The organism is Paracoccus sp. PAMC 22219, assembly GCF_000787695.1.
Taxonomy (GTDB): Bacteria; Pseudomonadota; Alphaproteobacteria; order Rhodobacterales; family Rhodobacteraceae; genus Paracoccus.
The window spans coordinates 1-41,701 of the sequence record NZ_BBPH01000091.1 but is presented as its reverse complement, the minus strand read 5'-3'; the positions used below and the strand labels follow the sequence as shown (position 1 = coordinate 41,701).

Sequence of the window (41,701 nt, the reverse complement as noted above, 5' to 3'; positions counted from 1 at the left end):
TGAAAAAGGTCTATGCCACTGCTGGCGAGGCTCTTGACGGGCTTTTGCATGACGGGATGTTCATTGCAGCGGGGGGGTTCGGCCTGTGCGGCATCCCCGAGCTGCTGATCGACGCGCTGGTCGAGGCCAAGGTCAAGGACCTGACCATCGCCAGCAACAATTGCGGCGTCGACGGGTTCGGCCTGGGCAAGCTGCTGGACACGCGCCAGATCAGGAAGATGATCAGCAGCTATGTCGCGAGAACGCCGAATTCATGCGCCAGTACCTGTCCGGAGAGCTGGAGCTGGAGTTCAACCCGCAGGGCACCCTGGCCGAACGCATGCGCGCCGGCGGCAGCGGCATCCCGGGGTTCTACACCAAGACCGGCGTCGGGACCGTCATCGCCGAGGGCAAGGAGGTCAAGACCTTCGACGGCCAGGATTACATCCTGGAGCGCGGGATCGTGGCCGACCTGTCCATCGTCAAGGCCTGGAAGGCCGATGACACCGGCAACCTGGTCTTCCGCAAGACGGCGCGCAACTTCAACCCGCCCGCGGCCATGTGCGGCAAGGTCTGCGTCGCCGAGGTCGAGGAGATCGTCCCGCGCGGCAGCCTGGACCCCGACCTGATCCACCTGCCGGGCATCTATGTCCACCGGATCATCCAGGGATCGCACGAAAAGCGCATCGAACAGCGCACCACCCGCAAGAAGGAGACCGCGTGATGACCAAGGGCTGGGATCGCAACCAGATGGCCGCCCGCGCGGCCGAGGAGCTGGAGGACGGCTGGTACGTGAACCTCGGGATCGGCATCCCGACGCTGGTCGCGAACTATGTCGGCGACAAGGACATCACGCTGCAGTCGGAAAACGGCATGCTGGGCATGGGCCCGTTCCCCTTTGAGGGCGATGAGGATCCCGACCTGATCAACGCCGGCAAGCAGACCATCACCGAACTGTCGCGCACCAGCTATTTCGACAGCGCCACCAGCTTTGGCATGATCCGCGGCGGCAAGATCGCGGCGGCGATCCTGGGCGCGATGGAGGTCAGCGAGGAAGGCGATCTGGCGAACTGGATGATCCCCGGCAAGCTGGTCAAGGGGATGGGGGGCGCGATGGACCTGGTCGCGGGCGTGGGCCGCGTGATCGTGGTGATGGACCACACCAACAAGGCGGGCGACAGCAAGGTGCTGAAATCCTGCACCCTGCCGCTGACCGGCAAGGCGGTCGTGGACCGGATCATCACCAACCTGGGCGTCCTGGACGTCGTCCCCGGCGGCCTGCGCATCGTTCAGCTGGCAGACGGCGTCACCGAAGACGAAATGAGGGCCGCGACGCAGGCTGTCGTCGTTCCATGACCGGCCCGGCACACAACCCCATCTATGCCGCCCTGTTCGGCGACCCGGAAACAGAGGCCCTGTTCTCGGCCCAGGCCGAGCTGGACGCGATGGTCCGGGTCGAGGTCGCGCTGGCCCAGGTCCAGTCCGGCCTTGGGGTCATCCCGCCCTCTGCCGGTCCGGCCATCTCGGCCGCCAGCCGTCGCCTGCGCATCGATCCGGCCTCGCTGGCCCAAGCCACCGCACGGAACGGCGTTCCCGTCCCGGCGCTGGTCCAGGAGATGCGCCGACAGATGGGCGACGAGCCCGAGGCCAGGCACCTGCACTGGGGCGCCACCAGCCAGGACATCATGGACAGCGCGCTGGCGCTGCGCCTGCGCCAGATGCTGGACCTGTGGGGCAGCCGACTGAACGCCATCCTGGCGCAGCTGGGTGCGCTTGCCGACACATATGCGACCCTGCCGATGGCCGCGCGGACCTATGGGCAGGCGGCGACGCCCACAAGCTTTGGTGCGACTGCGGCAAGCTGGGGATGGCCGCTGCTGGACCACGCGCAGGACCTGTCACGGGTGCGCGGCGCGGTTCTGCGCGTCTCGCTGTCGGGGGCTGCGGGCACGCTGTCTGCCATGGGGCCGGAGGGTGCCGCGGTCCGGGCGGGGTTGGCCCGGGCGCTGGACCTGTCGGACCCCGGCCATGGCTGGCATTCCGACCGTTCGGGCTTGGGCCGATTGGCGGACTGGGCCGCGGCGGTGGCCGTCGCTCTTGCCAAGCTGGGCGAGGATCTGCTGCTGATGACCCAATCCGGGCTGGCCTTGGTCCGGATCGAGGGGGGCGGGGCGTCGTCGACCATGCCGCAAAAGCAGAACCCGGTCGGCCCGTCGGCACTGGTGGCCTTGGGGCGGCAGGTGATCGGCCTGGCGGCGGTCTTTGGCGCGGCTGGCGTGCATCGCCAGAACCGCGACGGGGCGGCGTGGTTCACCGAATGGCTGACCCTGCCGCAGATCTGCGTCAGCCTTGGGGCGATGCTGCGCCTGACGCAGGACGTCCTGGACCGGCTGACCCCCGACGCCCAAGCCATGGATCGCGATCTGAATGGCGGTTCCGGGACGATCCACGCCGAGGCGCTGACATTTGCGGTCGTGGCGGAACTGGGTCTGGACAGGGCTGCGGTAGCTCGGGACGTCGGCCAGCTTTGCGCAAACGCGCTGCGGGATGGGCGCGACCTTCTGGACCTGGCTGCACATGCATGGCCGGACCGGGATTGGGCCGCACTCGTCCGCACCAACGGCCTTGGTCTGGCCCCGCAGGAGGCCCGCGCATTTGCCGACCGGCAGAGCTCTGCCGTCTGAAACCGCAGTAAGCCGTCAGGCTCCGCAAGGAGACTTGATCGATGATCGACTTGCTCTGGCTGACGGAAGTGCGGATAGCGCGCTTTCTTTCCACACATCCATTTCCGGCCACGCGCTGTCGATCCGCTTGCGATAAAGGTCATTATCTTGATAAATAACAATGACTTGAAGTGTTGCAATGCAGCGAGGGAATACGGGCCGGACAAGCGCCCTTGCATCGTCGGAAGCGCTGGAGAGACAGTCAAGCCTTTGTCTGGATCACGGCCGGCGAGGACACGGATACGAAGACGATCATGATCACCCCGTCCGATCTGAAGGCGCGCGGCTTGCAGCCTGCGAACGAAAAACGGCGTCAACGACTCCATTCGCGCGGCAGCGCTGCTGGACAGACGACTGAAGGCGGACTGGCTTCTGGCAGACTGGGGCTGCGGGGCCGCTGTCCCGTAGCTGGAAAGACGCGACGCCTTGCATGGGCAAGCGGGCCGCGCCTTGGCCGGATCGTCAGCCGTTCCAGCCTACCATCTGCGCATAGATCAGAAAGCCCGAGGCGATGACGATCCAGATGACGAACAGTGGCAGAAAGAACCTCACCCAACGATCCCATCCGACCCCGGCCAGCGCCAGCGTCGCCATGAAGTAGCCCGACGTCGGATACAGGATGTTCGAGAGACCGTCGCCCAGCTGATAGGCCAGAACCGCGCTTTGGCGGGTCACCCCGATCAGGTCCGACAACGGCGCCATGATCGGCATCGTCACCAGCGCCTGACCGCTGCCGGACGGCACGACGAAGTTGAAGCCCAACTGCGCCCCGAACATTCCCAAAGCGGAAAACGTGGACGGCAGCCCGCCGACCATCCCGCCCAGCCCGTGCACCAGGGTGTCCATCACCTGTCCCTCCTCCAGCATGACGGCGACGGCGCGGGCCAGGCCCACGATCATCGCGCCCACCAGCACGTCGCGGAAGCCCTCGTTGAAGGCATCGCAGATGCGCCCGGCGCCAAGGCCTGCGATCAGGCCGACGGTGATGCCCATGATGATGAACAGGCCGGCCATCTCTGTCATGAACCAGCCGCGGGTCAGCACGCCCCAGACCAGGACGGCCAGGAACCCCAGCACCGCGATCCCGCCCCATTTCTGACGCGCCGAGAACGTCATCGCAGCCTGGTCGGCGTCGTGGACATAGACGCGCCGTTTCCTGTGTTCTGCAGCGTCCCCGGCCATCAGGCTGCGGCCGGGATCGGCCTGCACCATCAGCGCATAGCGCATCAGGTACAGGACCGCCGCCCCCACGAGGCAGATCAACAGCGCGGTCCGCAGGCCCACCCCGGAATACAGCGGCAACTGCGCGATGGTCTGGCCCAATCCTGTGTTGATCGGGTTCAGCACGCCCGCCGTGAACCCCGCCGTCGTGGCCAGCAATGCGGTCGCGACCGCCACCACGGAATCAAACCGAAGCGCGATCATCAGGGGCAGGATCACGGGCACATAGACCAGCGCCAACTCCTGCGTGCCGATCAGCGTGGCGATCACCGCGAACGTCACCATCAGCACCGGGATCATCAGGACGCTGCGCCCGGCAAAGCGGCGCGTCAGCTTGTCGACCGCCACGTCGATGATGCCGGTATGGCGGATCACCATGAACATGCCGCCGATGATCAGCGTGAAGAACACCACCTGCGATGCGTCCATCAGGCCGCGGGGAATGGCCATCATGAACGTCTCGAACCCGACCGGGCTGGGCGTGACATGGCGGAACGTCTCGGGGTCGATTGCGGCCCGCCCGTTGGCCAATGTCACGCGGTCATAGACCCCCGCCGGGATCACATGGGTCAGCAATGCCGCGATCGCGGTGAAGATGAACAGGATCACGTAGATGTCCGGCATGCGGAACCGGGGCGCGGGGCCCCTGTCCACGTCGTCGTCGGTATGAATCTGCGACATTCTGGTCTCCCTTGTATCGGACGGCATGCATTGCCGGTTCTCGTGCCGCTTACTGGCATCTTTTCTGTTGTTCTTGGTAACATGTTAGACGATAGTCGAATGAGGGCGTTATCTACGAATTGTGGATTCTGTATTTACGCTTCCTTGAAAAATCGCGCGGGTCACGGGATTACCAGATGAAGCGATCGGTCGACCTTCAGTCGGATCAGGCTTATGCGGCCTTGCTGGATGCGTTGGGCCGGGGACGGCTGCGCGGCAGCGAATTCCATGCCATGCCGGGGCTGGCGGACATCCTGGGGTTTCCCCTTGCCGCCACCCGCGAGGCGGTCAAACGCGCCGAGGACCAGTCCCTGCTGGCGATCCTGCCAAAGCGGGGCGTGGTGATCATGGAGACGGGGCCTGCCACCACCCGCGCCTGCATGGACATGCGCGCCGTGCTCGAGGCGGAGGGCGTCCGGCGCCTGATGGCAGGCGGTCGCCCCGACCTGACCCATCTGCGCGACGCCCATTGCGCGCTGTTGGCCGAGGCCAGATCACGGCCCGGCAGCGACCTGTCGCGCCGCGCATTGGCGACCGACCTGTCGCTGCACGATTTCATGGCGACAGGTTTGGACAACGTGTTCCTGCGCCAGGCTTACGAAGCGAACCGGCACCGCATCGCGATCATTCAGAACGTCCGCTCTTTCCTGCCCGACCGGGTCGTCACGGCGATGGAGGAGCACCTGGCGATCATTGATGCCATCGACAGCGCATCGCCCCAGGCTGCCGTTGCCGAAATTGAACGGCATCTGCACCACACCTTGCGATGGTGGGGTGTCGCGGTGATCGACTGAAGTCCGGCGTGTTCTAACCGGCATTCTGAAACCGTGAAATCAGTTGCCTGACTGCATGGCAATCTCAAATCCGATGAATGCGGAGCGTGCGGCAAGTCGCCCGCCGCGTATCCTGAGTCCACTGATCGAACGGACCGTTCCCGCCAACGTTTCCGGGGTCGTGCTGCGCTGTTCTACACGGACTACGAATATCCGGGTGTCACGTCACTGATTGCGCATTTCCAGATGATTGCGCCGCCTGGACTTGATACGGGAAGCCCGTGGCCCTCAAGCCACTTTACCTGGTCATGGGGCAGCCGGATGCGCCAACGGTGGTGCCACGGGATCATGCCGCCGGCAGAGTTTCCGAACGACGCCCGTGCCAGGGGATAGTCCTCGACCAGGCAGAACCCGAAGACATCACCGAATGCCTCCATGTATTCGGCCGCTGATATACCCCAGATCTGTTGCGTCTCCGCCGTTGCGGCATCGATTTTTTCGGTGCCGTCGGGGCCGTGATAATAGGTCAGCGATGCACTGGCGTATTTGGTTGCGGTGGCGTCGCCGTCACCCTGTGGCCGCCCTGCATCGATGCGCATGCGTTCCGACAGGACCATGCTCTTGATCTGCGTCGAGACGCCTTCCGCGAATGATTGCAGGACCTCGACGTTGGCCGATGTCCATGCGCGCGGCCTTGTTTCGGCCACGCACAGGGCGGCGATAGCTTTGCCGCTCTCATCTTTGACGGGGACACCCAGATAGGCGATGACGCCGAACTTGCCGATGGCCTCGTGCCCGCGGACCCGCGGATCGCTTCTGGCGTCGGCGATGACCAAGGGGGCCGAATTCGCGACGACGATCCGGCAGAAGGAATAGGCCAGAGACGTCTCGCGGGCCTCGTCAGCGGCCAGCATCAGGCCGGCCTCGGCCTTGAAGAACTGGCGGTCGTTGTCTTCGTCGATGATCGTCAGCAAACTGGTCGTGCAGGAAAAGATGCGCCGGGCCTGTTCGACGACCCTGTCGAACACCGGTGTCCGCGTCGGACGAAGCAGGCCGTTTTCGTAAAGCCTGACGGTAGCCTGATCAGATGCCGCGCCATCGACACGGATCAGGACCGGTCGCCCGGCGCCGTCGGCCGAGGTCATTCCGGTGCGAAGGTCACCGGAAATGTCGCGTTTCGTATTCATGACCATTCTCTCTCAATGGATGGACTGTCACGGCCAATTTCACCGTGGGCGACTGTGATACCTGGACCCGGGAAGCAGGTGGGAAACGCTGAGGTTGCGAAAGATCAGTGATGCACACCGTAAGGTTTAGTTTGACATAAAGTCGGTGTGCCCGATACTGATTAATACATCCCTAAGATGTGCTTTTTGCTTGGTCTGCAGATTTTCAGATCGTCGATCCTGGATTTTGGAGCATACGTATCATCATGACACAGCGAACTTTTCCGGTGGCGTTGGGTGTCCTTGCCCTTTCGGCGACGGCACCCTTGGCACAGACCGTGACCACCGACAGTTTTGATGTCCGGATCACGATCGTCGCGGAATGCGAGATCACGTCGACCGAGACGCTGGATTTCGGGACCGAGGGCGTGCTTACCGCGGATGTCGATGCCACGGCGACGATGGAGGTCACCTGCACCGACACGACGCCCTATGACATCGGCCTGAACGAGGGCCTGGGGACCGGGGCCACGACCACTGTCCGCCAGATGACGGCGGGCGGAGAAACGATCGCCTATGCGCTGTTCCAGGATGCCGGGCGCGTCACGAACTGGGACAATGCCGTCGGCGCCGATACCCAGCCCGCGACGGGGACGGGCGACGCCCAGTCCTTCACCGTCTTCGGTCGGGTTCTGGCACAGGCCACGCCGGCCCCCGGAACCTATACCGATACCGTCACGGTGACCGTCACCTACTGAAAGGCCAAGCCATGCGTGGATATCTTGCAGGCGGCCTTATGGCCGTAACAATGTCGCTTGTCCTGTCCCTGGGGGCCGCCGCGCAGGGGCTGAGGGTTTCTCCGGTGCTGCTGGAGGTTCCGGCGCCCGGCGCGGCGACGACCATGACCCTTCGCAACGACGGCAGCCGGCCGATCACCGTCCAGTCCCGCGTCTTTCGCTGGATGCAGCCCGGCGCCGAGGACAGCCTGCAGCGCAGCGGGGATGTCGTGGTCAGCCCGCCCGCGATCCAGCTTGCGCCGGGTGCGACGCAGACGATCCGCGTCGTGCGCACCACGCGGGCGCAGGTCCAGGGCGAGGAGGCCTATCGCGTGATCCTGAACGAGATCCCCGACCAGTCGCGCCGGCAGGCGGGCGCCGTGGCCTTTGCGACCGAGCTGCGGATCCCGGTGTTCTTCACCGATGCCGCGGTGCGGTCCGCCGACGTGCGCTGGTCGTTGCGCCAGTCGGGCGGCGCGACCCATCTGGTGGCGCAGAACACCGGCGACAGTCGGTTGCGCATCGCCGATGTCACGCTGACCGCGTCGAACGGGGCCACCGTCAGCCATCCCGGCCTGCTGGGTTACGTGCTGGGCGGATCGTCGATGGAATGGCCGATCGCGTCGGCGGGACAGCTGGGCGGTTCGGCGCGGCTGTCGGCGGCGACCAACCTGGGGGCCCTGGACGTCGATGTGGCGATGCGCTGAGCGCATTGGTCGACGGTGCATGGCCCTGCCTGTCCTGCTGTCGCTGTGCTGCGGTCCGGCGGTCGCCCAGGACATTCCGCCGCCCGAGGCGGGGCAGGATCTGTACCTTGAGGTGTTCGTGAACGGTCAGCCCAGGAACCTGATCGCCCGGTTCACCGATGTCGGCGACGGCGTGCTCAGCGCCGATGCCGAGGATCTGCGCACCAGCGGCATCCTGGCGGGGGATGCGATGTCGGGAGAGGTTCGGCTTGACCAGATCCCCGGCCTTGGCTGGCGGCTGATCGCGCCCGACCAGACGATCCGCTTCATCGTTCCGCCCGACATCGCAGCACCCCACGAACTTGACGCCGGCACCGTGTCGGACGCGCCGTCCGACGACGATGCCGAACCGCCGGTCGATCAGGGCTATGGCGTGGTGCTGAACTATGGGCTGAACGTCGAGACATGGCGCGGCGATGCGGGGGCCCGCGGCCACCTGGTGTCGGGAAGCTTTGACGGGCGGCTGTTCATGCCCCTGGGGGTGCTGAACCACGGGTTCGTCATCGCGCCCGACGGGGACGGCTCGCACAGCTACAGGCGGCTGGATACCAGCTGGCGCAGTTCGTTTCCAGGCCGCGCGCTGCAGGTCCAGGTCGGTGACATCGCGTCACGCGGCCCCTCCTGGGCCAGGCCGGTCCGCATGGGCGGCGCGATGGTCGAACGCAACTTTGGCCTGCAACCAGATCTGGTCACGATCCCGCTGGCCGGATTCGAAGGCAGCGCGGCCCTGCCGTCGACGGTCGAGGTCTTTTCGGATTCGATCCGAGCCTATTCCGCCGACGTGCCCGCCGGTCCGTTCAGCATCCGCGACCTGCCGCTGACGGGGGGATCGGGGGTGGCGCGTGTCGTCGTGCGCGACGTGACGGGCCGCGAGACGCTGGTCGACCTGCCGTTCCTGATGTCGGACCTGCTGCTGAAACCGGGCCTTGCGGATTTCGCGGTGTCGGTGGGGCGGCCCAGACTGGGCATCGGCACACCAAGCGACCGGTACGGCGACGACATCTTCGGCGTGGCCACCCTGCGCTATGGCCTGACGGATGCGCTGACCCTGTCGGCCCATGCCGAGGGCGGGCGCGGCCTGCAGATGGCGGGGGCAGGGGCGGTGTTCCGGATCGGCCATCGGGGCACCGCCAGCGTCGGCCTTGCCGGCAGCCGGTCGGACCGGGGCAGCGGCGCGCTGCTGGACCTGTCGACCAGCCTGTCGATCGGATCCGCCGCCCTGTCGGGCCGCCTGATGCGGACCCGAGGGCGGTTCGACGACGTGGCCGCGGTGTCGGCCACGCCCCAGGGCGACCGTACGGACAGGTACGACTTTCCGCGCCAGATCGCGCAGATGAGCTTTTCGATGCCGCTGGACCCGCGGATCGGTAGCGGTGCCAGCCTGTTCCTCTCCGATATCCGGTCGTCCGGTCCCCTTGATCGCGACATCAGTCTGGGCATGTCCTACAGCCGTCGCCTCTGGGGCGACAGCAGCGTGACGGTGACCGCGACATCGCTGCGCGGCGCGCGGCGCGACACGATCGCGGGGGTCCAGCTGCAGATCCCCCTGGGGACCAGGCATTATGCCGGAATGCAATCCGAACGCCGCCGGGACGGGTGGCGCCACTATGTGCAGGCCAGCGGGCAAAGCGCAGGAGACATCCCGCGCTGGAACTGGCGGGTGCAGGCCGATCAGGGCGCCGAACGATCGATCCGGGGCAATGCAGGATACGAGAACCAGCTGGGCCAGATCGAGGTCGCGGCCCGCAGCCAATCGGGCAGCCAGGCCGTCGGCCTGCGGATCGACGGCGCGATCGTCGCCTCGGGCGGCGGCGTCTTCCTGTCGCGCCCGGTCCAGGACGCCTTTGCCGTCGTCGATGCCGGCGCGCCGGGCGTCGAGGTCAGCTCCGAGAACCGGGCCGTCGGCCGCACGGGACGTTCGGGTCGCATCCTGGTCCCCGACCTGCGCGCCTACGAGGGAAACGCGATTTCCATCGACCCGCTCGGCCTGCCGCTGGACGCCGCGGCCGATGCCACGCAACAGATCGTCCGTCCCGCCCACCGGTCGGGGGCGACGGTCACCTTCGGCGTGCAGACCAGCACGCGCGAGGCACTGATCGGGCTTGTCGACGGGCAGGGCCAGCCGCTGGAGGTCGGAGGCCGGGTGATCCTGAATGATGATGGCGGCGACAACCTGGTCGGCTTTGACGGAGAGACCTTCCTGTCCGACATGCAGGACCGCAACGTGATCGAGGTCTCCTATCCCGACGGGCGACGCTGCCGCGCCGAGGTCGCCTATGTCGACGAACCCGGCGTCCTGACCCATCTGCACAAGGTGCCCTGCCTATGACCCGTGTTTCCTCCTGGCGTGCCGTCATGCCGGCTTTGGCCATCGGCATGCTGATCTGTGGGTTTGCCGCGCCGGCGCGGGCGCAAAGCTGTACCTTCACGGCCAGCAACGTCGCCTTGGGGCCTGTCGACGTCCTCAGCAGCACGCCGACCACCGCCGTGGGAAACATCGCGGTGAACTGTTCCACATTTCTGGGGCTGCTGAACTCGATCCAGGTCACGATCGAACTGGGGGAGGGGTCGGCGGGCCGGTTCGGCAACCTGCGCCGCCTGGGGGACCGTCCGGAAGCGGTCTGGCCTATGATCTGTTCCAGAACGCGTCCCACACGACGGTCTTTGGCGGAAGCCAAGGGGCGCATGGCGGGCAGTCGGTGGTGCTGACGGGCGGCTCTGTCCTGTCGCTGCTGACGACGACGGGCATAAACGTGCCGATCTATGCCCGCGTGCCGGGCGCGCAGAACGCGGCCGTGCCGGGCGCCTACAGCTCGACCTTCTCGCGGCAGCCGCTGGATGTCCGGGCCACGACCGAGACGTGCAGGCCGCTTCTGGGATGCACCACGCGCGTCAGCGGGTTCACCTTCGCCGTGCAGGCCCAGGTTCGCCCGAACTGCCGGGTCGTCGCCGATGACTTGGATTTCGGCCAGCACGGCCTGCTGGAGCGGTCGGTCGACGCGACCAGCCAGGTTCGCGTCACCTGCACCGCGGGCACCAGCTACAGCATGGGTCTGGGCTATGGCCTGCAGGCGGCGGGGATCGGCGGCAGGCAGATGCGCGACCTTGCGGGCCACCGCGTCGGCTATCAGCTGTATCGTGACGCGGCGCGGACCCAGACTTGGGGCCTGGTGGCGGACGGGCTGGCCACGACGGATGCGGGAACCGGCGTTTCTCGGCCCGCCACGGTCTATGGCCGCGTGCCCGCACAGCCGACACCGCCGCCCGGCGCCTATTCCGACACGGTCGTGGTGACCGTGACCTACTGATCAATTCCGCTGCTGGCCGAATGCGGGCCCTTGTCCGCTGTCCGGCATCGGCAAAAATCGGCTGACATGACGCGGCACAATGCAACCAAGGGGTGAACGTTTCGGTTCATGATCGACCAGCCTGTGCCCACGCTCCGCGGAGACGGACAAGCCATGCCAAGAATGATCCTGACCGATGTCGACACCATGCGGCCCCGCGCCGTCGATTTTCACCGCGATGCCGTATTCAGCGCCAGCGAGGGTGCAAGCGGCATGACGTCGCTGACGCTGCTGCATCGCGACACTGCCGTGACCTACCGCGTGGTCGAGACGTTCACCCAGATCCAGCTTCTGCGGAATGTCGCCCTGCGATAGCGGGGATCGCTTAACGCCCTGGAACCATACTTTGCACTGCAGTGATGGCACGCATCAAAGACCCAGATCAGAGGCCGATCAATCCTGCCCCCGTCTCCCCTGCAGCGATCCTGGGGCAAGGATCACATCTACACCGACTACTGCTTCAGATACGCGATCAAGACCTGTAGGGGCGGCGGGACCTGGCGGCGGCTTGGGTGATAGAGGAACACCCCCGGGTAGGGTTGGGACCAGTCGTCCAGCACCTGTTCCAGCTGCCCGGTGGCGATGTCGTGCACGACATCCTCCTCCATCGTCCAGCCGACGCCGCATCCCGCACGCACCGCGGCCAGCGCCAGATCAGAGGAGTTGCAGATCAGCGGTCCCCGAACCTGAAGGCGCAGCACCCGGCCATCCTTCTCGAACTCCCACGGCATCAGCGTGCCGCTGCCTAGGTTGCGATAGCCGATGCAGGGGTGATGCAGCAGATCGCGTGGATGGGCAGGGCGGCCATGCGCGTCCCAATATGCGGGCGTCGCCACGACGACCGTGCGCAGGGACGGTCCGATCCGCACGGCGATCATGTCGCGTTCGACGCTTTCGCCCAGCCTGATGCCCGCATCCAGACCCATCGCCACGATGTCGCGCAGGCCGTCGTCGACGTTCACCTCGACCGTGATGCCGGGATGGCGGGTCAGGAAACCCGGCAGCCGGCGCGACAGCAGCGTCGCTGCGACCCAGTGAAACGTCGTCAGCCGCACGGTGCCCGCCGGGGCATCGCGCCAGTCCGACAGCGCCTCCACCCCGGCATCGATCTGCGCCAGCGCAGGGGCCAGGCGTTCAAGCAGCGCCAGGCCGGCCTCTGTCGGCGCGACCGATCGGGTCGTGCGCGCCAGCAGCCTGAGGCCAAGCCGCTCCTCCAGTCCGCGCATCGCATGGCTGAGCGCCGAGGGCGACACGCCCAGTTCGGCCGCGGCGGCGGTAAAGCTGCGCGTGCGGGCGATGGTTGCAAAGGCCGCAAGATCGTTGAGGTTCAGTCGTGCCATTCCTGAAGCATGCTCACAGGCTCATGCGAAAGGAAACGGCTAATCCTGCCCGGCGGACCAGCCTAGGATCACCTCATCGCCGCATTCAGGAGCAGATCATGCAGATGACCGACTATCGGACCTTTGGGCGTTCGGGGCTGATCGTCAGCCCGCTGACGCTTGGCACGATGACCTTTGGCGCAGGCCGGTGGGGCAGCGACATGGCCGCCGCGCGGGCGATCTTCGATGCCTATGTGTCGGCGGGCGGAAACGTGGTCGACACCGCCGACGTCTACAGTGGCGGAGAGAGCGAGCGGATGCTGGGTCGGATCCTGACCGACAGCGGCCTGCGCGACCGGATCGTCCTGTCCACCAAATCCGGCTTTGCGCGGGCGCAGGGACATCCGCTGCATGGCGGGAACGGCGCGATCAACATCCGGCTGGGGATCGAGGGGTCGCTGCGCCGCCTTGGGACGGACCGGATCGACCTTTACTGGATGCATGTCTGGGATCGCACCACGCCGCCCGAGGAGGTGCTGAGGACCCTTTCGGCTGCCGTCGCAAGGGGCGAGATCCTGTATTACGGGTTCTCCAACACGCCCGCCTGGTATGTCGCCAAGGTCGCGACCTTGGCGGCGGCGCAGGGGTTGCCGGGCCCGATCGGGCTGCAGAACGCCTGGTCGCTGATCGATCGTGGGGTCGAACTGGACCTGGCACCGATGGCCGAGCATTTCGGTCTGGGCATCATGCCCTGGAGCCCGCTGGCCGGCGGGTTGCTGACCGGCAAGTATGGCCGCGACATGCTGGCCCAGGCGGACCGGGCCGCGGCGGTCCCGGACCGCGCGATGGATGCGGAAGCGGGTCGCAGCGACCGTCTGAGCGGAGACAACCCCTACGGCGGCATGCTGTTCACCGAACGCAACTTTGCCATCGTCGACGCCCTGCGCGAGGTTGCCGCCGAACTGGAGGTGCCGATGGCGCAGGCCGCGCTGGCGTGGGTCCTGTCGCGGGGGGGTGCGACCACGCTGCTGATGGGCGCCAGCCGCGCTGAACAGGTGACGGCCAACATCGCCGCCCTGCAGGTGACGCTGTCCGGCGAACAGCTTGCCCGGCTGAACGACGCCAGCGCACTGCCGTCGCTGAACCCCTATTTCATCTTCCAACTGCCACGACAGGTGCTGTTCGGCGGACAATCCGTGACACCGCACGAATGACGAATGCATCGGCCAAAGCCTCGACGCTCGCTAGGTGTCTGCTACCTTGCTTGCCGCCGCTGATGCGGTAGAGAGGCATCGGCGCGACGCGACAAAACCGGCAGCAGCACGCACCATTGCGGTTGATGAGGACGATAGCGCCAAGCACCCGCAGATCACCGACCGGGAAGCTGTCATGACTGTTGGGAAACGAGGGGCGAGGGCGCATCATCTGCGCATCCATCAGCCAGAACACCTTTCGCATCGATCAGGTCTTCCTGCGGGGCCTGCTCCACGCAATTGGCATGGCATCAAAGGGTCTGTAACCTTGGGGTCGCGCAACGGGGCACCGACAAGGCAACCTGCGAAGGTCTGAAACTGCTGACCCGGCCTTGCGTTCGTATGGGCAGCAGGTTTGCGCATACTGCGACGCCCTGAGTTTTGCATGGAGGTAACCCATGGCCATCAATCCCTTCCGGTTCAGGCCGGAAACGCCGGACAACGCGCCTGAGCCCGAAGCCGATGACCTGGATGGTGGGACGGGCGACTGGCAGGACAACTGGCTTTCCAACGCGATGGCATGGAGCAGTCGCGTCTTTTTTCCGTCCTGGTGTGATACGCCAGGGCACTGGACATCCCGCGTCACCGATTACTTTGATACGTCCTGTCCCTGCTGCCTGTTCTTTCGGGGCACCACGATCGGAGTCGTGCTTGGCCTGACGGCAGGGTTGGCAGCAGGCTTGCTCATCTAGAGGCTCATTGCCGGGGATGGGCGCACCTGCGAGTGTTCATCGTCGCGATACAAAGGCCAGCGTCAGCCATCACGGCGGCGAACCGACCCACCATCGCGTGTGAGGTCGGCACGTGCCGCTGGCACGTCCCATCGTTCGAACGACGACACGGTCCATCTTGGTTAAGCTAACCCGTACGACAGGCGCCGTTGTCTTGCCGATCCGCATGGCCCCATCGACACCCAGCATGATGACCGCATCGCACGGTGCGATCTTCAGGACTGCGAACTGAGCGGCCTGCGATCCCCGTGATGATCATGCAGGCAGTTCGCGTGGTCGCTCAGAACCTCGATGACCATGCAGTCCGAGATCGTGCCATGAGCGCATTGAGCCAGCATGCGTTCCAGTTCCCGCTGAAGCGCCTGCAGGCGGATGATGCGGTCGTTGACGGCAGCCAATTGGCGCGTCGCGATGACATCGGCGGCGGCGCAGGACATGTCGGGTTGGTCGGACAGGCTGAGAAGCTCTCGGATGCTGTCCAGCGGAAAGCCGAGTTCGCGGGCATGGCGGATGAAGGCTAGCCGCTCCTGTGCGGCCAGATCGTAAAGCCGTTGATTGCCCGCGCTGCGTTCAGCCTCGGGCAGCAGCCCGATATCCTCGTAGTAGCGGATGGTCGGGACCTTGACGCCGGTGGCGGCACTCAACTTTCCGATGCTCAGCATGAGAAACCTCTTGAAGCTCTAGTTGCTAGAGACCCTATCTGTCCGACTCGATGATGAAAAGATCTCGGGCAGGATGCGACATGACGAATGAAACGACACAGCGGCGGGAATGGACCGTCACCGGGATGGACTGCGCCGCCTGCACCACCAAGGTGGTGCGGGCCGTCGAGCGGATGCCGGGGGTCAGCGACGTCCGGGTGGCGCTGATGGCCGAACGGCTGACGCTGGACCTGATGCCTGACAGCACCCCACCCGAGGCCATCGAGGGCATTGTCCGGAAGCTGGGCTTCGGGATCGCGCCGAAAGGTCAACTGGCGCCGCGCAAGAAGGCCTTCGTTCTGCCGGATGCGGGTTCGCCCGTGCGGATAAGCGGGGAACAGGCCACCTCAGGCACGGTGCAGCACGCTGCTGTGCTGCCAGAAAGGGCTTGGCACCAGACGGCAAAGGGCCGGCTGGTCGCCCTGACCGGGACGCTGCTTGGACTTGCCTGGATGGTCGCGCTGCTGACCTCGTCCCAGGTCGGATACTGGGGCTTTGTCGCGGCTTGCCTGATCGGGGTCGCGCCGGTGGCCAAGCGGGCCTTCGATGCCCTGCGGATGGGTCAACCCTTCACGATCGAAGGCCTGATGACCATTGCCGCCGGTGGTGCCCTGCTGATCGGGGCCGAAGAGGAAGCGGCGCTGGTCGTCTTCCTGTTTGCCGTGGGCGAGGTTCTGGAAGGTGTCGCGGCCGGAAAGGCGCGCCAGGGCATCCGCGCCTTGGCCGACCTTGTCCCCAAGACCGCGCTGCTTGAGGAGGCCGGTCAGGCGCGGACCGTGCCTGCCGACAGTCTGGAGATCGGACAGGTCGTTCTGGTCCGCCCGGGCGACCGTGTTCCGGCGGATGGCGCGATCATCGAAGGGACCAGCGGCGTCGACGAAAGCCCGGTGACAGGCGAAAGCGTCCCGCGCACGCGCGGCGTCGGCGATGCGGTCTTTGCGGGCTCGATCAACACCCAGGCCGCGCTGCGCCTGCGCGTCACCCGCGCGCCAAGCGACAACACCATCGCCCGCATCATCCGCCTGGTGGAGGACGCCGAAGAGGCCCGCGCCCCCACGGAACGGTTCATCGACCGCTTCTCGCGCATCTACATGCCGGCGATCGTCGCACTGTCGGCGTCGGTGATCGTGGTGCCGCCGCTGGCCTTTGGGCAGGACTGGACCACTTGGATCTATCGCGGGTTGGCGCTTTTGCTGATCGGTTGCCCCTGCGCGCTGGTGATCTCGGTCCCGGCCTCGATCGCGTCGGCCTTGTCTGCCGGGGCGCGTCGCGGTCTGCTGATGAAGGGCGGCGCGGTGATCGAGGCGGCGGCAGGCGTGACGCATGTTGTCTTTGACAAGACCGGCACGCTGACCCAAGGCGCGCCTATCGTGACCGATCTGGTCACCGCACCCGGCGTGGACGAGGCGGAACTGCTGTCCGTCGCCGCCGGTGTCGAGGCCGGGTCAAGCCACCCCTTGGCGCTGGCGATCCTGCGCCGGGCGAAAGCGACCGCCGTGATCGTTCTGGACGCGCGCGATGCCCGTGCGCTGCCCGGACGGGGTGCGCAAGCTATGGTTTCCGGTGCGCCTGCCTGGGTCACGTCGCCCGCCCATGCCACAGAGATCGGCGGGATCGACGCATCGACCTTGGATCGGATCGCCGCGCTGGAAGCCGCCGGCAAGACGGTCGTCGCGGTGTTCCGCACGAACCGCCCCCTAGGCCTGATCGCCATGCGGGACGAGCCGCGCAGCGATGCCGCGGCGGCCATCGGACAACTGGCCGCGATGGGTGTCGGCTGCACCATGCTGACGGGTGACAACCCCCGCACCGCAGCCGCCATCGCCGCAGGTTTGGACCTCGATTTCCGGGCTGGCATGATGCCCGAGGACAAGCTGGCTGCCATCCGGGTCATGAAGCGTCAGGGCCGTGTGATGATGATCGGCGACGGCATCAACGACGCCCCCGCCTTGAAGGAGGCGCATGTCGGCATCGCGATGGGATCGGGGACCGACGTGGCGCTGGAAACGGCCGATGGCGCGATCCTGCGCGACCGCATCACGGATGCACCCGCCCTTATCCGGCTGTCCCGGGCAACGATGGGCAATATCAGACAGAACGTCACCTTGGCCCTTGGGCTGAAGGCGGTCTTTCTGGTGACGACGGTCTTTGGTGTCACGGGCCTCTGGATCGCCATTCTGGCCGATACGGGCGCCACGGTTCTGGTAACGCTGAACGCCCTGCGCCTGCTGGCCTTCGACCCCACAAGGGAAGACTGAAGCCGTTGGCGTGACGGCTGGATCGATCACGGCATCACAGTGGCCCGAGTATTGCCGTCGACAAGGCGGTGGCTGGGAACAGGTGAAACCTCATGTGGTTGAAGCTCGGATTGCGCACATCACCTCAGTGAAGCGCTCGTCGGGTCCTTCGGTCACCGAGGTCGCGGTTCAGCCGGACAGGGCAAGGTGTATCTGCTCACCGATCAGACGGTGCTCAAGTCTTGTGATATTGGGCTGGGCAATCAACCAGTGGGCCGCAAGCGATTCAAAAGGGACGGAAATAAGCCCCACGCGCCGTGTTTGCTGGACCGGTTCACACCGCGCAGCAGGCATCATCCTTCAGCCAGGATCTCGTACCGGAATCAATGCGACGAGGCTTATGCCGCCGAATCCTGGCGCGGTGCTGGCGGTGACATCATGGCCCACAGTGATGGTCATGAAGGACGTTTTTTCCGCCAAGAAACCGCTTTTTAACCATCGGATACTGCAATGACCGCTCAGGAAATCGGCCCATGTGTATGCCATGCTGCGGCTTTGTATGCCGGTACTGATCTGCATCTAAAACCGCGCCTTAACTCGAACATCTTACGTGATAAGTAGTTGCAAATGTGAATGTTGTCTTGCCACGTCACCATCATGGAAGCTTTATCTGGGCCGATACGGATTCGATAATGCCACCATTCACTAGAATCTAGCGCCGAGTTGGGTCTGCAAATCTCTGAAATGGGATAAGACCACCCCTTCAGAAAAGGTTACTCTAAAATCCGCTTTCGGATGAAGATATGATGTTGGAGTCGCTCAATAGATGAATGTCTGAAGTGGATTATTCTTTCGCTTGATTATTTTTAGACTTGTGGCGTTATCAGCAAAACACGAACACGAAATACCGTTCGGGACCAAGGTGATTTTTCCCGGATGTGGTACAATTGTGATGGACGTCAAATGAGCAGGCAATAGGAGCTCAGTTGAGTGCTCCCGGCGATAACCGAAGTCCTCACATCACATCGCCTATGTTTTCTTGGAATGGTACGCGTTTTTTAAACGGGATGAGGGTCATGATCAATTCTCAGAAATATGCCGCAGAACTCATAGGGACATTCTGGCTAACCTTCGGCGGATGCGGCTCTGCCGTGTTGGCAGCCGCTTTTCCGGAGCTTGGCATCGGCTTCCTCGGCGTTTCCCTGGCGTTCGGCCTGACGGTTCTGACCATGGCCTATGCAATCGGTCACGTCTCTGGCTGTCACCTGAACCCGGCGGTCACGGTGGGTCTTGCTGCCGGAGGACGCTTTCCCAAGGCCGAGATCCTGCCCTACATCATCGCCCAGGTGGCCGGCGCGATCCTGGGGGCGCTGGTGCTTTACGTCATCGCCAGCGGTGCGGCGGGGTTCGATGCCTCCGCAAGCGGATTTGCCTCGAACGGCTATGGTGCTCATTCGCCGGGGGGCTATTCCCTCGCCGCAGCCTTTACCGCGGAAGTCGTTCTGACCGCATTCTTTCTGTTCATCATCATGGGCGCCACACATGGTCGCGCGCCGGCAGGGTTTGCCCCTATCGCAATCGGGCTTGGTCTGACGCTCATCCACCTGATCGGCATTCCGATCACGAATACATCGGTCAATCCTGCACGCAGCACGGGACCGGCATTGTTTGCCGGGGGGTGGGCGCTGGGTCAGTTGTGGTTGTTCTGGGTCGCGCCTCTGATCGGCGGCGCGGCAGGGGGAATACTCTATCGCTGGATCAGCCCGCAACCCGAAGAACCGGTCGTGGGTGGCGTCGTCAGTCCTGGTTGAAGGCGGCGCGGCGGAGAGGGAGCCGCCGGCTCCTTCGCCGCCGCGGTATTCGATCGTCGCTCGAAAAATTGAGGATAGAGAATGTGTCCTGCGCAGTGGCGGCATTGCGATGGTCTGCAGGTTCCGAAGACGGACGATCAACTTCGGTCCGACCCTGCGTTTTGCATCCAGCGCGATTGGAAGTTCGTGTCGTTCGTTCGGTACGGCCGTCATGCGCGCACCGTTAGAGAACCACCGGCACGCTTGCGGTCTATGGAAGCATCTTGGAGAGGCACATGAGAGCGCTGCCTCTGACCCGCAACGAGCACCACCGGTGACCAAGGCGATCGCACAATGGGTATCGGCCAGCCGTGCCAATGCCACGTAAAGCCGCCACCCCCAAATTACAGCGTGCCGGGGACAATCCCAGAACCGCATTGAACAGGGCGCATAACGACGTCTTGGTTGCCTCTGCCTCTGCCTCTGCCTCTGCCTCTGCCTCTGCCTCTGCCTCTGAATGACGCGTCGATCAGGCCGCGGGCTGTGCGCCTTGCTGATCAGATTGCTTTCTGCCGCGGCAAGCCGGTCGTCGACGCCGTGTGTCGACGCGCGGCAATGACATCAGGCAGCGCCGTCACCAGGGGCGTACAGTCCGGAACCCATGCATCGATGAAGCCAGAGATGATGCGACATCTGGAACCGTCACTGGCAGAGGTCAGAACCGGGATATGCATCTATGGTGTCGGCGGCTGCGCCCTTTTTCATGCTCCGATCCAGTCGCTCGGATCGGGACGATGACGGCGTCGCCCGCTGTGGCATCGGAGCCGGTCGCCGTCACCGATCCAGATGCGGACCTGGATGACGATGTGGACACTGACCAATCCGGGCGGAGGATCAGGTGCCGGGGTTGTGTCGACCCGCCTAGCCCGGAGCGGTTGCGAGGCAATTCTGAAGTACTCGCCCGACGCGGATGTCGCGCTGCATCTCCGAGAGGATATTCCAGCCACCCATCCGCCTGAGCAGTGGGGCTTATGCCGGTTCGTTCAAGTATCTCGCAATGACTTCCAAAGGCATGTGCGGCAACCTTGGACAAACAGGACGAGCCCAGCGCAATTCACGGCACCAAACCCGTGTTCCTCGCGGGACCGCATAATGCATGCTGCGTGTTTACCATGCCCAAGAGATGCCGTCGCCGACACCATCACCGTCCCATACTATCCAACCCTGAAGGCCAGACAGAGGGATCTGTGGGCATCGGGCAGCTGTGCCGTGGTCGAAACGACCCCGCAGATCGTGGGCGAAGAACTTTGCGAGACTCTGAATTCGCGGGCGCGCAAAACGCTTCTGGATGTCGCAGCGGGTAGCGACAATGCCATCCTTGCTGCCACAGACGATGGGATACCGGTACGTCGACGGATGACGGACCCGTCTCGCTTGACCCCCCCCCAACCTGTGCGCAAGGGGCCAGGGCCTTACGGTCCTGTTCAAAGAGGCGGATGCCGAGGCTCTTCCGTTCCAAGACGACGCCTTTGATGGAATGGTGTCGACCTTCGGGAAATGTGCGCCTGCCACCAGCGACGGGCGGCACAACAGCGGTGGAGGGGCTGCCGAAACGTCGGACGGATCAGTCCCTCCAACTGAACAGCGGAAAACTTCATTGCAAAACCCCGAAGGATCATGGCTGCCCATCTTCCGATCGGCCGCTCATCCGTCCTGCAAGTGCCGACAGCCTGGAAGGCATGGCGACAGGCTGCGCCTCAGTAACAGCTGCCGTTCACGCAGGATGCGCCACCGGCCAATGCGCCGATCAGCGCGCCTTTGGTCCCGGACCCCCCCAGGGCGTCCGCCGCCAAGGCGCCTGCGCCTGCGCCGCCGACCGTCCGAACGGCGGCGCTGTTCAGCGGACTGTCGTTGTACCCGCCGCCACCGGCACATCCGGCAAGCGTCAACACGACTGCTGTTCCGATCAGCCCGAATCTGGTTTTCATGTCCTGTCCCTTGGTCTTGTTCTTGTCTGTCCCGAAAGCGTAACGCGGTCGACAGGCGATGATAATCCCGGCACCCTTCAGGAACGCGTGATGGTGATGGCGGCTGGCCCGTGATCAGCTGTACGCGAAGATCAGCAGCACGGTGCCGAAGATCAGGCGATAAATCACGTAGGGCGTGAAGCTTACGGCCTTCAACAGCCGCATCATCAGCGTCAGGGCGGCAAGCGCGGCGACGAAGGCAAAGGCCGCGGCGATCCCCGCCTGCATGGCGGCCTGACCATCGAACCCTGACACGACATCGCCCGCCAGAAGCGTGGCGGATGCGATGATGGTCGGGATCGACATCAGCATCGAGATCCTTGCCGCGTCTTCGCGGATATATCCCAAGGCACGCGCGCCCGTGATCGTGGCACCCGATCGCGATGTTCCGGGGATCAACGCCACGGCCTGCCACAGGCCGATGACAAGGGCGTCCCGGGCTGTCCAGTCTTTCGTTCGCTTGACCCCCTCTCCGCGTTGGTCGGACCAGTAGAGCAGCAGGCCGAAGATGATCATGGTCCAGCCGATCACGGCCACCGAGCGCATCATCTCCATCGCGCCGGACAGTTTCAGGAGCAGGCCCACCAGCACCACCGGTATCGTGGCGATCATCAGCGATGCGGCCAGCCGTGCACCGGGCGTGTCGACCCTGCCGCGGACCAGCCTGCCAAGCCGGCCAGGGCGGCCGCGACATCGCGCCAGAAGAACAGGATCACCGCGAAAAGCGTGCCGACATGCACGGCGACGTCGATGACAAGGCCCTGATCCTGCATGCCGGTCAGTTGCGGCAGCAGGATCAGATGGCCAGAGGAGGATACCGGAAGAAATTCGGTGATCCCCTGGATGATCGCGACGAGGACAAGGTGAAAAAGGGTCATGCAGGATCCGTATGCAGGCATATCGCGGTTTGAGAGGCCCCTCATCATCCCGCGGTGGTGAGCAATGACGGGCGGTCGAGCAGGCCCGCTATCACCGACAGCCCCGGACCGCCACCGCACCCGGTGAAGTCTCCCGCCCACCAGAAGCCGGACGGAAAGGGGTTGGTCAACCGGAATGGGCGTACATTAAGAGTTTTGCGGAGTTTGCATATTGTCCCTTGATCCTGCACCGTGAGCTGCACCGCGCGGAGACCACACGCCGGAAACCGGTCTGGTACGACACGGACCTATTCTACCTTTTCCCGCCGACCCAGCCCCCGCACCACGACGCCGCTGCGGCCCCATCGGGTCCGGTTTATCCATCGTCCGAACGCCGCATCCCCGAGCGCCTGTTCCATGTTGTTCCAGCGCTGAAATTGGCGGCGCTGGCGATCCGCCACCGCAGCCTGAACCCTGCCCGATGCGGTCAATCCGGCGCTGGATGCGGGCGGGCTGTAGGGCGAAAGCAAGTCGTTGGAGTTGCACCTGTTTGGTCCTTTCGGACGGCGCTTCATGCCACCTTTCACGACGAACGACTGCCTGCCGGGCACCCGGATCAGACCAAGGCGCGGATCGTGTCGATGACCTTCCTGCATCCCCCGCATCTGATCGGCGACGGTATGCGCAGCGTCGCACAGATGGTGGACAGCGATCCCATCCTGCGCGCCAACGCGGCGATTTATCGCCAGTGCGACCTTGGCGCATGGGACAGCATTCCGGAGCGCGACCAGTTCCGCAGCCCGACCAATGCACACGGCGCCTGGTTGGGCGCGGTCGATCTCGACGCTCTGGATCAAATGACGCCTGCGTTGAAGGCTGTGATCGGCAGGATCTCGCAGGAGATCCCGGATTTTTCACTTCGGCTGGCTCGACATGCGCTATCGCAACATCGCCGAACTGCAGGAGGGGCGAGGGTTCCCCATCGTTGAACTGAACGGTGCCGGGGCACAGATGTTGCATATCTGGGCGGGCATCGGCACCTTGCGGGGTGGCCGGACCACACTGTGGCGGCAATACCAAGATCTGTTCACGATCGGGGCGAGGATGCAGCGGCGGGGGCATCGGTCGGTGGGCGCAATCGGGATGCTGACGCCGCAGCGTCGGCAGGATCGCCTGCGACGATCCTGTCTGCCGCGTTCATGAATGTGCGCGCTCTTGGCCGTCCACGGAACAGTGCGGCATCGCAATCACGGACGCCCGCATCATACTCGCGTGCCTGCCGCATCTGGTCGGTACACTCAGGCGTGATTTGCGCCGTTGCCGCGGCGCTGGCCATGCGCCCGGCGGGTTGCTAGTGCTATGCGCTTCTGATCGAGGCAGCACATCATGACCAAAGAAGCCTGCGCGGCGATCCTTCTGACACTGGTCCTGGGCGTCGTCGTCGCGGGGCTGGCGCTCAGCCCGGTGTCCGTCCCGATGCCGGTCCACAACGCCGACAAGCTGTATCATGCGGTGGCGTTCGCGGGCCTCTCCGTTCCGGTGTCCTTCCTGGCGCCCCGGCTGATCTCGGTGACGGTCATCGTCCTGGCGGTGTTCGGTGGCGTCATCGAGGTCATCCAGCCCTATGTCGGCCGGGAGTGCAGCCTGTGGGACTGGCTGGCCAACGTCGCGGGAATTGCGATCGGCGTCATCATCGGGCGAACCGGGGCGGCGATGTTCTGTCGGTCGCAGGCGGTCCCGTCCTGCCGGTGAGCGCCGTCCTGCGCCTCGCGCCACGGGGGCCTAGAGGATGAAATCGCTGTCCGACAGCTGACCGATGTTGCGCACCAGAATCGCAAAGTCCGCCTGGCCGTCCCCGTTCACATCGCCCCGGATCACCACATTCTGACCCTCCTGCGCGAACCAGAGCGCGTTGGCCGCCGCGGTGCGACCGCCGAAAGCCAGGTCCTGTTGTCCGGGCAGGCCGATGCGGGCATCGATCCCGCTGACATCGATCCGGTCCACGCCACGCTGAAAGTCGGTGATCGTGTCGCGATCTGCGCCGATCCCCGCCTCCAGATGGTTGCGGAACACGAAGACATCGGCCCCGGCACCGCCATTCAGCTGGTTCGCCCCCTCGCCGCCGATCAGGCGGTCGTTGCCGGCGCCTCCGCGCAGCGTATCCGCGCCTTGCCCGCCATCCAGCGTGTCGTTGCCAAGGCCGCCGTCCAGAAGATCGCGGCCCGGGCCACCGAACAGCATGTCGCGCCCATTGTCCCCGGAAAGAACGTCGTTCCCGTCGCCACCGAACAGCGCATCATCGCCCGCCTGGCCCCGGAGGGTGTCGTTCCCCGCGCCGCCGTCCAGCCGGTCGTCCCCACGGTCGCCCAGCAGCAGATCATTGCCTGCCTGCCCGAACAGGCGGTCGTCGACGAAGGTGCCCTGGACCCGGTTGTTGCCGGCGCCGGCATAGACATCGGGCAATTTCAGATCGCGTGAGACGATGATCACGTCATCGTCGAATTCATAGCTGAGATCGGCCTGAAAGGTCGCGACGATCTGCCCGTGCTGGTTGATGATCGCATTGCCGCCAGCCATGGATTCGAACGGACCCCCCTCGCTGATCCGGAACGATGCCGTCAGCGCCTGTCCCTGCGGTCCGAAGACGCGGCCCAGAAGCACGCCCCCGTCGAAGATGCCGTCGATCGCGTCGGGGATATGGTTGATATACGTGACCAATGTCCGGCCGCCGCCCAAGTCCACGACGTCGTGCAGGTCCTGCTCACCGGCGCGGCGGTCGGAGTTGACCAGCACCGTCTGGCCCGTCCCCGCGCCCGATCCATCCAGCATCCTCAGGTACACATTCGTTTCCGGGGCGCCGGGGGCATCGTCGCGCTGCCATGCCAAGGCAAATCCGCCGACCGAGCGTCCGGCGATCTGGCTGTCGCTTTGGTCCAGGGTGTCGCGGCCGCCAAGGTTGGGCGCGATCAACCGCGCGGGCGCGACCGCGGACCCGTCGGGCCGATAGACCTGCGTCCAGACCCCATATCCCTCGCCGCCACCAAACGCGGTGCGCTGGTGCCAACTGACCGCGTAATTGCCGCCCGCAGCCGCGGCGATCGACGGCTCTATGTATCCGGGGCCGGTCAGGGGGCTGATGAAGACGCGAGCGTCGGCCACGATCTGGCGGGCGCCGCCGATCTGCTGGCCGTCGGCCCCGTGGCGGAACGCCAGCAGATCATAGCTGCCCCCGCTTTCGTACCGGGCGACCAGGGTCACGGTCTGGCCATTGGCCAGCGACACGATGTCCACCGTGCGATGATCGTCGTTCGAATTCGGCGTCAATTGACGCGCTGCCCCGCGCTGCGTTCCATCGGCGTTGAAGAACTTGATATAGGCGTCGGAATAGGCGTCGTCCCGACCGTTGATCGCCGACGGCCCGTCGCTGTCAAAGATCACCGCAAAGCCGCCGTTTGCGGTCGCGGTGCCGGACGCGTGCAATTGGTCCCCGCTGGTCAGATTGTTGATCCGGCTGTCCGTCGGGCTTGCTCCGGTCAGATCGGCCGCCCAGACGCGGCCATAGACGCCGAAGAAACCGTCAGCGCCGGGATCCGGATGCAGATCGCTCCACGTTCCCAGGATCGTGCCGTTGTTGAGCTGAAACAGGTAGGGGTCTTCCTGAATACTGCGGCGATTTTCTGAAAGGATAAAGCTGGGCATGTGGGCCTCATGCGAAATGTCGCGTGGGAATTGCAGCAGAATGAATTGCGTCATTTGTATGGGGCAGCGTAAGTGCCCTCGGACGTGCGCGCAAAGGTTTTGACGTTGTTGAAATCGCCAAACCTAATTTGGGCGAAGTACCGCCATTTTGAATGAAACGCCGAACAGAAAGGCGCGCGATATTCTCGGTTCGGATGCCTTGCTGCCCCATCCCTTTGAGGGCTTCTTTGCGCCGGATTTGTTATCTCCTGTTTGTCAGGTGATCCGCAAATGCGCTCTAATAATTTCTGGTGTCGACCCTCGTTAAAAGGATCACCGGCTTATGAGAGGCTAGTTCATTCTTTGTTAAGTTCAGCGGATAGATTTCTGGAATGTATTCCAAATATGCGGCGGAATGTTCACTCCGAAATGCCTAAGGCGAATGTCGGCGCCGGGCTATCTTGCCGCGCGTCCCTCGTTCAAGGTCTGCGACCGGATCACTGGCGACGAGGCGATGGGCCGGTCCTCCGGGGTGTCGGACAAGCTGCAGCAGACAGATACGCCCGGCATCAACGGCTTTTCGGAGATTGCCCCGCTTTTCATTCCATTCTCATTCTGAACGGACCTCTCTGACAGCCCGTGCTTGCTTTCCGGGGTCATAAAGACGGCAGGGCCTGTCGCGCTTGGCCGAGACTTTCGGATCACACCGTTGGCGGGCTTCTGTGAGGGATCAGCGATCTTGGGGATGCTTCGGCAGAAGACCGCTGCTTCTGTCTGCAAGTCGGTCTTGCGGGGATGAATCCACCCGCACCCGGTTGCCCTGACCTTGGCGCTGCCCCACCATGCAGGCAGTCCATGGAACATGGCGTGAACGTGAAATACAACCTAAACGATAGTTGTGCTAAGCTCTTTGACAAGTCCTGCGCAATTCGAACGAGGATCGACCGATGAGTTTTGCCACGTCCTACGAACGCTATTTCGTCCAACTTGTGAACGGGACGCGAGAGGCGTTGGGCCTTGCGCCTCTCCGGATCGCAAAGCCGCTGAACGAATCCGCTGAAGACCATAGCCAATGGATGCTCGACGCAGACGTGTTCTCGCATACCGGTGCCGGGGGCTCGTCCGCATCCGCGCGCATGGACCGTGCAGGCTTCCCCATGTATGGCGAAAGTTGGGGCACCCGCGAGAACCTTGGATATGTCTCGGTCCGTGGCCAGGCGGATCTTTCAGACGAGATCAGGCAGCTGCACCAGAACCTCCTCAACAGTCCCGGCCATTATCGGAACATCGTCGACCTCGACATGCAATACATCGGCATCGGGCTGGAGGTCGGCAATTTCCAGGGTCACACGGTTCTGATGGCGACGCAGAACTTCGGTCGGACGACCGGACAACCCGTGCTGGATACCGGCGTTTTCGCAAGGGGCGCCGTGCCGCCCGTCAACACCATCGCCGAAAGCCGTGGCGATTGGCAGGCGGACATCTTTGACGGCGCCGTCCGTACATCCTCACCCAATGGCGCCGCCGTGCAGGGAACCGCGCGGTCCGACGATTTCCGATTGGGCGCGGGCAATGACCTCGCACGCGGCCTGGGGGGCGATGACTGGATGAACGGCGGTGCGGGGAACGACACGCTTGACGGCGGTCCGGGCAATGACAGGCTTATCGGTGGCGCGGGCTTCGATGTCCTGTGGGGCGGAATGGGCAACGACGTTCTGGACGGAGGCTGGGGAAATGACCGACTGGACGGGCAGGTCGGGAACGACCTGCTTTTCGGTGGAGACGGCCACGATACGTTGATCGGTGGTCCCGGTCAGGACACCCTGGTCGGCGGTGCCGGCAACGACATCATGATGGGGGGCGACGGCAACGATCACCTGCAGGGGGGTGCGGGCGCCGACACGCTGCAGGGAGGGGCTGGGAACGACACCCTGAACGGCGGCCAGGGAAATGACGTGCTGGTCGGTGGTGCCGGTGTCGACACCTTCGTGTTCCACGCAGGCAGCGGTGCCGACAGGATTGTCGACTATCAGGTCGGAACCGACCGGCTGCTGATCGATGACGCCATGCTTCCGCCATCCGTGCCGCGGTTCTACAACCAGAATATCCAGGAGACCGCCACCGGCGTGGTGATCTACTTCGGGAACGGGAACAGGATCACCATCGACGGTCAGGGCGTCACGGCCGAAGCGGTCGCCGACGACATATTGCTTTTCTAGGCTCCACGCCGATTGATTTCACGCCACTCGCGTCAGTCAGGTTCCGAGAGGCGCCCTGATCGATGAGCATTCCGGACGGGTCGTCCGAAACGCAGCTGGCGCGCCTTCGGCTCTGCTTTCTTGAGAGGCCTGGCCGCCGGCGCGTCGACGATCGGCCGACATCGAGCGGAACTGTGTTCATCAATGGCAATGGCATGCGGTGGTGCAATGCACTAATAGAGGCTGGACCGGTCGAGACCTAAAAGATCGTTGTAAACGGCGAGGTGATAACCGGGTCTTCGCGAGGATCATGGTCGGCCTGGCCGCCATGGCAGGGATCCGAAGACGATCATAATCGATGCTACGTATCTGAGGGCGCATGCATAATTTGTACCATGTGTGCGAAAACCGGGGGCACGGTTGCCAAGCCGGTAAAACGATAGGTGTATGCACACAAAACTCCAGCCGTCATCGATGCGAATGGCAGGCCCATCCGGTTCTTCATGGCGGCAGGGCAGGTCAGCGATCACGCCAGTAAGGCGGCGTTTCCGGACAGGTTCCTGCAGCCCGATCGGTTTTCAATGCTGGATGGTTGGGAAAACTTTCATGACAAAGGGACAGAAGGCTGCATCCGCGGGATGAGGTCACGTAAGAGCATAGCGAAATCCGATAGGCGCTGCGACGAAAAACGAAATCGCATTGAGACCATGCTCCACAGAATCAAAGAGAGTAGCGAGATGTCGCCATGCGCTACGGCGGATCCTTGGAGACCTGCCTCTCCGATATCGCTTTGGCCGCAACAGTCATGTTCCAACCATGAAGCAAGAATGATTTCTGACGCTCGCAGGATCGCAGCCGACGCCCGGTGGCGTCCATGACCGCATGCAACTTGGCTTGCAGCGCGTCCTTCGTTTGCCCCATGAGGCAGTCGCGCCTGTCGTCAGCCCGCTTTGGGCCCGCAAGATGGACGCTGCGCCGTTCCTTGAAGGATTTCGCGTCGATCGCCACGGCCTTCTGGTGGTCACGTTGGAAGGCCAGCTCCTAGATCATCCCCGCGAACTTCGCCCACGCGCGCCACGGTTTCCATTGGGTGTACAGTTTCTTGGATGGCCCGCGGACCGCACGCACGTCACACCATCACAGCCCGTTGCAATTGATGAAGACCAAGCCAATCAACATGCGTTTGTCATCGAGGCGCGGCGTCCTATGGCTCTCCGGGCGGAACGACTGAAGTCGGCCCATCTGCGTTAAGTTCTGCCAGAAAAGGCAGCGCATCCTCACACCTATCAGGTCCCGCTTGGCAAAGGCATCCGCTACAGCGACGGTAATCTTTTCCTGCGCGCCGTAGTTGATCATCTGGCCGCTCTGACACGCCCGCCGCCGTGCCGGCCCAACGCGGAGGGCGTTGCCGTCCGATCCCCGTGACAGGTGTTTGACCGTGGGCGCGCATTGGTCCATCAGCATCGACCTCACGCGGGTCGATCCGGTGATGGACAGCTTTCGTACGGCCGCGACGCCAATCGGTCCTTCATGGCAGGCGCGGCGGCCCGCGCCGGGTGTGGCGACGACTTGGCTTTCCAACGCGGAAAGCCTCCTTGGTGAATCAGCAGGCGAATCTAGCGCCACAGGCGGTCTCTCCACACGATCCCGCAATCTGCTTGCCCTGTTCAAAAGTCATAATCACGGCCACCATCATGTCGCGCTGTGCCATCAGCAAATCGGCGCGTTCGGCCGACATGCGCCTATGCCATGTGGCAACTGCGGCAGCAGCTGTAGCGATCGCCGCGGGGTGTGAGTGGCCGAGATGTCCGGGACGGTACCCACGCTCGCGCCGGTGGCGTGGTCGGTGACGTTGATCGTCGCATCGGTGCGGCGTCGCCCCACGCCTCCCCATCAGCTCCTGCTGGCGCATCAGGTCCGGGTCACCCAAGCGGGTGATGGAGGCGTGGATCGTCGTGGACAGTCGCTACAGATGCGCCAGAACGGCGTCGGTGATGGTGTCGGTGCTGTCGCGTCCCGGATGGGTGCCGATGCCTTGGGCGGTCGTGGCCTCGATGGCGGCCATGATGCGGGCGGCGGGGTCGGTCTGGCTCAGGTGGTCCAGCATCATCGCCGCCGACCAGAAGGCTGCCATCGGGTTCGCGATGCCCTTGTCAGCGATGTCGGGGGCCGATCCGTGGACGGGTTCGAACATCGAGGGGTTCCGGCGCGTCGGGTCGATGTTGGCCGAGGCCGCAAAGCCCAGGCCCCCCTGGATCGCCGCGCCCAGGTCCGTCAGGATGTCGCCGAACAGGTTCGACGCGACGACCACGTCCAGGCTTTCCGGCGCCATGACCATCCGCGCGCACATCGCGTCGATGTGGTAGCGGGTAACGGCCACGTCCGGGTATTCGGCGGCCAGCTCGTCCGTGACCTCGTCCCAGAACACCATGCTGTGGCGCTGTGCATTGGATTTGGTGACCGAGGCCAGCTTGCCGCGACGCGCCTGCGCCTGTTCAAAGCCAAAGCGCAGGATGCGCTCCACGCCCGCGCGGGTGAAGATCGAGGTCTCGACCGCGACCTCGTCGGGGGTGCCCTGGTGGACGCGGCCGCCGGCGCCGGAATATTCGCCCTCGGTATTCTCACGGATGCACAGGATGTCGAAGTCGCGGGTCTTCAACGGCCCCTCGACCCCTGCCAGCAGGCGGTGCGGGCGGATGTTGGCGTATTGCACGAAGGCCTTGCGGATCGGCAGCAGCAGACCGTGCAGCGAGACGCTGTCGGGCACGCGGGCCGGCCAGCCGACCGCACCCAGAAAGATCGCGTCAAAGCCGCGCAGGGTCTCGATGCCATCCTCGGGCATCATGCGGCCATGCTGCAGATAGTGGTCGCAGGACCAGGGAAAACTTTGCGTCTCGACGCTGGCGCCGCTGGCCTCGACGACCTTCATGGCGGCTTGGGTCACGGGAATGCCGATGCCGTCTCCGGGGATCAGGGCGATGCGGTGGGTCATGGAAGGCTCCTCAGATGTCGATCGGCACGCTCGTGGACTGGCAGTTGGCGCGGTAAGGCTTCGTGGTCAGGACCTTAGTTGGTGCCGGACTGGCGATAACCGCCAATGGGCGGAATATGATGGCGCGAGCGGCCATAGCGATTGATCCAGACCGTGCCTGCCTGAACCCGCCGCATCGCCCGCATGACCCGTGACAGGTCCCGTGTAAAGATGCTTGCGCATACGCCGTAGGTCGGATGGTCCGACAGGGCCAGCGCCTGATCGTCGTCGCCAAAGCCCTGCTGCGTCAGCACCGGGCCAACGATCTGCCGCACGTTCGTGGGGGTAGTCGGCCGCCACATCGGGCAAGAGGGTCGGCACCGAGCAATAACCGGGCTGGTCCATAGCCGTCCCTGCACCCGGCCAGTACGGTGACGCCGTGGGCCACGGCCCTGGCTACGATCACCGTGATCCATCGCAGTTGCCGGGCCGAGGTGAGCGGTGCAAAGGCGCGTTTGCGCATTCTCCGTTTGGTCGCAGCGGTCTGGAACCGGTTGTGCCGCCAGGTTTTCCAGGATGCGCCGGTCGGCGATCAACCCGCTGTCCGCCACGCAGGCTTGGGTGGCGTTGAGCAGGATCGAGCGGGCGATGGCGTCTGCGGCAAAGTCCGGGTCGGCATAGGCAAAGACGATCTGTGGGGATTTGCCGCCCAACTCTAGCGTCATTGGCTTCATCCCGCTGTGCGCGACATTGGTGTTGATCGCTTGGCAGGCGATGGCGGGTGGGGGCCAAATCGCGCCCCTCCGCGAAGAAGCTGACCAGCTCTGCGGTGAGGGTCGCCGACCGGTGCACAGGGCGCGCACCGATCAGGGGATGAGAGATCAGCTGTCCGGTCCTGTCCGGATGATCCGCGGTCCGCGCCGTTCGCCATGGCGTCGAAGCGGGGCTGTTCGTGCAGGCGGGCGTTCCGTCGGCTATTCTGTCCTGAGGCCATTGCACGTCCGCACGGCGTCGACCAAGGCATCCGCGCGGATAGAGCGTGGTGCCTGCAGACTCCGGATGGCGCACGGGGCGGCCAGCCCTGCGCCTAGCGCAGATCCAGTGCGTCGAGCCTCAGGGCGACATGCAGCTCCATCGCGACGATGGGGTCGCGCCTGCCCTCTGTGACGTCAGCGGCGCTGTCCAGGCGCTAGCGTGCCGTGTTCACGTGGATTCCCATTTCGGCCGCCGTGCGCGCGATGCTGTGCTGATTGTCGAAATACGCAAGCAGCGTGGCCTAGAGCCGAGCGCGGCGATGGGGATCGCTTGTTGAGGGGCACCAGGCGGTCGGTGACAAAGGCGCCGATGCCCGTCAAATCGGCCGATCCGAAGGTCCGGGCGAGCAGGCTGACCTCGCGCTCTGGCAGAAAGCGATTCAGGCGGTACAGTTTTGCCATCACCTGCATGGCCTTGGCCACGTATCTGTAATGGCTGCCCGTCTCCTCCAACCGGGGGAATGGGTCGGACAGCAGCCCGCCCGGCGTCCAGCCCGGTTGCGCCCGCCCGAGGGTGGCCACAGAGCCCTCCACCGCGCTGGTGGCGCCGACGGCAAGGCAGTGGTCGTCGATCGCATCGACCAGGATATCAAGGCGGGACCCCGCATGGCGGATCGTGTCGACCCGGGCGGCGCGATCCGTGCCGGGCAGGGCGATCAGCACCAGTTGGACCAGCTGACCCGCCCCAAGCTTCAGCCGGTCGCGGGCCGCGGCTATCGTCGGCGCATCCGTCTGGGTCACCAGGGCCAGGTGGAGCAGAAGGGTGGAGGACGCGATCTGGCGCTCCGTCTCGCGTCGTTCAGTCCGCAGCTAGGCGATGGACAGGGCGACCGCGCTGCGCTCCAGGTTGCGTATCCGGATGTCGTCCACCGGGCCGCGCAGACAGACGAGCAGGCTGTCGCCCCGCCCACTGCCGCTGTGCAGCGTCAGAGCAAAGCACCGTTCATCATGGTCCTGGTGGACCAGGGCCGCCCGTCCATCGGCGCGCGACGCGGTGATGGCCGACAGGATGCGCGCCCTGTCCAGCCGTCCCTGCCTCGGCTGCGCCACAAGCCCGTGGTCGCAGTCGGGCGGGACGACCTCGTCTCGGATGGTCAGGGTCTCGTCGACATAGTGGATAGGCCCGCCGACCAGCGCCGCCATCCGCCGCACGAACAGTGCAAGGTTGGCACCTTGGGCCAAAAGCGCCATCATCTGATCATGGGCATGGCCCGAAACCTCGACCCGGCTGATGTGATCCTCCAGCGACCGGCGGCTGTGCTCTGCCGCGGCCAGCGCCTGCGTCAGCTGCGCAAAGTTCCCGGCATTGCGCATAGCGACGCCAGCATGCAGCGCAAAGGACCCAAGGACAAACACCTCGCGGCACTGGTCGTGCCTGGCATGGCGGTCCGCCACGTACAGAAGGCCTTGGACCTTGCCGTCCGCGTGCGGCGCCCCGAAATGTCCGCCCGCACATTCCCGGAGTTCATCCGCATGCGGCTCGAGCCGTTCGCGCGCACCAGCTATCTGCAACAGCTGGTCGCGGGCTTTGGCATCGTGTTCAACACGATCACCGGGATCCGCTATGAATTCGCGTTCTTTGCGGTCCTGGCGACCCTGATGCAGACCTCGCTGGGCGGGTTCTGGTCGGTTGCCGCGACCGACACACTGAACGCGGTGCTGATCTTGGTCGGCCTGGCCTTCGGCACATGGGCGGTTCTGGCCGCCACGGGCGGCATGGGCGCGATCACCGACACCATCGCCGTCACCACCGCCCCGATCAATGTCGGCGGCGAACCCATGGAGCCGGGCATCATGCTGTCGCCCGCCGGGACCTTCGGCTGGTCGGTGCTGCTGGGCATCTTCATGGCGAATGCCGTGGGCGCACTGGATCAACCGCTTTCTGGCGCACTGGAACAGCAAGGCCGCGGTTCTGCAGATGATGTGGGCGCTGGTCGCGCTGATCCCGATCTTTGCCTGTTTGATCGTGATCGGGCTGGGCGCGCAAGCTCTGATGCCCAGCCTGCCCGAAGGGGGCACGACCGACTATATCATGCCCCTGATCGTGAAAGCCAGGCGCCCGCCTTTGTCGGCGCGATGACGCTGATCGCGCTGCTGGCGGCGGCGGTGTCGACCGCCAACTCCCTGCTGCTGAACTGCGGGACGTCGATCTATTGCGACATCTATCGACAGGTGAAGACGGCCCAGCAGTTCGACGACGCATCCGCGACGCGGCATCTACGTCTGGTGGTGCTGGGCCTTGGCTTCCTGGCCGTGATCCGTGCGATCAAGCCGGCGTTGCTGCCGGCGATGGGGTTCACCTATGTCTATGGCGCGTTCGGCGCGGCCTTCATGTGGCCGGTCTGGCTAGGCCTGTTCTGGAAGCGCATGACCCGCGCCGGTGCCTATGCGGGGATCGCGGTCGGTGCGACGGCGTTCATCGCCGCGCGCGTCGGCGGATCGGCCAACGCATTCACCTGGGGGGCGGCGTTCTCTCTGGTCGCTACGCTGGTCGCGGTCTATCCGACGCCGCGCCCACCCAAGGAAGCCTGGGAGCCGTATTTCCAGGCCGAGGTTAGCCCCTCGACCCGCGCCGTCGCGCTGCGCATCCAGCGCCAGAGCGACACCGCGGCCCCGGTCACCCGGCCATGACGCGCGCGGCGATCATCGGCGCCCTGATGACGAAGGGAGGTCGGCCGGTTGAACTGGTCGACACCAATCAGGCGCATGTCCGGGCGCTGAATGCCGGCGGGGTCAGCATCAGCGGTCACCTGAAACTGTGCCATCCGGTGCGCGCCATCCTGCCCGAACAGATGCGGGGGCCTTACGATCTGGTGTTCCTGCTGAACAAGCAGACCGCGAACCCGCGGGTGCTGTCCCATCTGGCGCCGCACCTGCACGACGACAGCACGGTCTGCACCCTCCGAACGGGATCCCCGAACCGTCGGTGGCGGTCGTCCTGGATACGCGCCGGGTGATTGGCGGCACGGTGGGTTTCGGGGCCACTTGGCTTGGCCCCGGTCATTCCAGCCCGACCGCCGATCCCGCGGTCTTCGACCGGATCGTGCCGCGCATCCGCGACAGGACCGATGCGGTGATCAACATCACCACCGGCTGCAGCACCCGCATGACGCTGGACGAACGGCTGGCCTATCCGCTGCAGCTGGAGCCAGAGATGTGTTCGCTGAACTTTTCGATCTACCCGGTAGCCCGCAAGATCCAGACGTGGAAATACCCGTGGGAGAAGCCCTACATCGAGGGGATGGAGGACATGATCTTCCGCAACACGTTCCGCGACATCAAGCACATCCTGCGCGTGCTGGGCGACGAATGCGGCACCCTGTTCGAGTTCGAATCCTATGACGTCGGCCATCTGCACAATCTCAGGCATTTCGTGGACGAGGGGCTGATCAAGCCGCCCTTCTTCGTCCAGACGGTGCTGGGCATCCTGGGCGGCCTTGGCCCCGACCCCGAGAACCTGATGGTCATGCGCCAGACGGCCGACCGGCTGTTCGGGCGAGAGAATTATCGCTTTTCGGTGCTGGGCGCGGGGCGTCACCAGATGCCGCTGCTGACGATGGGCGCGATCATGGGCGGCAACGTGCGGGTCGGCCTCGAGGACAGCCTGTTCCTGGGTCGCGGCCAGCTGGCGCAGACCTATGCCCACCAGGTCCACAAGATCCGGCGCATCCTGTCCGAACTGTCACTGGACATCGCCACGACCGACGACGTGCGTCAGATGCAGGCCTTGCGACGATCGCCATCGGGGGCATGACGCGGCATCTGCAACGGCGCATGGGCGTGGTCGGGGCCGGTCGTTCGCCCGGCATCGGACTGTGGGTACCGCACGGTTTCGACGATTGGCGCTGGACGCAATCTTGTCAGTCGCTAGAAGCGGGCCGATCATTCCCCGGACGATGCGAACCTTTGGCCGTGCCGTGACGTTCTGGTCGCGTGTCGGTCTTCCTCATCATGATCGTCGGCGGCTGGCGTTGCGATGAAACGTCGGATCGCACCGGAAATGCCGGACGGACGGGGACCTTGGCGATCAAAGGAGAATGCAGTGCCCAGCAGCGAAAAGATCAGTCCTCCCCTGACGGAACTGGACATCAACACGACCACCGGCGGGTTCTATAACGGGTTTTCGGTTGCCGTTGCCGTGCCCGCCAAGATCATCATCTCGGTCATCGTCGTTTGGGCCATCTTCTGGCCGCTTCAATCGGGGGCGATCCTGACCGGGCTGAACGGGATCATCCTTCAGTACTTTGCCGCATGGTACACCTGGATCGTGGCATTCTTCATCGCGGTCTGCTTTGCGCTGGCCCTGTGGCCCGCCGCCGCACGGCTGAACCTTGGCATCGAGGGCGAGGGGCCGGAATTCACCCGGTTCTCGTGGTTCTCGATGATGTTCGGGGCGGGCATCGGGGTCGGCATGCTGACCTGGGCCGTGGCAGAGCCGGTGTCGCATCTGGGCAGCAACCCCGAGACGATCATGGGCATCACCACCGCGGGCGGGGCCAACAACGTGGCGATGGCCTTCAAATGGTCGTTCCTGCACTGGGGGTTCAGCGCCTGGGCCTGCTACGCGATCTGCGGCCTGTCGCTGGCCTATTTCAGCTATCGCCGCGGCCTGCCGCTGACGATCCGGTCCGGCCTGACGCCCCTGTTCGGTCAGCGCCTGTCCGGACCGCTGGGCCATGTCGTCGATGTCGTGGCCGTCGTGGCGACGATCCTGGGCGTCGCGCAGACCCTTGGGTTCGGCGTGGATCAGCTGGTGGCCGGTCTGACCAGGATCGGCATCGCAGGCCTTGTCGATGCAGAGGGTACGGCGACGACGATGGGCATCGTCATCGCGCTGGCGGTGATCATGGGGTTGTCGACCCTGTCGGCGCTGTCCGGCGTCGGCAAGGGCATCAAGTGGCTGTCCAACCTGAACATGGTGCTGTCCTTCATCCTGCTTGGGTTCTTCATCGCCTTCGGGGCCACGTGGTTCGGGTTCAACGCGTTCTTCGTCGGGCTTTGGCACTATGTGACCAGCCTGCCGCAGATGAGCCTCAACGTCTTCCGATCGGACGGGGTCGAGGGGTCGCAGGCGTTCCTGCTGGCGCAATGGCAGGGATGGTGGCCGGTGTTCTACTGGGCATGGTGGATCGCCTTTGCGCCCTTTGTCGGCCTGTTCCTGGCCCGCATTTCCCGCGGCCGCACGGTGCGCGAATTCGTCCTGGGCGCGCTGATCGTGCCTGCGCTGATGTGCTTTGTCTGGTTCGCCTGGGCCGGTGGCACCGCCATCGACCTGGAACTGAACGGCGGCGCCAACGGGGTGATCTTCGATGCCGCGAACGGCGACATGATCTTTGCCATGACAGAATTCATGCTGGCGCCCATCGCGGATTGGCTGGCATGGGGCATGGCGGTGCTGATCGTCGTCCTGCTGCTGACCTTCCTGGTGACCTCGGCCGATTCCGCGGTCCTGATCGTGAATACGATCAATGCTGCCGGCGACGAGGGGCCCAAGTCGCGGCCTCATGTGGTGTTTTGGGGTGTCGCCCTGGCGATGGTGGTTGCGGGGCTGCTGATCTCGGGGGGGACGACGGCCATCCAGACCGCGATGGTCATCGGCGCGCTGCCGTTCTCGGTCGTCATGGCGCTGATGGCGGTGGCCCTGCTCAAGGCGATCTACAACGACACCCGCCGGGAAAAGGCCGGTGTCCCGTCGACCCACGACAAGATCGAGGGCGCGACGGAAAGCAACCTGACCTCGGGTCTGAGCACGTCCTGACGCGCATTCAGGGCATCGCCCGCGCGTGATGCCCCGACCGTTGCCTGGCGACGTCGTCCAAGCGCGGTCGGGTTTCATCGGCCTGAAAGCGGTCGCACCGCATGCCCGGGACGTTGGCCTGCGCCACGGCGCAGGGCAGACGTCCAGCTGGGCAGGGTCGAACTCTGGACCTTTGTCGTGGGGGGTTGGCAGCTAGCGGCAGGCACCGGGGTCGACGCCCGCGGCGTCCAGCGTCCATGCCGTCATCTGTCCGATCAGCTGCCGTGTCGCCGCGTCAAAGGCCGGGATCAGGTCCGCGGTGCGGGTGCCGGCGGCTGGCACGGTCGCGGCAAAGCGGCCGCGGGCGATGACCTTTGCCTCCATCTCATCGACCAGCTGCGCCTCGACGCCAAGGCGGATCAGCGTGCCGTCGGCGGACAGGTCGATATTGAAATCCTGTATCTCGCTGATCATCGCCACGTCGCCCGACAGGCCCAGGGGTGCGCGACCGACTTGGTCGAAGCTGCCCGTCGCGCCTAGGCTTTCGACCAGCAGGCGTTGCAGCATGGCGGGCACCGTGTCGCCCCATTCCGCATCCGGCAGGTACTGCGTCTGCAGGGCCGACGGGCGGATCATGATGCGGTTGCTGTCCAGTGTCCCGCGCGCCTTGGGCGGTTCGATCACCAGTTCGCCGATGCGGGACCGGGGGCAGGACAGGGCTGCAGGCGCCCGCAGCTCGAACAGGTCGCGCTCCGGTTCGCCCTGCAGCGCGGACAGCGCGCCGCAGCCGGGCAGGGTGGCCGTGGCGGCGATCAAAAGGGCGGTCGGCAGGCGCATGGGGAACCTCATCTGCGGAATTCGGGGGTGCGGGGGCCGGACAGCAGCTGCGCCGGGTTGCGGCGCAGGGTCGAGACAAGCTGATCCATGTTCTGGACCAGCGTGCGCATGTCCTGCGACAGGCGGGTGATCTGGGGCAGCGTGTCGCCCGCAAAGGACTGAACCGGTCCGCGCGCCCCGTCCAGCACGCCCCGCAGCGATGCGAATGCCGCCGCCGCGTTGTCGGATGCCGCGCGCAGGCTGGCGCTGATGCGGGGCAGGTCCTCCGGCAGGCCGGCCATGGCGGTGGTGACCGCGCCCAGGGTCGTGCGCAGGTCGGCGGCGACGGGCGTCAGATCGCCCATCACGCGTTGCGCGGTGTCGAACGCCCCGGTCCCGGCGGCCAGCGTCGTGTCCAGCCGGTCCAGGCTGGATCGCCCCCGATCGGCCAGATCGCCCAGGCCCGCCGCGCCGCGCTGCACCTCCTGCGTCAGCGTGGCCAGGTCGCCCTGGACATAGCCGTCCACCCGGTCCAGCGTCGCTTGCGCCTGGACGGCGGCGTCGGCGAAACGGTCCAGCGTGATCGCCGCGCTGTCGCCCAAACCGTCCATCTGGTCCCCGAACGCCGCGATGCCCGTCGCCGCGACCGCGATCGCATCGGTCGCCGCCGCCACATCCGCCAGCGCCTGATCCAGATTGCCGCTGGAGCGTTCGACATTGTCCAGGATCGCGGCCACCCGCCCCTGGTTCTGCGGGCCCAAGATCTGGGTCAACTGTTCTGCCGCCAGGCTGAGGCGGGCGATGATCTGGGGCCCTTCGTCCGTCAGCGTCTGCAGGGCGGACCGGCTGGAGGCGATGACCGGCACCTCGGACGTGTCCGCGACGCGCAGCAGGGGCGCGCGGGCCGACCCGGCCGTGACCGCGACCAGCGCCACGCCGGTGACGCCCTGCACCTCCAGCGCGGCCAGGCTGTCGCTGCGGATCGGGGTGTCCAGGATCACCTCGATGCGGACGCGCACGGGCAGGGGGTTCCCCGGCGCCAGCCGCATGTCCACGACCCGCCCGACGGGCAGGCCGGCAAAGCGGACCTCGGATGCGGGGCCAAGGCCCGACACCTCGGGGAAATACACGTCGTAATAGGCGAACTGCCGGTCCAGCTGCAGCTGCGCGAACCACAGCACGAACCCCAGGATCCCCAGGAACCCCGCGATGGTGAAGGCGCCGATCAGCGCGTAATTGGCCTTGGTTTCCATGCGCCTAATCCTTGCCGCTGACGGCGCGCGCACGCGGTCCGTGGAAATATTCGTGAACCCAGGGGTCATCGACATCCAGCATCTGGGCCATCGTGCCGGTGGTCAGCACGCGGCGTTCGGCCAGGACCGCGACCCGGTCGCAGCAGGCATGCAGCGTGTCCAGATCATGGGTGACCAGAAACACCGACAGGTTCAGCGCGTCACGCAGCGTGACGATCAGCCGGTCAAAGGCCGATGCCCCGATCGGGTCCAGCCCGGCGGTGGGTTCGTCCAGAAACAGGATTTCGGGGTCCAGGGCCAGGGCGCGGGCCAAGCCGGCGCGCTTGCGCATGCCGCCCGACAGATCGGCGGGCATGTCGTCATTGGCCTTCCACGGCAGGCCCGCCATGCCGATCTTCAGTTCGGCCAGGCCGCGGCGCTGCGCGTCGGTCAGGCCGGGAACGGCGCGCAGCGGAACCTCGACGTTCTCGCGCACGGTCAGGGACGAAAACAGCGCGCCGTCCTGGAACATGACGCCACACCGCTGTTCCAGCGCGCGCCGGTCGGGCCCGGACAGCGTGCCGATGCGGTTGCCCAGCACGTCGATGGTCCCGGCCCGGACCGGGTCCAGCCCCACGATGGCCCGCAGCAGGACGGATTTTCCCGTGCCGGACCCGCCGACCACGCCCAGGATCTCTCCCCGGTTCAGGTCCAGGTCCAGGCCGTCATGGACGACGTGGGTGCCGAATTGCGTGCGCAGGCCCCGCACCTGGAAGACGGCGTCGGTCACAGCCCCACCCGCGCAAAGAAGATCGAGAACGCCGCATCCGCGATGATGACCGCAAAGATCGCGCTGACTACGGCGGACGAGGTCATGCGGCCCAGGGATTCCGCGTCCTTGCCGACCTGCATCCCCGCGTGACAGCCGATCACGCCGATGATCAGGGCAAAGACCGGCGCCTTGGTCAGCCCGACGATGACATGGGTCACGCTGATATCGGCCAGCCGGGCCAGGAACACCGCCGGGGATATGCCCAGCTCGACCCAGGACATCACCGCGCCGCCCAACAGCCCCGCGACCGCCGAGATCAGCCCCAGGATCGGCAGCACCATCACCAGCGCCAGGATGCGTGGTAGGATCAGCACCCTGTCGGGGTCCAGCCCCAGGGTGCGCATGGCATCGATCTCCTGGCGCATCTTCATCGACCCGATGGACGCCGTCAGGGCCGAGGCCGTGCGCCCCGCCACCACGATCGCGGTCAGCAGGATGCCCAGCTCCCGCAGGATAGAGATCGCGATCAGGTCCACGACAAAGACCTCGGCCCCGAACTGGCGCAGCTGGTCGGACCCCTGAAAGGCCAGCACCACCCCGATCAGAAAGGACATGACCGTGACGATGGGCACCGCGCGCAGGCCGGTTTCCTGCGCGTGATGGACCAACGCCGTCAGCGGAAACCGCGTCGGATGGCGCAAGGCGCGCGCCAGCGCGGCCAGGGTGCGGCCCAGATATTCGGCCAGCTGGACCAGGTACAGGCCCGCGCCCGTGACCCGCTGTCCCGTCGCCTGCAGCATGCGCCGCCAGGCGGGCACGGCGGGTGGCGGCGGGTCGGCCACGGGCAGCGCGGCCGTCACCGTGGCCAACAGGTCGGCATGCCGCGCGGACAGGCCG

General features: G+C 65.1%; 39 protein-coding genes and 2 pseudogenes. 22 read left to right on the top strand and 19 right to left on the bottom strand.

Translation table 11 applies throughout. The annotated features are described in order from the left end of the window. The first annotated feature begins 56 nt into the window (after positions 1-56). The 3 genes and pseudogenes from TY51_RS11025 (at position 57) to TY51_RS11015 (ending at position 2,663) form a co-directional block, all read left to right on the top strand. Positions 57-703, top strand: a pseudogene (locus TY51_RS11025) (CoA transferase subunit A). Then, positions 703-1,335: a 3-oxoacid CoA-transferase subunit B gene (locus tag TY51_RS11020; RefSeq protein WP_042249566.1), complete on the top strand. Its 633-nt coding sequence runs from the start codon at positions 703-705 to the stop codon at positions 1,333-1,335. Before TY51_RS11025 ends, TY51_RS11020 begins: the two are co-directional and overlap by 1 nt. Then, positions 1,332-2,663 carry a lyase family protein gene (locus TY51_RS11015; RefSeq protein ID WP_042249564.1) on the top strand — a complete coding sequence of 444 codons (1,332 nt, stop codon included), beginning with the start codon at positions 1,332-1,334 and terminating at the stop codon, positions 2,661-2,663. Before TY51_RS11020 ends, TY51_RS11015 begins: the two co-directional genes overlap by 4 nt. Positions 2,664-3,164: 501 nt before the next feature. Here TY51_RS11015 and TY51_RS11010 read toward each other — a convergent pair. Beyond that, positions 3,165-4,604 carry a YfcC family protein gene (locus tag TY51_RS11010; protein WP_042249563.1) on the bottom strand — a complete coding sequence of 480 codons (1,440 nt, stop codon included), beginning with the start codon at positions 4,602-4,604 and terminating at the stop codon, positions 3,165-3,167. Between the two features lie 176 nt (positions 4,605-4,780). Between TY51_RS11010 and TY51_RS11005 the strand changes: the two genes are divergently transcribed. Then, positions 4,781-5,437 carry a GntR family transcriptional regulator gene (locus TY51_RS11005; RefSeq protein WP_042249562.1) on the top strand — a complete coding sequence of 219 codons (657 nt, stop codon included), beginning with the start codon at positions 4,781-4,783 and terminating at the stop codon, positions 5,435-5,437. 182 nt (positions 5,438-5,619) lie between these two features. Here TY51_RS11005 and TY51_RS20305 read toward each other — a convergent pair whose 3' ends face one another. Next, positions 5,620-6,603 carry a GAF domain-containing protein gene (locus TY51_RS20305; RefSeq protein ID WP_197054736.1) on the bottom strand — a complete coding sequence of 328 codons (984 nt, stop codon included), beginning with the start codon at positions 6,601-6,603 and terminating at the stop codon, positions 5,620-5,622. A gap of 305 nt (positions 6,604-6,908) precedes the next feature. Between TY51_RS20305 and TY51_RS10995 the strand changes: the two genes are divergently transcribed. From TY51_RS10995 to TY51_RS10970, 6 genes are all read left to right on the top strand, one after another. Then, entirely contained in the window at positions 6,909-7,340 is a 432-nt protein-coding gene (locus TY51_RS10995; RefSeq protein ID WP_197054735.1) for a spore coat U domain-containing protein, read from the top strand. Positions 7,341-7,351: 11 nt separating this feature from the next. Next, positions 7,352-8,065, top strand: a complete 714-nt coding sequence (locus TY51_RS10990; RefSeq protein WP_042249557.1) for a molecular chaperone — start codon at positions 7,352-7,354, stop codon at positions 8,063-8,065. Positions 8,066-8,084: 19 nt separating this feature from the next. Next, positions 8,085-10,433 (top strand): fimbria/pilus outer membrane usher protein, encoded by a 2,349-nt coding sequence (locus TY51_RS10985; RefSeq protein WP_042249554.1) that lies wholly within the window; start codon positions 8,085-8,087, stop codon positions 10,431-10,433. After that, positions 10,430-10,813: a spore coat protein U domain-containing protein gene (locus tag TY51_RS10980; RefSeq protein WP_042249551.1), complete on the top strand. Its 384-nt coding sequence runs from the start codon at positions 10,430-10,432 to the stop codon at positions 10,811-10,813. The genes TY51_RS10985 and TY51_RS10980 overlap by 4 nt, the downstream gene beginning before the upstream one ends. Further along, complete coding sequence (locus tag TY51_RS24015; RefSeq protein ID WP_307536274.1) at positions 10,726-11,412, top strand: spore coat protein U domain-containing protein; 687 nt, start codon at positions 10,726-10,728, stop codon at positions 11,410-11,412. Before TY51_RS10980 ends, TY51_RS24015 begins: the two co-directional genes overlap by 88 nt. A 153-nt stretch (positions 11,413-11,565) precedes the next feature. Then, on the top strand, positions 11,566-11,766 hold the full coding sequence (locus tag TY51_RS10970; RefSeq protein WP_197054734.1) for a hypothetical protein: 201 nt from the start codon (positions 11,566-11,568) through the stop codon (positions 11,764-11,766). Positions 11,767-11,903: 137 nt separating this feature from the next. On the opposite strand, the gene TY51_RS10965 is transcribed toward TY51_RS10970, so the two are convergent. Then, positions 11,904-12,791, bottom strand: coding sequence for a LysR family transcriptional regulator (locus tag TY51_RS10965; RefSeq protein ID WP_042249547.1), 888 nt, complete (start codon positions 12,789-12,791; stop codon positions 11,904-11,906). A gap of 98 nt (positions 12,792-12,889) precedes the next feature. Here TY51_RS10965 and TY51_RS10960 point away from each other — a divergent pair, with 98 nt between their 5' ends. Both TY51_RS10960 and TY51_RS10955 read left to right on the top strand, forming a co-directional pair. Continuing rightward, a complete protein-coding gene (locus TY51_RS10960; protein WP_042249545.1) occupies positions 12,890-13,984 on the top strand; it encodes an aldo/keto reductase in 1,095 nt (364 codons plus the stop codon). Positions 13,985-14,421: 437 nt separating this feature from the next. Continuing rightward, entirely contained in the window at positions 14,422-14,715 is a 294-nt protein-coding gene (locus TY51_RS10955; RefSeq protein ID WP_042249542.1) for a hypothetical protein, read from the top strand. A gap of 254 nt (positions 14,716-14,969) precedes the next feature. Here the strand turns inward: TY51_RS10955 and TY51_RS10950 are convergent, their stop codons facing one another. Beyond that, positions 14,970-15,416, bottom strand: coding sequence for a helix-turn-helix domain-containing protein (locus TY51_RS10950; protein ID WP_042249539.1), 447 nt, complete (start codon positions 15,414-15,416; stop codon positions 14,970-14,972). An 80-nt stretch (positions 15,417-15,496) separates the two neighbouring features. On the opposite strand from TY51_RS10950, the gene TY51_RS10945 reads away from it, so the two are divergent. Next, the gene (locus TY51_RS10945) at positions 15,497-17,713 is read left to right on the top strand and encodes a heavy metal translocating P-type ATPase (protein WP_042249536.1); all 2,217 of its coding nucleotides are present in this window, start codon (positions 15,497-15,499) and stop codon (positions 17,711-17,713) included. Positions 17,714-18,052: 339 nt separating this feature from the next. Here the strand turns inward: TY51_RS10945 and TY51_RS21900 are convergent, their stop codons facing one another. Continuing rightward, positions 18,053-18,271 (bottom strand): hypothetical protein, encoded by a 219-nt coding sequence (locus tag TY51_RS21900; RefSeq protein WP_156117984.1) that lies wholly within the window; start codon positions 18,269-18,271, stop codon positions 18,053-18,055. A gap of 497 nt (positions 18,272-18,768) precedes the next feature. On the opposite strand from TY51_RS21900, the gene aqpZ reads away from it, so the two are divergent. After that, on the top strand, positions 18,769-19,503 hold the full coding sequence (gene aqpZ / locus TY51_RS10940; RefSeq protein WP_197054733.1) for an aquaporin Z: 735 nt from the start codon (positions 18,769-18,771) through the stop codon (positions 19,501-19,503). A gap of 1,736 nt (positions 19,504-21,239) precedes the next feature. Here the strand turns inward: aqpZ and TY51_RS10935 are convergent. Both TY51_RS10935 and TY51_RS10930 read right to left on the bottom strand, forming a co-directional pair. Then, positions 21,240-21,470: a hypothetical protein gene (locus tag TY51_RS10935; RefSeq protein WP_042249534.1), complete on the bottom strand. Its 231-nt coding sequence runs from the start codon at positions 21,468-21,470 to the stop codon at positions 21,240-21,242. A 114-nt stretch (positions 21,471-21,584) separates the two neighbouring features. Beyond that, positions 21,585-22,387, bottom strand: a pseudogene (locus TY51_RS10930) (undecaprenyl-diphosphate phosphatase). Between the two features lie 614 nt (positions 22,388-23,001). On the opposite strand from TY51_RS10930, the gene TY51_RS22710 reads away from it, so the two are divergent. Then, the gene (locus tag TY51_RS22710; protein WP_197054732.1) at positions 23,002-23,355 is read left to right on the top strand and encodes a hypothetical protein; all 354 of its coding nucleotides are present in this window, start codon (positions 23,002-23,004) and stop codon (positions 23,353-23,355) included. 397 nt (positions 23,356-23,752) lie between these two features. Beyond that, entirely contained in the window at positions 23,753-24,118 is a 366-nt protein-coding gene (locus TY51_RS10915; protein WP_042249525.1) for a VanZ family protein, read from the top strand. A gap of 30 nt (positions 24,119-24,148) precedes the next feature. On the opposite strand, the gene TY51_RS22705 is transcribed toward TY51_RS10915, so the two are convergent. Further along, positions 24,149-26,065 carry a calcium-binding protein gene (locus TY51_RS22705; protein WP_197054731.1) on the bottom strand — a complete coding sequence of 639 codons (1,917 nt, stop codon included), beginning with the start codon at positions 26,063-26,065 and terminating at the stop codon, positions 24,149-24,151. A gap of 421 nt (positions 26,066-26,486) precedes the next feature. Here TY51_RS22705 and TY51_RS21890 point away from each other — a divergent pair, with 421 nt between their 5' ends. Together TY51_RS21890 and TY51_RS10905 are read left to right on the top strand one after the other, a co-directional pair. After that, positions 26,487-26,663 (top strand): hypothetical protein, encoded by a 177-nt coding sequence (locus TY51_RS21890; RefSeq protein WP_156117982.1) that lies wholly within the window; start codon positions 26,487-26,489, stop codon positions 26,661-26,663. 328 nt (positions 26,664-26,991) lie between these two features. Further along, entirely contained in the window at positions 26,992-28,263 is a 1,272-nt protein-coding gene (locus tag TY51_RS10905) for a CAP domain-containing protein (RefSeq protein WP_042249523.1), read from the top strand. A gap of 729 nt (positions 28,264-28,992) precedes the next feature. Here TY51_RS10905 and TY51_RS21885 read toward each other — a convergent pair. From TY51_RS21885 to TY51_RS22695, 7 genes are all read right to left on the bottom strand, one after another. After that, positions 28,993-29,250: a hypothetical protein gene (locus TY51_RS21885; RefSeq protein ID WP_042249520.1), complete on the bottom strand. Its 258-nt coding sequence runs from the start codon at positions 29,248-29,250 to the stop codon at positions 28,993-28,995. A 129-nt stretch (positions 29,251-29,379) separates the two neighbouring features. Next, positions 29,380-29,823: a hypothetical protein gene (locus tag TY51_RS20295; RefSeq protein WP_052650050.1), complete on the bottom strand. Its 444-nt coding sequence runs from the start codon at positions 29,821-29,823 to the stop codon at positions 29,380-29,382. 22 nt (positions 29,824-29,845) lie between these two features. Further along, entirely contained in the window at positions 29,846-29,980 is a 135-nt protein-coding gene (locus TY51_RS24010) for a hypothetical protein (protein ID WP_255351403.1), read from the bottom strand. 228 nt (positions 29,981-30,208) lie between these two features. Further along, positions 30,209-31,234 carry a tartrate dehydrogenase gene (locus tag TY51_RS10890; RefSeq protein ID WP_042249516.1) on the bottom strand — a complete coding sequence of 342 codons (1,026 nt, stop codon included), beginning with the start codon at positions 31,232-31,234 and terminating at the stop codon, positions 30,209-30,211. Between the two features lie 74 nt (positions 31,235-31,308). Beyond that, on the bottom strand, positions 31,309-32,076 hold the full coding sequence (locus TY51_RS21040) for an aldehyde dehydrogenase family protein (RefSeq protein ID WP_255351402.1): 768 nt from the start codon (positions 32,074-32,076) through the stop codon (positions 31,309-31,311). A gap of 326 nt (positions 32,077-32,402) precedes the next feature. After that, positions 32,403-32,453 carry a hypothetical protein gene (locus TY51_RS24525; protein WP_373960643.1) on the bottom strand — a complete coding sequence of 17 codons (51 nt, stop codon included), beginning with the start codon at positions 32,451-32,453 and terminating at the stop codon, positions 32,403-32,405. 604 nt (positions 32,454-33,057) lie between these two features. Next, positions 33,058-33,561 (bottom strand): hypothetical protein, encoded by a 504-nt coding sequence (locus tag TY51_RS22695; RefSeq protein WP_197054729.1) that lies wholly within the window; start codon positions 33,559-33,561, stop codon positions 33,058-33,060. Positions 33,562-33,573: 12 nt separating this feature from the next. Here TY51_RS22695 and TY51_RS22690 point away from each other — a divergent pair, with 12 nt between their 5' ends. The 4 genes from TY51_RS22690 to TY51_RS10855 all read left to right on the top strand — a co-directional run bounded on the left by TY51_RS22690 (position 33,574) and on the right by TY51_RS10855 (position 38,005). Continuing rightward, entirely contained in the window at positions 33,574-34,878 is a 1,305-nt protein-coding gene (locus tag TY51_RS22690) for a sodium:solute symporter (protein ID WP_197054728.1), read from the top strand. Positions 34,879-34,904: 26 nt separating this feature from the next. Then, positions 34,905-35,204: a 2-dehydropantoate 2-reductase N-terminal domain-containing protein gene (locus tag TY51_RS10865; RefSeq protein ID WP_231559014.1), complete on the top strand. Its 300-nt coding sequence runs from the start codon at positions 34,905-34,907 to the stop codon at positions 35,202-35,204. Next, positions 35,174-36,001 (top strand): 3-keto-5-aminohexanoate cleavage protein, encoded by an 828-nt coding sequence (locus TY51_RS10860; protein ID WP_231559013.1) that lies wholly within the window; start codon positions 35,174-35,176, stop codon positions 35,999-36,001. Before TY51_RS10865 ends, TY51_RS10860 begins: the two co-directional genes overlap by 31 nt. Positions 36,002-36,247: 246 nt before the next feature. Further along, entirely contained in the window at positions 36,248-38,005 is a 1,758-nt protein-coding gene (locus TY51_RS10855; RefSeq protein ID WP_081994892.1) for a BCCT family transporter, read from the top strand. A 192-nt stretch (positions 38,006-38,197) separates the two neighbouring features. On the opposite strand, the gene TY51_RS10850 is transcribed toward TY51_RS10855, so the two are convergent. From TY51_RS10850 to TY51_RS10835, 4 genes are all read right to left on the bottom strand, one after another. After that, positions 38,198-38,821: an ABC-type transport auxiliary lipoprotein family protein gene (locus tag TY51_RS10850; RefSeq protein ID WP_042249507.1), complete on the bottom strand. Its 624-nt coding sequence runs from the start codon at positions 38,819-38,821 to the stop codon at positions 38,198-38,200. An 8-nt stretch (positions 38,822-38,829) separates the two neighbouring features. Continuing rightward, the gene (locus TY51_RS10845) at positions 38,830-40,053 is read right to left on the bottom strand and encodes an MlaD family protein (protein WP_042249505.1); all 1,224 of its coding nucleotides are present in this window, start codon (positions 40,051-40,053) and stop codon (positions 38,830-38,832) included. A gap of 4 nt (positions 40,054-40,057) precedes the next feature. After that, positions 40,058-40,822, bottom strand: a complete 765-nt coding sequence (locus TY51_RS10840; RefSeq protein ID WP_042249501.1) for an ABC transporter ATP-binding protein — start codon at positions 40,820-40,822, stop codon at positions 40,058-40,060. Next, on the bottom strand, positions 40,819-41,701 hold an 883-nt coding region (locus TY51_RS10835), incomplete at its 5' end, for an ABC transporter permease (RefSeq protein WP_052650043.1). The genes TY51_RS10840 and TY51_RS10835, both read right to left, overlap by 4 nt.

Coding starts and splice junctions, on each gene's coding strand:
- TY51_RS11020 (WP_042249566.1), top strand. CDS start 703: ATGACCAAGGGCTGGGATCGCAACCAGATGGCCGCCCGCGCGGCCGAG.
- TY51_RS11015 (WP_042249564.1), top strand. CDS start 1,332: ATGACCGGCCCGGCACACAACCCCATCTATGCCGCCCTGTTCGGCGAC.
- TY51_RS11010 (WP_042249563.1), bottom strand. CDS start 4,604: ATGTCGCAGATTCATACCGACGACGACGTGGACAGGGGCCCCGCGCCC.
- TY51_RS11005 (WP_042249562.1), top strand. CDS start 4,781: ATGAAGCGATCGGTCGACCTTCAGTCGGATCAGGCTTATGCGGCCTTG.
- TY51_RS20305 (WP_197054736.1), bottom strand. CDS start 6,603: ATGAATACGAAACGCGACATTTCCGGTGACCTTCGCACCGGAATGACC.
- TY51_RS10990 (WP_042249557.1), top strand. CDS start 7,352: ATGCGTGGATATCTTGCAGGCGGCCTTATGGCCGTAACAATGTCGCTT.
- TY51_RS10985 (WP_042249554.1), top strand. CDS start 8,085: ATGGCCCTGCCTGTCCTGCTGTCGCTGTGCTGCGGTCCGGCGGTCGCC.
- TY51_RS10980 (WP_042249551.1), top strand. CDS start 10,430: ATGACCCGTGTTTCCTCCTGGCGTGCCGTCATGCCGGCTTTGGCCATC.
- TY51_RS10970 (WP_197054734.1), top strand. CDS start 11,566: ATGCCAAGAATGATCCTGACCGATGTCGACACCATGCGGCCCCGCGCC.
- TY51_RS10965 (WP_042249547.1), bottom strand. CDS start 12,791: ATGGCACGACTGAACCTCAACGATCTTGCGGCCTTTGCAACCATCGCC.
- TY51_RS10960 (WP_042249545.1), top strand. CDS start 12,890: ATGCAGATGACCGACTATCGGACCTTTGGGCGTTCGGGGCTGATCGTC.
- TY51_RS10955 (WP_042249542.1), top strand. CDS start 14,422: ATGGCCATCAATCCCTTCCGGTTCAGGCCGGAAACGCCGGACAACGCG.
- TY51_RS10950 (WP_042249539.1), bottom strand. CDS start 15,416: ATGCTGAGCATCGGAAAGTTGAGTGCCGCCACCGGCGTCAAGGTCCCG.
- TY51_RS10945 (WP_042249536.1), top strand. CDS start 15,497: ATGACGAATGAAACGACACAGCGGCGGGAATGGACCGTCACCGGGATG.
- TY51_RS21900 (WP_156117984.1), bottom strand. CDS start 18,271: ATGCAGATCAGTACCGGCATACAAAGCCGCAGCATGGCATACACATGG.
- aqpZ (WP_197054733.1), top strand. CDS start 18,769: ATGATCAATTCTCAGAAATATGCCGCAGAACTCATAGGGACATTCTGG.
- TY51_RS10935 (WP_042249534.1), bottom strand. CDS start 21,470: ATGAAAACCAGATTCGGGCTGATCGGAACAGCAGTCGTGTTGACGCTT.
- TY51_RS10915 (WP_042249525.1), top strand. CDS start 23,753: ATGACCAAAGAAGCCTGCGCGGCGATCCTTCTGACACTGGTCCTGGGC.
- TY51_RS22705 (WP_197054731.1), bottom strand. CDS start 26,065: ATGCCCAGCTTTATCCTTTCAGAAAATCGCCGCAGTATTCAGGAAGAC.
- TY51_RS21890 (WP_156117982.1), top strand. CDS start 26,487: ATGTCGGCGCCGGGCTATCTTGCCGCGCGTCCCTCGTTCAAGGTCTGC.
- TY51_RS10905 (WP_042249523.1), top strand. CDS start 26,992: ATGAGTTTTGCCACGTCCTACGAACGCTATTTCGTCCAACTTGTGAAC.
- TY51_RS24010 (WP_255351403.1), bottom strand. CDS start 29,980: ATGTCGGCCGAACGCGCCGATTTGCTGATGGCACAGCGCGACATGATG.
- TY51_RS10890 (WP_042249516.1), bottom strand. CDS start 31,234: ATGACCCACCGCATCGCCCTGATCCCCGGAGACGGCATCGGCATTCCC.
- TY51_RS22695 (WP_197054729.1), bottom strand. CDS start 33,561: ATGCGCAATGCCGGGAACTTTGCGCAGCTGACGCAGGCGCTGGCCGCG.
- TY51_RS22690 (WP_197054728.1), top strand. CDS start 33,574: ATGCAGCGCAAAGGACCCAAGGACAAACACCTCGCGGCACTGGTCGTG.
- TY51_RS10865 (WP_231559014.1), top strand. CDS start 34,905: ATGACGAAGGGAGGTCGGCCGGTTGAACTGGTCGACACCAATCAGGCG.
- TY51_RS10855 (WP_081994892.1), top strand. CDS start 36,248: ATGCCGGACGGACGGGGACCTTGGCGATCAAAGGAGAATGCAGTGCCC.
- TY51_RS10850 (WP_042249507.1), bottom strand. CDS start 38,821: ATGCGCCTGCCGACCGCCCTTTTGATCGCCGCCACGGCCACCCTGCCC.
- TY51_RS10845 (WP_042249505.1), bottom strand. CDS start 40,053: ATGGAAACCAAGGCCAATTACGCGCTGATCGGCGCCTTCACCATCGCG.